General features: G+C 69.4%; 35 protein-coding genes and 2 pseudogenes. 18 read left to right on the plus strand and 19 right to left on the minus strand.

All coding sequences use genetic code 11. The annotated features are described in order from the left end of the window. Positions 1 to 301 precede the first annotated feature (301 nt). Positions 302 to 1,798 (minus strand): FG-GAP repeat domain-containing protein, encoded by a 1,497-nt coding sequence (locus tag G6048_RS22890; RefSeq protein WP_165341465.1) that lies wholly within the window; start codon positions 1,796 to 1,798, stop codon positions 302 to 304. A gap of 134 nt (positions 1,799 to 1,932) precedes the next feature. After that, positions 1,933 to 4,227, minus strand: a complete 2,295-nt coding sequence (locus tag G6048_RS22895; protein WP_165341466.1) for a (Fe-S)-binding protein — start codon at positions 4,225 to 4,227, stop codon at positions 1,933 to 1,935. A gap of 495 nt (positions 4,228 to 4,722) precedes the next feature. On the opposite strand from G6048_RS22895, the gene dnaK reads away from it, so the two are divergent. The 5 genes from dnaK (at position 4,723) to G6048_RS22920 (ending at position 9,668) form a co-directional block, all read left to right on the plus strand. Beyond that, positions 4,723 to 6,594 carry a molecular chaperone DnaK gene (dnaK, locus tag G6048_RS22900; protein ID WP_165341467.1) on the plus strand — a complete coding sequence of 624 codons (1,872 nt, stop codon included), beginning with the start codon at positions 4,723 to 4,725 and terminating at the stop codon, positions 6,592 to 6,594. Further along, a complete protein-coding gene (gene grpE, locus G6048_RS22905; RefSeq protein WP_165341468.1) occupies positions 6,591 to 7,295 on the plus strand; it encodes a nucleotide exchange factor GrpE in 705 nt (234 codons plus the stop codon). The genes dnaK and grpE overlap by 4 nt, the downstream gene beginning before the upstream one ends. Positions 7,296 to 7,370: 75 nt before the next feature. After that, positions 7,371 to 8,567, plus strand: a complete 1,197-nt coding sequence (gene dnaJ / locus G6048_RS22910; protein ID WP_165341469.1) for a molecular chaperone DnaJ — start codon at positions 7,371 to 7,373, stop codon at positions 8,565 to 8,567. Positions 8,568 to 8,574: 7 nt separating this feature from the next. Next, positions 8,575 to 9,024, plus strand: a complete 450-nt coding sequence (locus tag G6048_RS22915) for a heat shock protein transcriptional repressor HspR (RefSeq protein ID WP_165341470.1) — start codon at positions 8,575 to 8,577, stop codon at positions 9,022 to 9,024. A 131-nt stretch (positions 9,025 to 9,155) separates the two neighbouring features. Beyond that, on the plus strand, positions 9,156 to 9,668 hold the full coding sequence (locus G6048_RS22920) for a hypothetical protein (protein WP_165341471.1): 513 nt from the start codon (positions 9,156 to 9,158) through the stop codon (positions 9,666 to 9,668). Positions 9,669 to 9,699: 31 nt separating this feature from the next. Here the strand turns inward: G6048_RS22920 and G6048_RS22925 are convergent, their stop codons facing one another. Then, positions 9,700 to 9,954, minus strand: a complete 255-nt coding sequence (locus G6048_RS22925; protein WP_033322076.1) for a hypothetical protein — start codon at positions 9,952 to 9,954, stop codon at positions 9,700 to 9,702. After that, positions 9,941 to 10,162, minus strand: coding sequence for a hypothetical protein (locus G6048_RS22930; RefSeq protein WP_165341472.1), 222 nt, complete (start codon positions 10,160 to 10,162; stop codon positions 9,941 to 9,943). Before G6048_RS22930 ends, G6048_RS22925 begins: the two co-directional genes overlap by 14 nt. 188 nt (positions 10,163 to 10,350) lie before the next feature. Here G6048_RS22930 and G6048_RS22935 point away from each other — a divergent pair, with 188 nt between their 5' ends. From G6048_RS22935 to G6048_RS22945, 3 genes are all read left to right on the plus strand, one after another. Then, positions 10,351 to 10,803: a helix-turn-helix domain-containing protein gene (locus G6048_RS22935; protein WP_165341473.1), complete on the plus strand. Its 453-nt coding sequence runs from the start codon at positions 10,351 to 10,353 to the stop codon at positions 10,801 to 10,803. Between the two features lie 44 nt (positions 10,804 to 10,847). Continuing rightward, positions 10,848 to 11,237: a hypothetical protein gene (locus G6048_RS22940; protein WP_165341474.1), complete on the plus strand. Its 390-nt coding sequence runs from the start codon at positions 10,848 to 10,850 to the stop codon at positions 11,235 to 11,237. Between the two features lie 342 nt (positions 11,238 to 11,579). Next, a complete protein-coding gene (locus G6048_RS22945) occupies positions 11,580 to 12,695 on the plus strand; it encodes a sugar ABC transporter substrate-binding protein (protein ID WP_165341475.1) in 1,116 nt (371 codons plus the stop codon). 121 nt (positions 12,696 to 12,816) lie between these two features. Here the strand turns inward: G6048_RS22945 and G6048_RS22950 are convergent, their stop codons facing one another. The 4 genes from G6048_RS22950 to G6048_RS22965 are packed head-to-tail and all read right to left on the minus strand — an operon-like array spanning position 12,817 to position 16,530. Further along, a complete protein-coding gene (locus tag G6048_RS22950; protein ID WP_165341476.1) occupies positions 12,817 to 13,092 on the minus strand; it encodes a DUF1876 domain-containing protein in 276 nt (91 codons plus the stop codon). A 54-nt stretch (positions 13,093 to 13,146) separates the two neighbouring features. Then, positions 13,147 to 13,989 (minus strand): transglutaminase family protein, encoded by an 843-nt coding sequence (locus tag G6048_RS22955; RefSeq protein ID WP_165341477.1) that lies wholly within the window; start codon positions 13,987 to 13,989, stop codon positions 13,147 to 13,149. Positions 13,990 to 13,996: 7 nt separating this feature from the next. Further along, positions 13,997 to 14,929 (minus strand): alpha-E domain-containing protein, encoded by a 933-nt coding sequence (locus G6048_RS22960; RefSeq protein WP_165341478.1) that lies wholly within the window; start codon positions 14,927 to 14,929, stop codon positions 13,997 to 13,999. Positions 14,930 to 14,985: 56 nt separating this feature from the next. Continuing rightward, positions 14,986 to 16,530: a circularly permuted type 2 ATP-grasp protein gene (locus G6048_RS22965; protein WP_165341479.1), complete on the minus strand. Its 1,545-nt coding sequence runs from the start codon at positions 16,528 to 16,530 to the stop codon at positions 14,986 to 14,988. 225 nt (positions 16,531 to 16,755) lie between these two features. Here G6048_RS22965 and G6048_RS22970 point away from each other — a divergent pair, with 225 nt between their 5' ends. The 3 genes from G6048_RS22970 to G6048_RS22980 all read left to right on the plus strand — a co-directional run bounded on the left by G6048_RS22970 (position 16,756) and on the right by G6048_RS22980 (position 20,423). Further along, the gene (locus tag G6048_RS22970) at positions 16,756 to 18,213 is read left to right on the plus strand and encodes an AAA family ATPase (protein WP_165341495.1); all 1,458 of its coding nucleotides are present in this window, start codon (positions 16,756 to 16,758) and stop codon (positions 18,211 to 18,213) included. Positions 18,214 to 18,326: 113 nt separating this feature from the next. Continuing rightward, on the plus strand, positions 18,327 to 18,905 hold the full coding sequence (locus G6048_RS22975; RefSeq protein WP_165341480.1) for a DUF3887 domain-containing protein: 579 nt from the start codon (positions 18,327 to 18,329) through the stop codon (positions 18,903 to 18,905). A gap of 474 nt (positions 18,906 to 19,379) precedes the next feature. Beyond that, the gene (locus tag G6048_RS22980; protein ID WP_165341481.1) at positions 19,380 to 20,423 is read left to right on the plus strand and encodes a helix-turn-helix transcriptional regulator; all 1,044 of its coding nucleotides are present in this window, start codon (positions 19,380 to 19,382) and stop codon (positions 20,421 to 20,423) included. On the opposite strand, the pseudogene G6048_RS22985 reads toward G6048_RS22980, so the two are convergent. After that, positions 20,377 to 21,356: pseudogene (locus G6048_RS22985) on the minus strand (helix-turn-helix transcriptional regulator). The gene G6048_RS22980 and the pseudogene G6048_RS22985 sit on opposite strands and share 47 nt — an antisense overlap. 22 nt (positions 21,357 to 21,378) lie before the next feature. Further along, entirely contained in the window at positions 21,379 to 22,362 is a 984-nt protein-coding gene (locus tag G6048_RS22990; protein ID WP_165341482.1) for a helix-turn-helix transcriptional regulator, read from the minus strand. A 342-nt stretch (positions 22,363 to 22,704) separates the two neighbouring features. Between G6048_RS22990 and G6048_RS22995 the strand changes: the two genes are divergently transcribed. From G6048_RS22995 to G6048_RS23010, 4 genes are all read left to right on the plus strand, one after another. Further along, complete coding sequence (locus G6048_RS22995; RefSeq protein WP_033322108.1) at positions 22,705 to 23,040, plus strand: Rieske (2Fe-2S) protein; 336 nt, start codon at positions 22,705 to 22,707, stop codon at positions 23,038 to 23,040. Between the two features lie 312 nt (positions 23,041 to 23,352). Next, complete coding sequence (gene clpB / locus G6048_RS23000) at positions 23,353 to 25,965, plus strand: ATP-dependent chaperone ClpB (RefSeq protein WP_165341483.1); 2,613 nt, start codon at positions 23,353 to 23,355, stop codon at positions 25,963 to 25,965. 141 nt (positions 25,966 to 26,106) lie between these two features. After that, positions 26,107 to 26,643, plus strand: a complete 537-nt coding sequence (locus G6048_RS23005) for a YbjN domain-containing protein (protein ID WP_165341484.1) — start codon at positions 26,107 to 26,109, stop codon at positions 26,641 to 26,643. Positions 26,644 to 26,848: 205 nt separating this feature from the next. Continuing rightward, positions 26,849 to 27,157, plus strand: coding sequence for a hypothetical protein (locus G6048_RS23010; protein WP_206342018.1), 309 nt, complete (start codon positions 26,849 to 26,851; stop codon positions 27,155 to 27,157). Between the two features lie 48 nt (positions 27,158 to 27,205). On the opposite strand, the gene G6048_RS23015 is transcribed toward G6048_RS23010, so the two are convergent. Next, positions 27,206 to 28,396: a pyridoxal phosphate-dependent aminotransferase gene (locus tag G6048_RS23015; protein ID WP_165341485.1), complete on the minus strand. Its 1,191-nt coding sequence runs from the start codon at positions 28,394 to 28,396 to the stop codon at positions 27,206 to 27,208. 828 nt (positions 28,397 to 29,224) lie between these two features. Between G6048_RS23015 and G6048_RS23025 the strand changes: the two genes are divergently transcribed. The 3 genes from G6048_RS23025 (at position 29,225) to G6048_RS23035 (ending at position 32,487) form a co-directional block, all read left to right on the plus strand. Then, positions 29,225 to 29,743: a DUF2617 family protein gene (locus tag G6048_RS23025; RefSeq protein ID WP_165341487.1), complete on the plus strand. Its 519-nt coding sequence runs from the start codon at positions 29,225 to 29,227 to the stop codon at positions 29,741 to 29,743. A gap of 158 nt (positions 29,744 to 29,901) precedes the next feature. Further along, entirely contained in the window at positions 29,902 to 31,506 is a 1,605-nt protein-coding gene (locus tag G6048_RS23030) for a polyamine aminopropyltransferase (protein WP_165341488.1), read from the plus strand. Positions 31,507 to 31,563: 57 nt separating this feature from the next. After that, entirely contained in the window at positions 31,564 to 32,487 is a 924-nt protein-coding gene (locus G6048_RS23035; RefSeq protein WP_165341489.1) for an SRPBCC domain-containing protein, read from the plus strand. A gap of 314 nt (positions 32,488 to 32,801) precedes the next feature. On the opposite strand, the gene G6048_RS23040 is transcribed toward G6048_RS23035, so the two are convergent. From G6048_RS23040 to G6048_RS23070, 8 genes and pseudogenes are all read right to left on the minus strand, one after another. Then, the gene (locus tag G6048_RS23040) at positions 32,802 to 34,298 is read right to left on the minus strand and encodes an MFS transporter (RefSeq protein WP_165341490.1); all 1,497 of its coding nucleotides are present in this window, start codon (positions 34,296 to 34,298) and stop codon (positions 32,802 to 32,804) included. Positions 34,299 to 34,400: 102 nt separating this feature from the next. Then, a complete protein-coding gene (gene fbaA / locus G6048_RS23045) occupies positions 34,401 to 35,423 on the minus strand; it encodes a class II fructose-bisphosphate aldolase (RefSeq protein WP_165341491.1) in 1,023 nt (340 codons plus the stop codon). Between the two features lie 240 nt (positions 35,424 to 35,663). Beyond that, a complete protein-coding gene (gene pyrE, locus G6048_RS23050; RefSeq protein ID WP_165341492.1) occupies positions 35,664 to 36,212 on the minus strand; it encodes an orotate phosphoribosyltransferase in 549 nt (182 codons plus the stop codon). 46 nt (positions 36,213 to 36,258) lie between these two features. After that, on the minus strand, positions 36,259 to 37,047 hold the full coding sequence (locus G6048_RS23055) for an aldose epimerase family protein (protein WP_165341493.1): 789 nt from the start codon (positions 37,045 to 37,047) through the stop codon (positions 36,259 to 36,261). 270 nt (positions 37,048 to 37,317) lie between these two features. Next, positions 37,318 to 37,737 (minus strand): DUF3151 domain-containing protein, encoded by a 420-nt coding sequence (locus G6048_RS23060; protein WP_165341494.1) that lies wholly within the window; start codon positions 37,735 to 37,737, stop codon positions 37,318 to 37,320. Further along, on the minus strand, positions 37,703 to 38,992 hold the full coding sequence (locus G6048_RS49745) for an acyltransferase family protein (protein WP_235990210.1): 1,290 nt from the start codon (positions 38,990 to 38,992) through the stop codon (positions 37,703 to 37,705). Before G6048_RS49745 ends, G6048_RS23060 begins: the two co-directional genes overlap by 35 nt. A gap of 6 nt (positions 38,993 to 38,998) precedes the next feature. Further along, positions 38,999 to 41,017 (minus strand): annotated as a pseudogene (locus G6048_RS49750) (bifunctional polysaccharide deacetylase/glycosyltransferase family 2 protein); the annotation flags it as partial. Between the two features lie 194 nt (positions 41,018 to 41,211). After that, positions 41,212 to 41,395 (minus strand): hypothetical protein (locus G6048_RS23070; protein WP_206342019.1); only part of this gene is annotated, 184 nt, incomplete at its 5' end.

Below are 41,395 nucleotides of genomic sequence, written 5' to 3' on the forward strand. Positions count from 1 at the left end.
ACCTGTACGTCGGCATGCCGTATGGCCCGGGCACCGGCGCCCTTCACGCCCTGCCGATGTCCAACGTGACCGCCGGCGGCGCGGTCGCCGCGGTCACCTCCTACCGGCCCGGCCAGGGCGGCCTCCCGTCGGTCGGCACCCGCTTCGGCTACGCGGCGCGGTAACCCACGTATCCTCCGGGGGCGGCGAGAGCCGGCCCCGGAGGACCGGAATCCGTAGGCGTCCATGAATGGCGCATACAGCCTGAGCGGTTCGTACGAAAGGCGCCTGACGGGGAGAGTTCCCGTCAGGCGCCTTTCGGTCACTCAAGGTCCAGGTCCTCCTCCGTGACGTGCCGTGAGGCATCGGTGTCCAAGCCCTCCGGGGAGCCCGGGAAGACCCAGAAACCCGTCGTACGGCCGGTGGCGGACCCGTCCTCGGAGCGTCGGTTGCCGGAGGCGGCGACCACGTCCAGGCGGCCGTCGCCGTTTACGTCGAGCAAGGGCGGCTCGGAGATCAGGCGGTGGCGGATGTACTGCTTGTCGCCCTCGCCGGGGTCGCGGTTCTCTCCGTCCACACCTGTGGATTCCAGGTCCACTGCCTGGGGCTCCGTGGCCGTCGTGACATGGGCGACGTCGGGGACGAGGAAGACGAGCCCGTGGGCGCCGTTGACCGCCGGCGCGCTCAGTACGAGGTCGGGCCGTCCGTCGCCCGTGACGTCACCGATCGCTCGGCCCTCGGTGCCTCCGCAGCAGCGGGAGTTGAGGCCGGGGAGGTCGGTCAGGGTGACCGGCGGCGCGGAACTCGCCCTCCCCGGTGTTGAGTTCACGCTGATCGTGATCTTCTGGTCGAAGGCGGCGAAGTTCGCCGTATACAGCTCGTCGTCGCCGTCTCCGTCCACATCCCCGGGATGTCCCGCGAACTCCTCGCCGCGCTCGGACTCCTGCGCTTGTACGAGCCCACGTGCCGTACCGCGGAAATGGTGCACCCCTTGCACGGTGAGGTCGCCGTCGCCCTCGCTGTCGGGGTCGGTCCATTCGAACCACACGGTCAGTTCGGCGCGGCCGTCGCCGTCGTAGTCCTCGGAGGTGGACTGGTAGGGCGCGCTGTCGGTGGGGATCGGACCGGTGAGTTCGGTCTGGCGGGACGGTTTACCCGTGCGGCGGTCGAAGGGGCCGTGGAAGACGACCCCCGCGGACCCGGCGGACGAACCGTGGGGGCGGCCGAGGCGGAAGACGTCGCCGCTGCCGTCCCCGTCGAAGTCGGCGACGCTGCCGAAGTCGCCGCCCGCGGGGCCGAGTTCGCGCAACGCCTCGTCGTCGATGGCCAGTTGACGTATCCCCGTGATCCCGCGCGCCCCGCCCCACAGCGCGTACTGCTTGCCGTCGTTCACCGTGACCAGCAGGTCGGTGAAACCGTCGCCGTCCAGGTCGGCGCGGTGCAGCCGGGGCGTGTTGTCGGCGTCGCGGCCCGGGTGGCCGCCGCCCACGGCGAGGGTCGTACGGGTGCGGGGGTCGGGACCGTCCGCCGAGCCGTACACGACGTAGACGGCGCCGGTGCGGGCGAGGGCCACATCGTCGTAGCCGTCGCCGTTGAGGTCGCCCTCGCGGGGGCGGTCCTGGGACTTCCCGGCGGCGGGGCGGTCGGGGCCCTGGGCGAGGGCGCCGAGCGTGAAGCCGGTAGAGGTGGCGGTGGCGTTCGGGGGCGTGGGAGCGGAGGGCGCCCCCGGACCCGTACCCCTGCTTCCGCCGTCCCCGGAGTCCCCGCCCGCCGTGTCGCATCCGGTGGTGGCGGCGCCCAGCAGGACGGCGCAGGTCAACAGAACCGCACCTCTGGTCACTCTCATCTCACGACAACACCCCATGTTCCCGGTTTGAACCAGGGACATGGGGTGCTTCGTTATCCAGCCGTACCCGTTGCCGACGGGCTGCCGTTACCTGCGTACCCGAGCCGCTACTTCACCGGCTGCGGCTCCGGCTCGCTCTCCGCGTCCGTCTCGCCCGCCGGCGGCTCGTCGTCCGTGACCGGTGTCTTGACGGACTCCAGCAGCAGCTGGGCCACGTCCACGACCTGGATGGACTCCTTCGCCTTGCCATCGCTCTTCTTGCCGTTGACCGAGTCGGTCAGCATGACGAGGCAGAACGGGCAGGCCGTCGACACGATGTCGGGGTTCAGCGACAGGGCCTCATCGACACGCTCGTCGTTGATGCGCTTGCCGATCCGCTCCTCCATCCACATCCGCGCACCACCGGCGCCACAGCAGAAGCCGCGCTCCTTGTGGCGGTGCATCTCCTCGTTCCGGAGGCCCGGGACCTTGCCGATGATCTCGCGCGGGGGCGTGTAGATCTTGTTGTGGCGGCCCAGGTAGCAGGGGTCGTGGTACGTGATCAGGCCCTCGACGGGGGTTACGGGGATGAGCTTGCCCTCGTCGATGAGGTGCTGGAGCAGCTGGGTGTGGTGGATGACCTCGTAGTCGCCGCCGAGCTGCGGGTACTCGTTGCCGAGGGTGTTGAGGCAGTGCGGGCAGGTGGCGACGATCTTCTTCGCGGACTTGGGCTTCTTCGACTCCGCGGTGAAGTTGCCCTCGTCGTCCATCTCCTCGCCGTACGCCATGTTCAGGGCCGCGACGTTCTCCATGCCGAGCTCCTGGAACAGCGGCTCGTTGCCGAGCCTCCGTGCCGAGTCACCGGTGCACTTCTCGTCGCCGCCCATGATCGCGAACTTGACGCCCGCGATGTGGAGGAGTTCGGCGAAGGCCTTCGTCGTCTTCTTGGCGCGGTCTTCGAGCGCGCCCGCGCAGCCGACCCAGTACAGGTACTCGACCTCGGACAGGTCCTCGATGTCCTTGCCGACGACCGGGATCTCGAAGTCGACCTCCTTGGTCCACTCCAGGCGCTGCTTCTTGGCGAGCCCCCAGGGGTTGCCCTTCTTCTCCAGGTTCTTGAGCATCGTCCCGGCTTCGCTCGGGAACGCGGACTCGATCATCACCTGGTAGCGGCGCATGTCGACGATGTGGTCGACGTGCTCGATGTCCACGGGGCACTGTTCGACGCAGGCACCGCAGGTGGTGCAGGACCACAGGACGTCCGGGTCGATGACGCCGTTCTCTTCGAGGGTGCCGACGAGCGGCCGCTCGGCCTCGGCGAGTGCCGCGGCGGGGACGTCCTTGAGCTGCTCCTCGGACGCCTTCTCCTCGCCCTCCATGGTCTTGCCGCCGCCGGCCAGCAGGTACGGGGCCTTGGCGTGCGCGTGGTCGCGCAGCGACATGATGAGCAGCTTGGGGGAGAGGGGCTTGCCGGTGTTCCAGGCGGGGCACTGCGACTGGCAGCGGCCGCACTCCGTGCACGTGGAGAAGTCCAGCAGGCCCTTCCAGGAGTACTGCTCGACCTGGGAGACGCCGAAGACGTCGTCGTCGCCGGGGTCGGTGAAGTCGATGGGCTTGCCGCCGGACGTCATCGGCAGCAGGGCGCCCAGCGCGGTCGAGCCGTCGGCGTTGCGCTTGAACCAGATGTTGGGGAAGCCCAGGAAGCGGTGCCAGGCCACACCCATGTCGGTCTTCAGGGAGACCGTGATCATCCAGATGAAGGAGGCCGCGATCTTCACGCCGGCGAAGAGGTAGGTGAGGTTCTGGAGCGTGGAGAGATCCAGCCCTTCCAGCGCCGAGACCACCGGGTACGAGATGAAGAACGAGGCCTCGTAGCTCTCGACGTGGTGCTGGGCGCCCTCCAGTGCGTGCAGCATGAAGATGCAGACGCCGACGATGAGGATGATCGTCTCGACGAAGTACGCCTGGCCGGTGTTCGAGCCCGCGAAGCGGGACTTGCGGCCCGCCCTGCCCGGCCTGGACATCTGCCGGATGGCGATCAGGACCAGGATGCCGAGGACCGTCGTGGTGCCGATGAACTCGACGAAGACGTTGTACGGCGCCCAGTCACCGATGATCGGCAGCACCCAGTCGGCCACGAAGAGCTGGCCGATGGCGTTCACGATCGTCAGGAGCAGCGTGTAGAAGCCGATCGCCACGAACCAGTGCGCGATGCCGACGATGCCCCAGCGGTTCATCCTGGTGTGGCCGAGGAACTCCTTGGCCAGGGTGATGGTGCGCAGGACGGGGTCGTTGGTCCGGGCGCCGGCCGGGAGGGGCTGGCCGAGCATCATGAAGCGGAAGATCTGCAGGATGGCACGGCCGAACAGGGCGACGCCGACTGTCATGAGGACCATCGACACGACGATCGCGGCGAGTTGCATTTCGGGGCTCCTCGGGCCTGCGAGGGGTCTTCGAGCTTGGCTCGAAGGTCATTACTAAGCGGTAACTTATGCGGTCCGTCTGAGACTACCCATATCTTCCGCCGCACTGTAGCCAGGTGCGCGGTGATCTGTGTCGCTGAGGGTTGCCTCAGCGCCGGTGCGCTCCGCTGGGTTGTGCGGGGGGCGCCTGCCGGGAGGGTGGGTTCGGTTCATGGGCGACTGCGGGTCCGTCGGGGCTGTGGGCAAGTGCGGGTACTTGGTGGCTGGCGGCTCCAGTGACGCGCCCTTTAGGGGCGCGGGGAACTGCGCGACCAGCCACCCGCAACCCGCACTCGCCCGCGAACCCCGAACTCCCCGCCCCGTAGGCGAAACAACCGCTCCTGAAGGTAAGGTTCCTATAAAAGTTGAGCCTGGCAGACTCAGCCCTTTTGACCCAGCGTCCAGCGTCGTGCACACTTGAGCCTGTTCCACTCAAGTCAGCTGGAGGAATCAACCATGGCACGTGCGGTCGGCATCGACCTGGGCACGACTAACTCCGTCGTCAGCGTTCTGGAGGGCGGTGAGCCCACCGTCATCACCAACGCCGAGGGCGCCAGGACCACGCCGTCCGTCGTCGCCTTCGCCAAGAACGGCGAGGTGCTCGTCGGCGAGGTCGCCAAGCGCCAGGCGGTCACCAACGTAGACCGGACCATCCGCTCCGTGAAGCGGCACATGGGTACGGACTGGAAGATCGAGCTCGACAACAAGCCCTTCAACCCCCAGCAGATCTCCGCCTTCATCCTGCAGAAGCTGAAGCGGGACGCGGAGTCGTACCTGGGCGAGAAGGTCACGGACGCGGTCATCACCGTCCCGGCGTACTTCAACGACTCGGAGCGCCAGGCCACCAAGGAGGCCGGCGAGATCGCGGGCCTGAACGTCCTGCGGATCGTGAACGAGCCGACGGCCGCCGCCCTGGCGTACGGCCTCGACAAGGACGACCAGACGATCCTCGTCTTCGACCTCGGTGGCGGCACCTTCGACGTCTCGCTGCTCGAGATCGGCGACGGCGTCGTCGAGGTGAAGGCCACGAACGGCGACAACCACCTCGGTGGTGACGACTGGGACCAGCGCGTCGTCGACTACCTGGTGAAGCAGTTCGCCAGCGGCCACGGCGTGGACCTGGGCAAGGACAAGATGGCCCTCCAGCGCCTGCGTGAGGCCGCGGAGAAGGCCAAGATCGAGCTGTCGTCCTCCACGGAGACCTCGATCAACCTGCCCTACATCACCGCGTCCGCCGAAGGCCCGCTGCACCTGGACGAGAAGCTCACGCGCGCCCAGTTCCAGCAGCTGACGGCCGACCTTCTGGAGCGCTGCAAGACGCCGTTCCACAACGTCATCAAGGACGCCGGTATTCAGCTCAGCGAGATCGACCACGTCGTTCTCGTCGGTGGCTCCACCCGTATGCCCGCCGTCGCCGAGCTCGTCAAGGAGCTGACCGCCGGCCAGGACGCCAACAAGGGTGTGAACCCGGACGAGGTCGTCGCCATCGGCGCCGCGCTCCAGGCCGGTGTCCTCAAGGGCGAGGTCAAGGACGTACTGCTCCTCGACGTGACCCCGCTGTCCCTCGGTATCGAGACCAAGGGAGGGATCATGACGAAGCTCATCGAGCGGAACACGACGATCCCGACCAAGCGCTCGGAGATCTTCACCACCGCCGAGGACAACCAGCCGTCCGTCCAGATCCAGGTCTACCAGGGCGAGCGCGAGATCGCGGCGTACAACAAGAAGCTCGGGATGTTCGAGCTGACCGGTCTGCCGCCGGCCCCGCGCGGTGTCCCGCAGATCGAGGTCTCCTTCGACATCGACGCCAACGGCATCATGCACGTGACCGCGAAGGACCTCGGCACGGGCAAGGAGCAGAAGATGACCGTCACCGGCGGCTCCTCGCTGCCGAAGGACGAGGTCGACCGGATGCGCCAGGAGGCCGAGCAGTACGCGGACGAGGACCACAAGCGCCGCGAGGCCGCCGAGTCCCGCAACCAGGGCGAGCAGCTCGTCTACCAGACGGAGAAGTTCCTCAAGGACAACGAGGACAAGGTCCCCGGCGAGGTCAAGACCGAGGTCGAGACCGCCGTCGAGGAGCTGAAGACCGCGCTCAAGGGCGAGGACACCGCCGAGATCCGTACGGCCACCGAGAAGGTCGCCGCGGTCTCGCAGAAGGTGGGCCAGGCCATGTACGCCGACGCTCAGGGCGCGCAGGCCGCGGGCGGTCCGGAGGGTCCGGGCGGTCCTGAGGGTGCCGCCGACGGTGGCGCGCAGGCCAAGGCCGACGACGATGTCGTCGACGCCGAGATCGTCGACGAGGACCGGAAGGATGGTGCCGCGTGACGGAGGAGACCCCGGGCTTCGACGAGCAGCAGCCGCAGCCGGCTCAGCCTCAGCCCGACGTCCCTTCCGGCGCCACCTCTGATGACGCGGAGTCGAAGGCCGCCCCTCAGGAGGGGGCGGCCCCGGCCGGGGACGCGGCAGCAGCCCAGACGGCAGCACAGCAGCAGGTAACGGCTCTGACGGCTCAGCTGGACCAGGTGCGTACGGCGCTCGGTGAGCGCACGGCGGACCTCCAGCGGCTCCAGGCCGAGTACCAGAACTACCGCCGCCGGGTCGAGCGGGACCGGATCCAGGTCAAGGAGGTCGCCATCGCGAACCTCCTGACCGAGCTCCTGCCCGTACTCGACGACATCGGCCGCGCGCGGGATCACGGTGAACTGGTCGGCGGCTTCAAGTCGGTGGCCGAGTCGCTGGAGACCGTGGCGGCGAAGCTGGGCCTCCAGCAGTTCGGCAAGGAGGGCGAGCCCTTCGACCCGACGATCCACGAGGCCCTGATGCACAGTTACGCCCCGGACGTCACGGAGACGACGTGCGTGGCGATTCTGCAGCCGGGGTATCGCTTCGGCGAGCGCACCATCCGCCCCGCGCGGGTGGCGGTTGCCGAGCCGCAGCCGGGCGCGCAGACCGTCAAGGCCGACGAGGCGGATTCGTCGCAGTCGCCGGCCGACGACAAGGAGAACGGTGGCCCGGACGAGGGCTGACTTCGGCGCCGTACGGGGCGTACGAATGAACGTACGGACCGTACGGCGCGTGAGAAGGAAGGAGGGACGTCGAGGATGAGCACCAAGGACTTCATCGAGAAGGACTACTACAAGGTCCTCGGCGTCCCCAAGGACGCCACCGAGGCCGAGATCAAGAAGGCGTACCGGAAGCTCGCCCGCGAGTACCACCCGGACGCCAACAAGGGGAACGCCAAGGCGGAGGAGCGCTTCAAGGAGATCTCCGAGGCGAACGACATCCTCGGGGACCCCAAGAAGCGCAAGGAGTACGACGAGGCGCGCACCCTCTTCGGCAACGGCGGCTTCAGGCCGGGACCCGGCGCGGGCGCCGGCGGCACGTTCAACTTCGACCTGGGCGACCTCTTCGGAGGCGCGCCCGGCCAGGGCGGGGCGGGCGGCGCCGGCGGCGGATTCGGCGGCGGTCTCGGTGACGTCTTCGGGGGTCTGTTCAACCGGGGCGGCGCCACGGGCACCGGCACGCGTACGCAGCCCAGGCGCGGCCAGGACATCGAGTCCGAGGTCACGCTGAGCTTCACGGAGGCGGTGGACGGCGCGACGGTTCCGCTGCGCATGTCCTCGCAGTCGCCCTGCAAGGCCTGTTCGGGCACCGGCGACGCGAACGGCACACCGCGCGTGTGCTCGACATGCGTCGGCACGGGGCAGGTGGCGCGTGGTTCGGGCGGCGGTTTCTCGCTCACCGACCCATGCCCTGACTGCAAGGGCCGCGGTCTGATCGCGGAGACCCCCTGCGAGATCTGCAAGGGCAGCGGCCGGGCCAAGTCGTCGCGCACGATGCAGGTACGGATCCCCGCGGGCGTCAGTGACGGCCAGCGGATCCGGCTGCGCGGCAAGGGAGCTCCGGGCGAACGGGGCGGTCCGGCGGGCGACTTGTACGTCATCGTGCATGTGGGCGCGCACCCGGTCTTCGGCCGCAGGGGCGACAACCTCACGGTGACGGTGCCGGTGACGTTCGCCGAGGCGGCGCTGGGCGGGGAGGTCCGGGTGCCCACTCTGGGCGGTCCGCCGGTCACCCTGAAACTGCCGCCGGGCACGCCCAACGGGCGGACGATGCGCGCCCGCGGCAAGGGCGCGGTCCGCAAGGACGGCACCCGCGGCGACCTGCTGGTCACCGTCGAGGTCGCGGTCCCCAAGGACGTGTCGGGCAAGGCGCGTGACGCGCTCGAGGCGTACCGCGAGGCGACCGCGGGCGAGGATCCGCGGGCCGAGCTGTTCCAGGCGGCGAAGGGAGCATGAGGAGACCATGGATGGCCGTCGACGCAACCCGTACGAGCTGACCGAGGAAACCCCGGTGTACGTCATCTCGGTGGCGGCCCAGCTCTCCGGTCTGCACCCCCAGACCCTGCGCCAGTACGACCGCCTGGGCCTGGTCTCCCCCGACCGCACGGCCGGGCGGGGCCGACGTTACTCGGCCCGCGACATCGAACTGCTGCGCACGGTCCAGCAGTTGTCGCAGGACGAGGGCATCAACCTGGCCGGCATCAAGCGCATCATCGAACTGGAGAACCAGGTCGCCGCCCTCCAGTCCCGCGTAGCGGAACTGCAGGCAGCCCTGGACGGCGCCGCCGCGGCGATGCAGCAGCGCGAGGCCGCGGTCCACGCCTCGTACCGCCGCGACCTGGTCCCGTACCAGGACGTCCAGCAGACGAGCGCGCTGGTGGTCTGGCGCCCGAAGCGCCAGCAGTCGGACTAGGGCACCAGGGACAGCGCAACAGCGTTGACGGGCTCGGAGGTTGAACCTCCGAGCCCGTTCGCGTTTGCGTGCTGCGATGATCTAGATCATCTGTCGGACTACTGGATTCACTGGGGGGATGGAGTTTTCCCATGGCCATGGTGGGGCTGTTCTGGATCGCCGAGGGCGATGTGTATGTGGGGGCGAAGCCGTCCGGGCTCGCCCCGGGGGTGCGGCTGACGCCGGAGGGGGTCGTGGGCCTCGGTGACCGGCAGTCGGGGCTGTGGCTCTGGGACGACGTCCGGGCCCTGACGGTCGTGGACGTACCGGTGAAGTCCCTCAGGCGCCAGGCGGGCGCTCTGCTGGAGATGGCGCTGACGGTGGGTGGCCTGGGCTCGGACGAGGCGCCCACGATGACCGTATCGATCGAAACGGTCGACAAGGACGCCGAGTTGACGGCGTACGCGGCGGCGTCCTGGTACTCCCAGGAGGAGTACGACCTCTCGCTGACGCTCCTGTCCCACCTGACGGCGGGCGAGGCCACCCTGCGGGCGACGTTGGCCGCCATGGCCCAGTGGGGGCGTGCACAGGAGGACGGGTCACCTCGGGCTGCGGAGCGGGAGGGGCTGCTGCGGGAGTGGATCGAAGTGAGCCGGCTTCCGTAAGCGGCCTCGCGTCCACTCCCGCATCGCGGGCCTACCGCCCCGCCGCCTGCCAAAGCGTCACCGCCAGGGCGATGCAGGACGTGAGGGCTGCCAGGGACGGCAGGGGCCAGCGGGCGCGTTCCAGGGCTTCGAGGCGGGTCTCGTGTTCGTCGAGGGTCTTGTCCGTCTGGTCGGCGCGCTGGAGGAGGAGGGCCAGGTCGCCACGGGTGGTGGCGAAGCCGACGTCGACCGAGCGGCGCAGGCGTTCCAGCTCCAGCGCGACCTCGTCGGCCTCAGTCGTCGTCATGGTCGGCCTCCGTCCCGGCGTCCTCGCGCAGCAGCCGGTCCGTACGAAACGCTCTGCGCTTGGCAATGGTCATCGTGGTCGCTCCTCTCTCCTCGTCTCCTCGGCCCTCGCCGTTCTTCTGCGTTCTTCTGCGCTCTTCTCCGGTCTTCGTCGCTCCGAGTGTGGGAACATATGTTCGATGACGGGGAGCGAGCGAATAGACTCGCATGGTGCGAGCGCGTACGCAAGTGACTACCCTCCGTGGAGGTGGGCGCGATGGTGACGCTCCAGTCCGTACGTCAACTGCCGCTGACGTCACGGCGGTTGCCGAATCTCCACAGTTACGCGCGAGCGCGCGCACACCTCGGTGCGAGGGCGATCGGTACGTTGTCCGCGCGACGAGGGGAGAGCGGACATATGCGTTCAAGCTCACGGGTCGATGCCCGTACAGATCGCAGATACCGGGCCGAGGGGCTCGAGGAGTTCGCCGGCTGGATCGAGGATCTGCTGCGCGACCGTGGCTACGACATCGACAGCCCGCGGGGCGGCGGCCGTTCGAAGCTCGCCGACGACGCCGGGGTGCATCGGGCCGCCGTGAGCCGGCTGTTGCAGCGTCAGTCCATGCCGGACCTGGAGACGATGCGGCGTATCGCGGCCGTACTCGGCGTCCCGCTGCGCGAGATGCTCATCCGCTCGGGCCGGCTGTCGGAGGACGACCTGCCGGTCGTCGCGGGCGGCGAGCACCCCGTGCCGGGGGCCAGTCATACGGAGCTGAGTCCCGAGGAGGCGGCTCGCAGGATGGGTGTTCCGCCCGAACTGCGGGAGCTGTTCGCCAAGGTGGCGAGGCAGTTCCTGCCGGAGGGCGCCTGACGCGAGAGCCGAGGGAGTGGCGCGAGGGAGCCGAGGAGTTCGGTATGGGGAATGTGGGCGGCGGCGACCGCGGTGACGAGGCGGAACGCGTCTCCAGGCTGGTGGGCGAACTGCTCATCGGACTCGGCGAGAAGGTCCGGGCGGCCGGCCCGGAGGGCGTCCGCGTACTCACCGATGAGGAACTGCAGCGGCAGCAGCTGAACTGGTTCCGCGCCGGCTGGCACGAACATGCCCGCGCGACCGAACCGCCGGACTCCGAGGCCCACACCGGCGCCGACGCCCGTCCCGAGCCCGGCCCCACCACCCGTACCGACGACGGTGTCCGACGCCAGCACCCTGACAGCGAGCACTTCCCGCCTCCCCCGGCCCGGCTCCTCCACTTCCCGGAACGCCCTCCGGAAGGTCTCCCGGACGACGGTCAGGCCCGCTCGTAGCGCAGCAGCACCACGCCGTTGCCGAAGGTGTGGGGCACGACGGTCGTGTTCCCTTCGGCGGGACCCGGGGGAGGGTGCTCGCAGATGCTGAACGGAACGGCGGCGGGACGGTGGACGGACGGACGGCGGACGGATGGGTGAACTGCCGATAGACAGGCCATCACGCCTGCTTCATTCCTGCACGCCAGTCCTCCAGATCTTCACCTCTGTGTCTTCACAACGACCACGCACCGTGCTGTTGCGATCTCGTTAACCAGAATTCCTTGACGCTTTGGACAAGCCCGCGTTGTCTTTTTGTCACCTGGGTCGCAAATCTGCGCTCTCGTTCGGAAGGCACCGTAAGTGAACAGCCGTATACGTCGTATCGCCATATCCCTGGCCGTGTCCACCATGACCCTGTCGCTCGCCTCGTGTGGCGTGCTCGACAGCGACACGGAGGGCGGGTCGGCCGAGCCGACCAAGGGCGACGACATCACGGTGGGTCTGCTGCTGCCGGAGAAGGCGAACCAGCGCTACGACCAGTTCGACCACCCCATCATCAAGAAGACGGTCAACGAGCTGACCAAGGGCAAGGGCAAGGTCGAGTACGCCAATGCCGACGGGGACGCGGGCGAGCAGAAGCAGCAGCTCCAGCGGATGATCGACGACAAGGTCGACGTGGTGCTCCTGGACGCGGTGGACGCCAAGGACATCGCGGACGGCGTACAGAAGGCGAAGGACGCGGACATCCCCGTCATCGCGTACGACCGGCTGGCCGAGGGCCCCATCGACGCGTACATCTCCTTCGACAACCAGCAGGTCGGGGAGGTGCAGGGCAAGGCCCTCGCCGAGACCCTGGAGGGCGGAAAGTCCGAGAAGATCGTCATGATGAACGGCGCGCTCACCGACCCGAACGCGGCCCAGTTCAAGAAGGCCGCCCTCGCCGAACTCAGCGACAGGGTGACCATCGCGAAGCAGTACGACACCAAGGACTGGAAGCCGTCGAACGCGCGGGCCAACATGATGGCCGCGATCTCCTCCATCGGCGCCGAGAACATCGACGGCGTGTACTCCGCCAACGACGGCATGGCCGGCGGCATCGTCTCCGCCCTGAAGGCGGCCGGCGTGACCGACCTGCCGCCGATCACCGGCCAGGACGCGGAACTCGAGGCGGTGCAGCGCATCGTCTCCGGCGAGCAGTACATGAGCGTCTACAAGCCCTACCCCGAAGAGGCCGAGACCGCCGCGCAGCTGGCCGTGGCCGTGGCTCACGGCTGGGGCATCGAGTTCGACGCCCTCACCCGCGACAAGGTCGACAGCCCGACGAACGAGAACATCCCGGCCCACCTCGTCCTCGTCTCCCCTCTGACGAAGGACAACATCGAGGACACGGTCATCGACGACGGCATCTACAAGGTCTCGGACATCTGCACGGCCAAGTACGAGGCGGCTTGCGAGGAACTCGGCCTGAAGAAGTAGCCGTCCGGCTTTCGAGCAGGAAGACAGGAAGACAGACAGGAAGTGGCGAGGGCGGGCGCCGGATGGTCCCGCCCTCACCGGGACGGCGTCGCGACCGTCCCCAGGTCACGCGGTCAGTAGGTCACGCGGTCAGTGGATGTGACGTTCGGCCCGAGGCCTCGTCGATCTCGTCGTGGGCCTTGGTGAGGAGTTTCATGGCCAGTTCGTTCAGGGCCCTGGCTCCTGCCACCTCTTCGCCCACCCTTGGCTGGTTGGAGTCGGAGGGGTGGCGTTTGGCGTAGCCGTGGGCCCGTACCTCGCTTCCGTCGCGGAGTCGTACGAGGGCGGCGGCGCGGGTGCGCTGGTCGTCCTCGTCGAATTCCAGCTCCACGTGCCATCCGACAGCCGTGTGCGTCATCGCGATCACCTCCGGAGACAGCTACCACCAACAGGATCCGCCCGTCTCCCCCTCTTACGCCACCCGCGTGAACTCCACCGTCACCTCCGGTGGCCCTCCGGCCACGCCCCGGTACACCCCCTTGTGCGGGGTCACGTCGTCATAGTCGCGGCCCCGGCCCACGACCACGTGGGACTCGTCGACGCGGACGCGGTTGGTGGGGTCGTAGCCGGTCCAGTCGCCCGCCCAGTACTCGACCCAGGCGTGGCTCTGGCCTTCGACGGGGCGGTGGAGTTCCGCGTCGCGCTCGGGGTGGAGGTAGCCGGAGACGTAGCGGGTGGGCAGGCCGAGCGCACGCAGCAGGCCCGCCGTCAGGTGCGCTATGTCCTGGCAGACGCCCGCGCCCTGCTCCCAGGCCTCGGCGGCGGCGGTGTTCACGCCGGTGGAGCCGGGGATGTACCTGACGTGGTCGGCGACCATGGACGACACCGCCACCGCCGTCTCGTGCGGGTCCAGGCCGGCCGCGGCGGCGCGGGCCCGCTCGACGAGTGCGTCGGGCATGGTCGTACGGGAGGTCGGCGCCGCGTACTCCAACAGGCGGGAGTTCGCGACCAGTTCGGCCACCTCCGCCCAGGTCGGGGCCGCCCGGAGACCCTCCGGCGGGGCCGTCTCCACCAGGCTCACCGCCGTGATCATCAGGTCCCCGTGCGGTTCCATCAGGTCGAAGCCGGTGACCTGGGTGCCCCAGTAGTCCCAGTACGACCAGGTCGGCGTGGACGGGTTCACCAGGACGCGGGCGTCCAGCGTGGTCTGGCTCGGCAGCGTCAGCGGCGTCATGCGGACCTCGTTGTGGGAGGAGACCGCGGCCTGGGCGTACGACACCTTCGTGGTGTGCCGGATGCGGAGTCTGCGCGTCATGGCGTGCTCACGCTCCTTCCTGGGCCCACTCGACGGGCCCCTGGTACGGGAAGAACTTCTCCGCGACGGCCTCGGCGGAAGCCATGCAGGACGTCTGCAACTCCCCGAGCAGGGACGGGAGTACGTCTTCGAGAGCTGTTGAGTCCTGGTATTCCAGCCGCGTGCGCATCCGGCCTATCGGGCGGCGCGCCGGATCCTGGCGCGGGCGCCCCAGCGCCGCCAGGCACTCCTCCGCCGTAGTCAGCGCGTGCAGCACCGAACGCGGGAACTCCCGGTCCATGATGAGGAATTCGGCCACCCGGGCTGTGTCGCCGAAGCCGCCGTACACCCGCGCGTACGCCTCGTCCGCCCCGCTTGCGCTGAGCAGCGTCGGCCAGTCCGGCGCGTGGGGGGCGTCCAGCACGCGTACCGACAGCAGCCGTACGGTCATGTCCACCCGCTCCAGGCTCCGGCCGAGCACCACGAAACGCCAGCTGTCGTCGCGGCTCATCGTGGAGTCGGCCAGCCCGAAGAAGAGCGCGGCCCGGCGGCGTACGAGTTCGAGATAGGCGTACGGGCCGGTGCGGCGGGCCGCCATGCGCTGGTCGGCGAGGGCGTGCCAGGTGGAGTTGAGGCACTCCCACATCTCGGAGGAGACGGCCTCGCGGGCACTGCGGGCATTTAGGCGGGCGGCCCCCAGCGCACCCTCGATGGAGCAGGTCGAGCGGGCGTCGAAGGCCAGCTGGTCAAGGACCTGCTGCATGTCGACGCGCGTGTCACCCGCGTCGACGCCGAGGATCGCATACAGCGAGCGGCAGGCCACGTCCTCGTCCCGCCAGGGGTCTTCCAGCAGCCGGTGCAGATACGCGTCGAGGATGCGGCCGGTGGCGTCCGCGCGCTCGACGTACCGGCCCGTCCAGGTCAGCGCTTCGGCGATGCGGGAGAGGATCACGTCGTTCAAGGCCGTACCTCCTCGATCAGTGTTCGCTCCGTCCGGGGGTGTCCGGTGCGTGGTCGTCACTGCTGCTGTGCCCCTTCCTGCGGGATGAGGCGTTCCCCGTCGGGGCCGAGCTGGCGCGGGGCGACGTCCGGTACGGCGCCGGGCTCCTCCGGGAGCGGCCCGCCGGCCGGCCCCTCCGCGAGCACCCAGGTGTCCTTGGAGCCGCCGCCCTGGCTGGAGTTGACGATGAGGTTGCCCTCCTGGAGAGCTACCCGGGTGAGACCGCCGGGCAGCACCCACACCTCGCTGCCGTCGTTCACGGCGAACGGCCGCAGATCGATGTGGCGCGGCGCCATCCGCTCGCCCGCGAGGGTGGGGGACGTGGACAGGGCGACGGGACGCTGGGCGATCCAGCCGCGCGGATCGGCGATGACCTCTTTGCGTACGCGATCCAGGGTGGCCTTGTCCGCGTGCGGACCGATGACGATGCCCTGCCCGCCGGCTCCGTCGACGGGCTTCACGACCAGCTGGTGGAGCTGGTCGAGGACGGCCTCCAACTGCCCCGGCTCCTCGGGGCGAAACGATTCGACATTGGGGATGACCGGTTCCTCGGCGAGGTAGTACCGGATGAGGTCGGGGACGTACGTATACAGCAGCTTGTCGTCCGCGATGCCGTTGCCGACGGCGTTCGCGAGTGTGACGTTCCCCGCCTGGGCCGCGCTCATGATGCCCGGGCAGCCGATGACGGAGTCGGGGCGGAAGTGGAGCGGGTCGAGGAAGTCGTCGTCGAGCCGCCGGTATACGACATGGACCGGCATCTCGCCGCGCGTCGTCCGCATCCAGACGCGGTTCCCGCGGCACACGAGGTCATGGCCCTCGACGAGCTGCACGCCCATCAGCCGGGCGAGGAGGGCGTGTTCGAAGTAGGCGGCGTTGCTGGGGCCGGGGGTGAGGACGACGACGCGCGGGTCGCCGACCCCGTCGGGCGCGGCCGCGCGCAGCGCCGCGAACAGGCGCTGCCCGTAGCCGTCGACCGGGCACACCTGCTGTTCGGCGAAGAGGGAGGGGAAGATCCGGGTCATCGCGCGCCGGTTCTCGATGACGTACGAGACCCCGGACGGCACCCGTACGTTGTCCTCGAGGACGCGGAAGTCGCCCGCCTCGTCGCGTACGAGATCGATGCCGGCGACGTGGATGCGTACCCCGCCCGGCGGCTCCACGCCGTGCGCGGCCCGGTGGAAATGCCCGGAGTTGAGGAGCAGCCGCCAGGGCACGACCCCGTCCTCGAAGGCCCGGCACGGCCCGTACGCGTCGGCGAGATAGGCCTCGAGCGCCCTGACCCGCTGGGAGACCCCGCGCTGGATCAGATCCCACTCGAGCGCGTCGAGAACCCGGGGCACGAGGTCCAGCGGCCAGGGTCTCTCCTCGCCCGCGAAGGCGTAGGTCACGCCGCGGTCCGTGAACGCCCGCGCCATCTGATCGGCTTTGAACCGGAGTTCGGCCGATTCCATCGGTTGAAGCGCCGCCAGCACCGGCTCATAGGCGGCCCTGACCTCACCCGGCCGCTCAAACATCTCGTCCCATGCGTCGGCCAACGCGTACGCGTCAAATATGTCCGCCATGGCCTGACGGTAGGCGTGGTAGGTAACGTCCTGATCACTGGGGGATTTCGGGCAGTTCACGGGGGTGATCGGGGGTGGGGCGCCAACTGCGTCGATGTGGTGCCAGGATCAATGATAAGCACGCCTATAATAGATGCCCTGGTCATTGAAGCTGCTTGGATCCTGGCAGCAAGGAAGCGGCACACCGGAGGCCCCGTGATTCCCAAGCCCGAGAAGCCCGAGACCATGTTTGACCGCGACTTCGAGTGGGCCGAGCTCGTGCGTTACGCGGGTTACCAAGGTCCCGAGGCCACATTGGGCGTGGTGTCCGGGCGCCGGCGGCAAGGCAAGACCTTCCTGCTGGACGCGGTGTGCCGGGCGAACGGTGGGTTCTTCTTCGCGGCCAGCGAGGCCACCGAGGCCGAATCGCTACGGCAGTTCGGCGCGGCGATGGCCCGGTTCAAGGGGCGTCGGACGCCGTACCGGTTCGCGCACTGGGACGAGGCCGTCGAGGCGATGATGCGGCTCGCGACTCCGGAGACCGGACCGCTGACGGTCGTACTCGACGAGTTCCCGTTCCTGGTCAAGGCCTCGCCCGAGCTGCCGTCCCTGCTTCAGCGCGCACTCGGGCCGCAGGGGCGCCGGGAGGGCGGGCCCGTCCGGCTGCTGCTGTGCGGATCGGCACTGTCCTTCATGGGCAACCTGCTCTCCGGTACGGCGCCGCTGCGCGGCCGGGCGAGTCTGGGGCTGGTCGTGCCGACGCTCGACTACCGGTCCGCCGCCCGGTTCTGGGGCGTCGAGGACCCCCGCCTGGCTCTCGTACTCAACTCCGTGGTGGGCGGTACTCCCGCCTACGGCCGTGAGTTCGTGCTCGGCGACACCCCTGCCGATCTCGACGACTTCGGCCCCTGGATACTGCGCAACGTCCTCAACCCCGGTCGCCCCCTCTTCCGTGAGGCACGCTTCCTGCTCGCCGAGGAGCCGGACCTCCGCGACACCGCGCTCTACCACGGCGTCCTCGCCGCCATCGCCCAGGGCAACCACACCCGGGGCGGCATCGCGAGCTTCCTGGAACGCAAGTCCACCGACCTCGGCCACGCGCTGACCGTCCTCGAGGACACCGGCATGATCACGCGCGATCCGGACGCCTTCCACGGCAAGCGTTCCGCCTACCGGATCGCCGAGCCCATCCTGACCTTCTACTACGCCGTCATGCGCCCGGAGTGGAGCGATCTGGAGAGGCCGGGACAGGCGCCGGCCGTCTGGAAGCGGTCGCAGTCCACTTTCCGCAGCAAGGTCGTCGGCCCGCACTTCGAGCAGATCTGCCGCACCTGGGCCCGTTGGTACGCCTCCGCCGACGCCCTGGGCGGACAGCGAACCCGCGTCGAGTCCGGCACGGTCGCGGACCCCGCGGCCAAGACCAGCCACGAGGTCGACCTGGCGGTCTTCGGACGTACGGACGACGGCCGTGAGGTCCTGTTGGCCATCGGCGAGGCCAAGTGGAACGAGACCGTGGGCGCAGGCCACCTCGACCGACTCCGGCGCATCCGCGAGCTGTTGGGTAAGCGCTCGGGTGCGGACGTCGCCGGTACGCGGCTGCTGTGCTTCAGCGGGGCGGGGTTCACGGACGGCCTCCGGGCTGCCGCTGCTGCCGATCCGTCCATCCAGTTGATCGACCTTGAGCGGTTGTACCGGGGGGAGTGAGGCGCGACCATCGGCAGATCTTGTAAAGGTTCCCTTGACACGCCATCGGCGTCAAGGGAACCTTTACAAGCGTGAGCAGTCCACCAAGCGAACTCGCGCGACTAGCAGCCAAGTTGGCGGCGCTCGCCCGCCTGCTCGCCGACGTCACCGAGCGCAACGACGCAGTGCCCGCCGAGCTGACCAGCGTGCAGATCGCGCGAGACCTGAATGCCTCGTCCGACACCGCATTGCGCGTCAGTGTCGAGCGAGCCCGCGCCGCCGGTCGCACCTGGCAGGAGATCGGTGACCTGCTCGGTGTCAGTCGGCAGGCCGCGTTCCAGCGCTTTGGGCGCCCCCTCGACCCACGGACAGGAGAACCCATGAGCAACGCCGCACTCCCGGACGCCGCGAACCGTGCGACCGACCTGTTCATCAACTGGATCGAAGGACGACACGACGAGATCGTCGCTCACTTCGACTCCACGATGACCGCGCAGCTTCCGCCGGACCAGATAGCCGCCGCCTGGGCCCAGATCGTCGGCATGGTCGGCGCTTATGAACGAATGGACAAGCCGTTGGTCCGGCAACTGGGCGACCACACAGTCGTGGACATCCCGCTGGAATTCGAAGCCAGCCAGATGAAAGGCCGCGCCACCTTCAACGAAGAAGGCCAGGTCAGCGGGCTGTTCATCCTCACGCCCGAAACCCCCTGACCGATACGGAAACGGTTGGCTTTCGGCAGCGGCTCACACGCGTCGGTCAGGTGAGGGCCGTCGGCCCGCCAGGAGCCGACGGCTCGGTCGTTGGCCAACGCGTATGCGTCAAATGTGTCCGCCGTGACGTGGCGGCGGATGTGGCAGGTGACGCGGCGATCACTCGGGGATTTCGGGCAGTTCACACGGGACTTTCGTGTTCCGTTCGTGCTCGCGCGGTCCGTCCGGTCGAACAGAGGTATTCGGCCAAAGTGTGGCCCGGAGGCTCGGCACCGCTCGTAAGCGTGTCCACCATGCACCGAACGTGGGTGCTGCCGCTGCCGTCATGTTGTTGCAATGAAGCATACGGAGGTGCGGACAATCCATAAGGAACTGGGGCATTGAGGTCCGCGGATGAGGTCGAGTCGTGTTGCGGAGGCGGGGACGGCCGCGCATAGTTGCGCTCCGAAGAGGCTGGAACCGGGGGTTGGGGAGATGGCCGGGCACGGGACGCAGGCGCATCCGCACGGTGCTGACCGTCTGTGCGACGCGGGGGACCGGGTGTACTCGCGAGCGGTGCGGCGCGGCCGGGTGTCCCGTGAGGATGCCGAGACAGTGCCCTGTCTGGTCGAGTTGGCGCTGTTGCATCCCGACCCCGACGACATGCGGTACCTGGTGCCGACCTCGCCGCAGGAAGTCATGACGCGGCTGCTGCGGGAGATGCACGAGGACGTCGTCGCGGCACAGGCGCGCATGGGTGCGACGGTGTCCGCCTTCGAGTGGTACGCGTCCCTGGGCGGCGACGCGCGGTCGCCCGCCGAAGGTGTGGCGATCCGGGTGCTCGACGGACTGCCTCGGATCCGTGCCGCCATGGATGCGGCGACCGAGGCATGCACGTCCGAGGTGCTGGCCGTCCAGCCCGGCGGCATCCGCCGCGAGGACGAACTCTCCGAAGGGCTGCACCGGGCGCTCGCGCTCCGCCGGCGGGGCGTACGGATGCGCGACCTGTACACGCACGTCGCCCGGCATGGGCAAGGCCTGCTCAACTACATGGAGTTGATGGGCGACGCGGCCGAGGCCCGCACCCTCGACGAAGTCCCCGAGCGGCTCATCGTCTTCGACCGGGCGGTCGCTCTGATCCCCGCAAGCCCCGACCGTACGATCGCGCTGGAGCTGCGGCACCCCGCGTTGGTCGACTACCTGGTCACCGTCTTCGAACGGCTCTGGCGCCTCGCGATCCCCCTCACCGCGCCCCTCCCGGACACGGGCATCGAGGGCATCACCCACCGCGAACGGGCCATCGCGGCGCTGCTGGCGGAGGGCCACCAGGACGCGGTGGTCGCGGAGCGACTGGGCATCAGTGTCCGTACGTGCCGGGCCCACATCGCGCGGTTGTCGGAGACGCTGGGGGCCGCCAGCCGTACGCAGTTGGGGGTCCGCATCGCCCAGGCGGGCCTCGACGGTCCGCCGCACTCCCCGGACCTTCAGCCTCTCACCGCTCCCGGTCCGGCTGCTCCAGAATCCCCGACTGGCCGATGAGGTAGCCGAGTTGGGCTCGGCTTTCGCTGCCGAGGGTTTCGGCGAGTTTGGCGATGTGGACGCGGGTGGTGCGGACGTTCATGCCGAGGCGTTCGGCGATCGCTGTGTCGGTGTGGCCTTCGATGAGGAGGCTTGCGATGGCGTGCTGGCGGGAGGTGATGCCGTTCAGGGTGGGCTGTCGGGCGGCCTTGGGGTACATGGGTATGGCCAGGCGCGAAAGGCGTTCGAAGGTCGTGACGAAGAAGGTGATCAGAGCCGGGTTGCGGACTTCCAGTGCGAGCGTGCGGTCCTTGTTCGCCGGGATGAACGCCACGGTGTGGTCGATGATGAGCAGTCGCTGGGTGACTTCGTCGAGTGTGCGCGCTTCGACGTCGCCCTTGATCAGTTCGTAGCGGGCGATCACTGGGGGGAGTGCCGGACGCTGTGCTGATAGATGGTGCGGATTCGGGCACCCCGGTCCAGCAGTGCCTGGTCACGGTCCAGGACTGCCAGCGTGTTGGAGGGCCGGCCGGTGTGGGGCTGGATGGCGAGGACTTCCTCGTGCCCGTCGGCCATGGCCTGCGTGATGGCCTGGTTGATCCGCTCCGTGCCACTGAGGGTGCTGATCGTCGGGGTGTCCGGTGCTGCCGTATCACGGCCGTCGATCCGCATGTGCGGCGCGAATGCCTCGGCTAGGAGTGCCTCGCGCTGTCGCTGCCGTGCGATGTCCTCGGCGGTGGTGTGCAGGAGCCGGGGGAGGGGTATGGCGGGGGCGACGGGACGTAACCAGCGGATGTCTTCGAGGTCCGGCTGAAGCAGGCAGGAATCGGTCAGGCAGGGGAAGGGATCCGCATCCTGATGGGGAACTCCGCCCTCGCGCAATGCTCGGGCGTACAGCTCCAGACCTGCCTCGCATGGCTCGTCCGCTCTGTGCCCGTGCGGCTCGGTGGTCACTTGTGGCTCTCCTCCTCGGCGTTCAGTGATCCTCGTCCAGGATCCCCGACTGCGCGATGAGAAAGCCGAGTTGCGCCCGGCTGCCGCTGCCGAGAGCGGAGGCCAGTTTGGCGATGTGGGCGCGGCAGGTGCGTACGTTCATGCCCAGGCGGCGGGCTATGGCCTCATCGACGTAGCCCTCGATGAGGAGTTTGGCTATGGAGCGCTGGACGCCGGTGATGCCGTTGGGATCGACGTCGTTCGGGACATCGTCGGTCAGCGGGACCGCACGTTGCCATAGCTGCTCGAAGACCTTGCTGAGGTACACCACGAGTCCGGGGTGACGGAGTTCCAGAGCCACTCGCCGGTCGTCGCTGGCAGGGATGAAGGCGACGGTGCGATCGAAGATGATCAGGCGCTCGATGAGTTCTTCCAGCGTGCGAACCTGTATCTTTCCGTCGGATATGCGCTCTATGTAGGCAAGTGTGCTCTGGCTGTGCCGGGCTGTGTGCTGATACAGCGTGCGCATCCGGACCCCGCGGTCGGTAAGTGGCCTGTCGCGCTCCAGGGCCTGCATCAGGGTGTCGGCATGCCGGCCCCCGCCGGGCTGGATGGTCAGCATCTCGGTACGGCACTCGGCGGTGGCGTAGTTGAGCGCCGTGTTGATCCGGTCGAACCCTTCCAGCACAGTGATGGCGTGGATGCTGGCCTGGCTCTGGGTGCTGATCGCGATGAACTGATCGAAGGCGTCGGTCAGTTCGATCGAATGCCGTCTCCGCTCCTGGATCTCGCGCTCCAGTGGATGCAGCCGCTGGGCGAGCGCGATGGCCGGAGACACTGGGCGCAGCCAATTCGCGTCGTCCGGATCAGGATGGAGCAGCGCGAACTCCAGCAGGCACGGAGCGGGTTCCACCTCGCCGCGGGTGATCTTTCCGGAGCGCAGTGCGCTGGCGTAAAGCCGCGTTCCTTCGTCGCACAACTCAGTCACAGCATGGGGATGTGTCGGTTTTGAGTTGTTTGGCGCCATTTCTCCACCCCCCAGGGTCCTGAACGTGCAGGAACATGATGCATCGCTCCTGTGGCATTGACGTGCCTGAATGAGCCATCGTCTTTTGAGACGGGGGAGAGGATTCGATCAAGTGAGGACGAAGCCGACTATGCGCGCGAGATTGCTTGGTTCAGTACTTGCCGCCGTCTTCTCCGTTGCAGTGGCCGTTGGCGCTCTTGGGGGTTCGGGTCTGCCCGCAGGAGAGCAAGGGCCGCCAGTCCCGCCCGACAGTGGTTGGGACTCCGTCCAGGCGGCAGGTCCGGTTGATCCGTCTGTTCCGGTCGATAGCGGCTGGGACTCTACTCCGGTGGGCGCGGACGCATGACCACTCCACCGGACGACCGCTCCTTCCGCCGGGAAATGGCCACGGCCTACCGCTCCGGCTGGCACTTCATCGACCTGGTCACCGCCATCCCCCACAGCGGCGACTCGCTGATGGTGACCGTCTTCGGAGAGCCGGTCGTCGTCACCCGGGACGAGGATGACGACGTGCGGGCGTACCGGTGTCTGCGGCGCCCGCGTGGAGCGCCGCAACCGGTGCGGTGTGCCATTCGGTACGGAATGATCTTTGTGAACCTCGACCAGCGTGACCACGAGCTGGTCGAGCCGGAAGCCCCGGACGTACGAACCATCTCAGCCACCCCCCGCAGCGCCTGACGCGATTCCCCCGTCGTAGTAGATCGCTCAGGTGCTTCCCCCCGCAGCGGCGTCACCGTGACCTGAACACGGTGACGCCGCTGTCGTTTGTGCGGAATCTCCGGGTATGGGGGTGTTCTGGGCGGTGTCAAGTGCGGCTGGATTCCGTCGATTTCCGACTGCATGTGCAGCGGCCTTCTTGACCGGCCTCCCTCGCCTCCTTGAGTGGAATAGACTCAACTTTGTGTACGTTGCTGAAGTCAGCGTTGCAACGATGACCGACGATTGCTGACCACTGCTGACGACGGCTGACGCAAGGAGGAGACAGCGGACGTGGACGCCGAGCTGACCAACAGGAGCCGGGACGCGATCAACGCGGCCAGCAATCGGGCCGTGTCCGAGGGCCACCCGGATCTCACCCCCGCGCACTTGCTGCTGGCGCTGCTCGAGGGGCAGGAGAACGAGAACATCACCGACCTGCTGGCCGCGGTGGAGGCGGACCAGGCGGCCGTACGGAACGGCGCCGAGCGCGTGCTGAGCGCGCTGCCCAGCGTGACCGGCTCGACCGTCGCCCCGCCGCAGCCCAACCGCGAGCTGCTCGCCGTGATCGCCGACGCCACGGAGCGGGCCAAGGAGCTGGGCGACGAGTACCTCTCCACGGAGCACCTGTTGATCGGCATCGCCGCGAAGGGCGGCCAGACCGGGGACGTACTCTCCCAGCAGGGCGCCAGTGCGAAGAAGCTGCTGGAGGCCTTCCAGAAAGCGAGGGGAGGGCGCCGCGTGACCACACCGGATCCCGAGGGCCAGTACAAGGCACTCGAGAAGTTCGGGACCGACTTCACGGCCGCCGCGCGTGAGGGCAAGCTCGACCCCGTCATCGGGCGGGACCAGGAGATCCGGCGCGTCGTGCAGGTGCTGTCGCGGCGTACGAAGAACAACCCCGTTCTCATCGGCGAGCCCGGCGTAGGCAAGACCGCCGTCGTCGAAGGGCTGGCCCAGCGCATCGTCAAGGGCGATGTGCCGGAGTCGCTGCGGGACAAGCGGCTGGTCGCGCTGGACCTGGGCGCGATGGTGGCGGGCGCCAAGTACCGCGGTGAGTTCGAGGAGCGGCTGAAGACCGTGCTCGCGGAGATCAAGGACTCCGACGGGCAGATCATCACGTTCATCGACGAGCTGCACACCGTCGTGGGTGCGGGCGCCGGCGGGGACTCCGCCATGGACGCGGGCAACATGCTCAAGCCCATGCTCGCCCGCGGTGAGCTGCGCATGGTCGGCGCCACGACCCTCGACGAGTACCGCGAGCGCATCGAGAAGGATGCGGCGCTGGAGCGGCGCTTCCAGCAGGTGCTGGTCGCCGAGCCGACCGTCGAGGACTCGATCGCGATTCTGCGTGGGCTCAAGGGGCGGTACGAGGCCCATCACAAGGTGGTGATCGCGGACAGCGCGCTGGTCGCCGCGGCCACGCTCTCCGACCGGTACATCACCTCCCGGTTCCTGCCCGACAAGGCCATCGACCTCGTCGACGAGGCCGCCTCCCGGCTTCGTATGGAGATCGACTCGTCCCCCGTCGAGATCGACGAACTCCAGCGCGCCGTCGACCGGTTGCGGATGGAGGAGCTCGCCCTCAGCAAGGAGACCGACCCCGCCTCCCGCGAACGCCTGGAGAAGCTGCGCCGCGACCTCGCCGACAAGGAGGAGGAACTGCGCGGCCTCACCGCCCGCTGGGAGAAGGAGAAGCAGTCCCTGAACCGGGTCGGTGAGCTGAAGGAGAAGCTCGACGAACTGCGCGGGCAGGCCGAACGCGCCCAGCGCGACGGTGACTTCGACACCGCGTCCAAGCTGCTGTACGGCGAGATCCCCGCCGTGGAACGGGACTTGGAGGCCGCCTCCGAGGAAGAGGAGGAGGCGTCCAAGTCGGGGTCCAAGTCCGACACGATGGTGAAGGAGGAGGTCGGCGCGGACGACATCGCGGACGTCGTCGCCGCCTGGACCGGTATCCCCGCCGGGCGGCTCATGGAGGGCGAGACGCAGAAACTGCTGCGTATGGAGGAGGAGTTGGGGCGCCGGCTGATCGGCCAGACCGAGGCCGTACGGACCGTCTCGGACGCCGTACGCCGCACGCGCGCGGGTATCGCGGACCCCGACCGCCCCACCGGCTCCTTCCTCTTCCTCGGCCCGACGGGTGTCGGCAAGACCGAACTGGCTAAGGCGCTCGCGGACTTCCTCTTCGACGACGAGCGGGCGATGGTCCGGATCGACATGTCGGAGTACAGCGAGAAGCACAGCGTGGCACGGCTGGTCGGCGCCCCGCCCGGCTATGTCGGCTACGAGGAGGGCGGCCAGCTGACGGAGGCGGTGCGCCGTCGCCCGTACAGCGTCGTACTGCTCGACGAGGTCGAGAAGGCGCACGCGGAGGTCTTCGACATCCTGCTCCAGGTGCTGGACGACGGACGCCTCACGGACGGACAGGGCCGCACGGTCGACTTCCGGAACACGATCCTGATCCTCACCTCGAACCTGGGCAGCCAGTTCCTGGTCGACCCGACCATCACCGAGGCGGAGAAGAAGGAGCAGGTCCTCGAGGTGGTCCGCGCCTCCTTCAAGCCGGAGTTCCTGAACCGCCTCGACGACCTCGTCGTCTTCTCGGCCCTGACGAAGCCCGAACTGGAACGCATCGCCAGGCTCCAGATCGACCGCCTCACCAAGCGCCTCGCCGAACGCCGCCTCACCCTCGAGGTCACCGACGCGGCCCTGATCTGGCTCGCGGACGAGGGCATGGACCCGGCTTACGGCGCCCGCCCCCTCCGCCGCCTCGTCCAGACCACCATCGGCGACCGCCTCGCCAAGGAGATCCTCGCGGGCGAGGTCAAGGACGGCGACACGGTACGGGTGGACTCGTTCGGGGAGGGCCTGATCGTGGGGCCGGCCACGGGCAAGACGCTGTAGTACGCAGGGCTCATTCGGCCACATTCGGGGGCCCTTCGGCTGGGCCGGTTGCCGGTCATGGGGCAAGAGAGAGAGGGTGGCTGTGTACGTCTGGTCTCAGCTATGGCCGGACGAGCCAGACGAGCACAGGAGTGTCCAAGTATGTCCATCGACCCGTCCTCGATTCCGAACTTCGGGGGCCAGCCCGAGCCAGAGCCGCAGAGCGGCGGACCAGCGGGCCCCGTCGTCCCGGATCAGGACCTCGTGAAGCAGCTCCTGGACCAGATGGAGCTGAAGTACGTCGTCGACGACGAGGGTGACCTCGCGGCGCCGTGGGAGCAGTTCCGTACGTACTTCATGTTCCGTGGCGAGGGAGACCAGCAGGTCTTCTCGGTGCGGACGTTCTACGACCGCCCGCACAAGATCGACGAGAAGCCCCAGCTCCTCGAGTCGATCGATGACTGGAACCGGCGCACGCTGTGGCCCAAGGTCTACAGCCACACGCACGACGACGGCACCGTCCGCCTCATCGGTGAGGCGCAGATGCTGATCGGTACCGGTGTCAGCCTGGAGCACTTCGTGTCCTCGACGGTCAGCTGGGTGCGGGCCGCCATCGAGTTCGACAAGTGGCTCGTCGAGCAGCTCGGCCTCGAGCAGGAAGTCAACGACGCCGAGAAGCCCGACGACGACGCGGAGTAGCGTCCGCGTTTGTGCAGGGGCCTCGGCCCCGTACGCGTACGAGAGCCCGGTCAGGGGCGCGACCAGCAGGATCGCGCGCCTTGGCCGGGCTCTTCGCTGTTGCCTCGGCCGGCTGACCGGCAGCTACTGCCTGAGTATCCCGGGTGCAGCGACTGAGTATGTTGCCCGGTATCCCCGGATCCCGGGTGGCTGGTGCACTGTCGTCATGACCACGGACAGCACACGCACGCGCCCCCTCCGGAACGTCACCGCCACGGTCACCGCTACTGGTTCGGCCCTCTCGGTGGTGCTGGTCCCGTTGGTGGTCGGGGCCTTGGTGGCGCGGACGGTCGGAGGCGACCCGATGGTGTCGGTCAACGCCCTGATCGCGGGCGGTGGGCAGCGGGCCAGGTTGTCCCGGAGCCAGTTGCGCGGCTACCGCTGCCGGACGCTCGCGGCGGCGCGGGTTGCGCCGGGTCGGTCGGCCCGGTGGTCGAGCAGGAGGACCGGCGGGGAAACCTCCATCGGGTCATGAGCACAGGCCCGTGTGGCCGGCACCCTTTGCGGGTACGCCTGCCGGCTGTTACGCGGTCGGCGTCTTGAGCCGGGAGGCCGCCTCTTCCAGTACCGTCGTCCGCTTGCAGAAGGCGAATCGTACGAAGGGTGCGCCCTGTTCGCGGTGGTCGTAGAAGACGGCGTTGGGGATCGCCACCACCCCGCAGCGCTCCGGCAGCGCGCGGCAGAAGGCGAAGCCGTCGCTCTCGCCGAGGGGCCGGATGTCAGTGGTGATGAAGTACGTTCCGGCCGGGCGGAAGACCTTGAAACCCGCCTGCTCCAGTCCGCCCGCGAGCAGGTCCCGCTTGGCGCGCATGTCCGCACGGAACTCCTCGAAGTACGTTTCGGGCAGGCGCAGGGCCTCGGCCACGGCGTACTGGAAGGGCCCGGAAGCGACGTACGTCAGGAACTGCTTGGCCGAGCGGACGGCCGAGACGAGTTCCCGGGGCGCCGTCACCCAGCCCACCTTCCACCCGGTGAACGAGAAGCTCTTCCCGGCCGACCCGATGGTGACCGTGCGGTCGCGCATGCCCGGCAGGGTCGCGAGCGGGATGTGTTCGGCGTCGTCGAAGACCAGGTGTTCGTAGACCTCGTCGGTGACCACGAGGAGGTCGCGTTCCACGGCGAGTGCCGCGATCGCGGTGAGTTCCTCGCGGGTGAGGACCGTGCCGGTGGGGTTGTGCGGGGTGTTGATCAGCAGGAGGCGGGTGCGGTCGGTGACCGCGTCGCGCAGCTCGTCCAGGTCCAGTCGGAACGAGCTCTCGTGCGGGCGCAGTGTCACAGGGACGCGGGTGCCGCCCGCCATCGCGATGCAGGCCGCGTACGAGTCGTAGTACGGCTCGAGCGCGATCACCTCGTCGCCGGGCTCCAGCAGGGCGAGCAGCGCGGCCGCGATCGCCTCCGTCGCGCCCGCCGTGACGAGGACCTCGGTGTCGGGGTCGTACGTGAGCCCGTACCGGCGCTCCTGATGTGCGGCGATCGCCGTGCGCAGCTCGGGGATGCCGGGGCCCGGCGGGTACTGGTTGCCGCGGCCGTCGCGCAGCGCCCGTACGGCCGCCTCGCGGATCTCCTCGGGGCCGTCGGTGTCGGGAAAGCCCTGGCCGAGGTTGATGGAGCCGGTGCTCAGGGCCAGGGCGGACATCTCGGCGAAGATCGTCGTCCCGAACTCGGCGAGACGGCGGTTCAGGAGCGGGCGCGCGGTGGAGGTCATGGCGGCCATCCTGCGCGCAACCTCTGGAGTTGCTCAACTCCGGCTTGAGCTCTGATGGCCGGGGGCATCCCCCTCTCACGCAAGAAGGAAGCCGGAAAGAAGCAAGCGGGAACAGCAAGGAAGCAGACCGAAACACAAGTGAGAAGCAACGCCCATGGGGGTCGCTTCGGGGGAACGAAAGGAGGGTGACGCCATGAGCTTCGGCATCATCCTGGCGTTGATCGCTGCAGTGGTCGTCATCGCTGTTCTGATCGTCGCGAATAGGGACAGCAGGAGGTCGCGCTCGCGTGCGCACAGCGGTTCCAGGCGCGGCGGCAGCTGGTGGACCTCGGGCGGCGGCGGTTACCACGGGGGTTCGTCGTGCAGCGGCGGCTCGTCCTGCGGAGGCGGGTCGTCCTGCGGGGGCGGCGGGGGAGGATGCGGCGGCGGAGGCAGCTGACACGGGGCAGCTGGTCCGCGGGGGAACCGCATCCGGGCCGTCCGGCACCATGAGGCGTCCGCCGAAGTGTGACATTCAGCGCCAAAGTGTCACACTTTCCGGCGGACGCCTCGCTGTGTGTACATGTCCCGCCGGGCGCTTGGCAGTTGGAGTGCGCGGCGCACTCGGGAGCCGGGGGCGCACTACCCAGTTGAACTGGTGAGCTGTAGAGCCCTCGTATGGATGGAAATCGCACGAAGGTGGGTAAAACTGCTTTGGCAGAAGCGCTTTTCATGATTCCCTGCTAATCCGACGCAGCCCCCGACACATCCTTCTGAGCAGGCAGACCGGGCGATTCCCCGGCGCCGGCCGGGGTGCGACGGACCCACTCACCCTTTGCGTGCCAGCGGAGCCGACCCATGCTCACGAATCTCAACACCGCCTATACCGACACGCGCGCGGCCGACCTCGCCTGGGCCCTGGGACGCGAGCCGCTCCCCGCGCTCGCGACCCTCGACCTCGAACTGTCCGGCGCGAAGCTCCAGTTGAGACTCCTCGGCGCCTCGCACCAGGTCCTCCTGGAAGAGCAGAACGGCGCCTGTTCGGAGACCGTCGCCTGCATCCCCGGCAGCAGCACTCCCCTGCCACTGGGCGTCGCCAAACGCGTAGGCGAGTGGGAGTACGAGTTCGCGGCTCGAGTAGAAACGTTGTCACGCGGCTCCTTCGCGGGCCGCGCCCAGGAACTCCTGGCCCTGGTCTCCGACCACCCCCACGGCCTGGCAGGAGTCTTCCCCGGCAACCCCCACGCCTTCACAGCCCTACTGGCCCAACACCACGAGGGCCAGGTCCACTGGAGGACTTGGCATGCGTATCCCCAGGACGGCCAACTGGTGGCGACAAGGACGAGAGTTGGGGTAAGGGTGGCGGCTCCGGCCTGAAGGCAGGGTCGGGGAGGTGCGCCCGTTCAGGGGCGCGGGGCTGTGTCAATCTGCGGCTCCGCCAGCCCACAACTACCCGCGGCCGCAAACGAAACAGGCGGAAACTCCACACGTGTGAGTGACCCAGCGCGCCGCAGACGTGACGTACCGTGACCGGGGTGATCGACCCGCACCCCCCGGCTCCGCCCGGTGCACCGCCCCTGGACGGCGGCCTGGGCGGCCGACCGCGGCTGCCGGTCAAAGCAGCCACAGGCCGCGCCCTGGTGCTAGCTGGTGTCTTCGTCTGCGCAGCCTGCGGACTCGTCTACGAACTGGAACTCGTAGCCCTCGCCTCCTACTTGATGGGCGACTCCGTCACCCAGGCCTCCGTCGTCCTCTCGGTCATGGTCTTCGCGATGGGCATCGGCTCACTCGTCGCCAAACGCCTGCGCCACCACGCCGCAGCCGGCTTCGGCGCGATCGAGGCGCTGCTCGCGCTGGTCGGCGGCTGCAGCGCGATGGCCCTGTACGCCGCCTTCGCCTGGACCGGCCACTGGGGCGGGGCGTGGGAGGGCGGCTCCCGTCATCTGCTCGTCGTCTTCTCACTGGTGATCGGACTGCTCATCGGCGCCGAAGTGCCCCTGCTGATGGAGCTGATCCAGCGGATCAGACGGCAGGACGCGGGCGGCGCGGTCGCGGACCTGTTCGCCGCGGACTACGTGGGCGCGCTGGTCGGCGGACTCGCCTTCCCCTTCCTGCTCCTGCCCCTGCTCGGCCAGTTGACGGGTGCGCTGATCACCGGAGCCGTCAACGCGATCGCGGGCGGCGCACTCGTACTCGGCCTGTTCCGGCAGGATCTGACCCGCCGCGGACGCCGGCTGCTCGTCGTCGCCAACCTCGTCGTCCTCGGGCTGCTCGGCTCCGCCGCCGTCCACGTCGACGACTTCGAACGGGCCGCGCGGCAGGCGGTGTACGGCCACGACGTCCGGGTGGCGCTGCACACGGACGTACAGGAGATCGTCCTCACGGGCGGCTCCGACGGGCGTTCGCTCAGCCTGTTCCTCGACGGGCGGCTACGGGTCAGCGGGCGCGACGAACGGCGCTATCACGAGGCGTTGGTGCACCCGGCGATGGAAAGCGGCCCGCACGCGCGCGTGCTCGTCCTCGGCGGCGGGGACGGGCTCGCCGTACGCGAAGTGCTGCGGCACACGGGCGTACGGCGGGTCGATGTGGCCGAACTCGACGCGGCCGTCGTGCGGTTGGCACGCACCGACCCGGCGCTGTCCGCGCTGAACGAGGACGCGTTCGGGGATCCGCGGGTGCGTGTCCTGCACGCGGACGCGTTCGTGTGGCTGCGGGAGACCTCGGACACGTACGACGTGGTGATCTCGGATCTGCCGGATCCCGGGATCACGGCCAGTACGAAGCTGTACTCGCAGGAGTTCTACGGGCTCGCGCGGCGGGTCCTCGCGGAGCGCGGGCGGCTCGTCGTGCACGCGGGGCCTGTGGCGTCCCGGCCGCGGGTGTTCTGGACGGTGGACGCGACGCTGCGGGCGGCGGGGCTGCGGACCGTGCCGTACCGGGTGGGCGGCCGGGACTCTGGGTTCGCGGCCGGGCCCGACCGTACGAGCGGACCGGCGGGGGCGCCGCGCGACTGGGGCTTCGTCCTCGCGTCCCGTACGGCACCGGTGCTGTCCCTGCCCGGGGCGGCGCGGGCGGCGGAACGTACCCGGGTGCCGGGCCTGCCCGCGTCGACGCTGGTGCATCCGCGGTACGCGGGCTGAACCGAATGCGCTGATACATGGGTGCGGAACGGGCCATGCTGGGTAGGCTCGGCCGACATGGAGCATGAGGTGTTCGTTCCGGTTCCCGTCGAACGTCTCCGGGAAGCGCTCGCCGATCCCGCGCGGGTGGCCCGGGCGGTGCCCGGGCTTCAGCAGGACGCGGGAACGGAGCCCGTCTCCGGACGCCTGAAGGTACGCGTCGGCAGTCACAGCATCACCTACCGCGGAACGCTCCGGGTCGCCGGACAGGACGACGGTTCGTACGCCGTCGAAGGCGACGCCGCCGAAGCCCGCGGGAGCGGCTCGGTGAAACTCGCCCTCACGTTGTCGCTCCGCTCGGCTGAGGGGGGCTCGGTGCTGGCCTTCGGGGGGACGGCTTCGGGGGACGGGCGGGTTACTGAGCTGGCGTCGGATGCGGTGGCTTCGGCGGGTGCGCGGTTGCTGAGCCGGTTCGCGGAGAACTTGGCGGAGGCCTCTGGCGGTTCGGCGGAGGCTTTTGGTGAGGCTTCTGCTGAGCCGGAGGCAGTTGGTGAGGCCGAGGGTGCTGGTGAGGCGGAGGCGGTGTCCGACTCTGCCGGTCCGGACGCGGCCGCCGAGCCGAGTTCCGGCTCCGACTCGGCGATCGCGCCGCCCGAAGGCGCCCGGGACGGCGAGGCCGTGGCTGCCGAGGAACCCTCCGTCTACGAGACGGAGGTTCCGCCGCCCTCGCTCGCTCCGTTCGCCGAGGACGACTTCGAGGGCGGGTTCGAGGAGGAGGACGAGGACGGGGAGCCTCCGGCCGAGGCCGCGCATGCTCGGCGGACGATGATCGGGCGGAGCGCGGAGGAGGTCGATCACGCGCCGCCGCGTGGGCGGTATGCGCCGGTGCCGGCGCCCGAGGCCGTGTCCGGCAGCGCGGCCTTGCGCTGGGCCGCGCCGGCTGCCGCGATCGTCGTGGCCTCGGCCATCGTGGTGGGGCGCCTGCTTCGCCGGCGACGCTAGCCGCTCCGCGGGGCTCGCTGGGTACTCGGTTCACCCGGGCGTCGGGGTGGGCGTCCCGGCGGCTTCTTTCCCCAGCCCCGCCCCTTCCCGAAACTGGGGGCTGCGCCCCCAGGCCCTCCATAGGGGTGGGATGACCGGTCATGTCTCGGCCGCGGGCCCGTAGTGGCTGGTCGCGCAGTTCCCCGCGCCCGCGCGGCGGAGCCGCAAACCGATGCAGCCCCGCGCGCCTAGAGGGGCGCTGGTTGCGCCCGCGCGGTGGAGCCGCAAACCGATGCAGCCCTGCGGCCCCTTACGGGACGCACCACGCACGCCCCTCACGTGCCGGACTTGCCGGAACCCCTCTCCAGCGGCGGAGCCGTAACGCTCCCGTGGGTCTTGCACTCGGGCCGTCGGCAATCCGGCGCCGGTCGCCGCACCGCCGTGAAGGCGACAATCCCGCCCACCAGCACGACCGCGGCGCACAACGGCATCGCCCGCGTGAACGCATCGTCGAATGCGGCAGGCGAGCGATACGCCTCCGCCCCCATCCCCGCGGCCAGCGGCAACGCCGCGACCGCTATCAGGCCCGCCGCGCGGGCCGCCGCGTTGTTGATGCCGCTGGCCAGGCCCGCGCGGGAGGCGTCAACCGAGGCCAGTACCGTCGCCGTCAGTGGTGCGACCAGGGTGACCATGCCGAGGCCCAGCACCAGCAGCGCGGGCAGGACGTCCATGACGTACGACGCGTCCGTGCCCACCCGCAGCATCAGCAGCATCCCCGCCGCGCACAGCAGCGGGCCCACCGTGAGCGGAATGCGCGGGCCGATGCGACGGCCCAGGTCCCCGGCGCGGGCCGACAGGAGCAGCATCAGGACGGTGATGGGCAGCAGTGCCGTACCGGCGCCGAGCGCCGAGTAGCCGGAGACGACCTGCAACTGGAGCGCTGCGAGGAAGAAGAAACCGCCGAAGGCCGCGTACACACACAGGGTCACCAGATTGACCGCCGTGAACTGGCGGGACGCGAAGATGTCGAGCGGCATCATCGGATCGTCCCGCTTCCGCTCGACGTACACGAAGGCGATGCCCGCCACGACCCCCGCGGCAGCCGTCCCGGTGACGATCAGCGTGCCGCTGGCGGCCTCGATCAGGGCGTACGTCACCAGGGCGAGGGCGAGCGCGCCGAGGGCCGCGCCGAGTACGTCGAATCCGCGCGCGTGCTTCCGCCCGTCCTTCGACTCCGGTACGTGGCGCAGGGCGATCGGCGCACACAGCAGCGCGAGGGGGACGTTGAGCAGGAACACCCAGCGCCAGCCGGGGCCGTCCACCAGCCAGCCGCCGACGAAGGGGCCGACCGCGGCGCCGACGCCGCCGAACCCCGACCACAGCCCCACGGCCTTGCCCCGGTCGTCGGGGTGGAAGGAGGCCTGGATGAGGGAGAGCGAGCCGGGGGTGAGCAGCGCGCCGCCGATGCCCTGAAGGGCGCGGGCCGCGACGAGCGCGGGGGCGTTCGGCGCGATGCCGCACAGCAGCGACGCCACCGCGAACCAGATCACGCCGATGACGAAGATCTTCCGGCGCCCGAAGCGGTCGCCGAGGGCGCCGCCGAGGAGGATCAGGCCCGCGAGGGTGACCGTGTACGCGTTGACGGTCCACTGGAGGGCGGCGAGATCGGCGTCGAGGTCGCGGCCGATGCGCGGCAGCGCGACGTTCACGACCGTCGAGTCCAGCAACGCCATGCTCGAACCGAGCACCGTGGTCAGCAGGATCCATCTCCCCGCGGGGGTGCCGATCCTGACGCCTGTGTCCTGCTGGTTCTCCTCGGGAGGGGCAGCCATAACCGGAGCATACGGAACGGTCCGGCACCCCACAGGGTCCCGGACCGTCCGAAAAGTACGCCCTACTTGATCAACGGGCGCCTTACTTGGTCGACGCGCGCTTTACTTGATCTTCGTGCCGGTCGACCGGAGGTTCTGGCAGGCCTCCAGGACACGCGCGGCCATGGACGCCTCGGCGGCCTTGCCCCACGTCCGCGGGTCGTACAGCTTCTTGGAGCCGACCTCGCCGTCGACCTTCAGGACGCCGTCGTAGTTCTTGAACATGTGGTCGACGACGGGACGCGTGAAGGCGTACTGCGTATCCGTGTCGATGTTCATCTTGACGACGCCGTTCTCCAGCGCGGTCGCGATCTCCTGCGCCGTGGAACCGGAGCCGCCGTGGAAGACGAAGTCGAACGGGGCGGCCTTGCCGTACTTGGCGCCGACGCCCTCGTTCAGCTCCTTGAGCAGCTCGGGGCGGAGCACGACGTTGCCCGGCTTGTACACGCCGTGCACATTGCCGAACGACGCGGCCAGCAAGTAGCGGCCCTTCTCGCCCAGGCCGAGCGCCTCGGCCGTACGGATCGCGTCGTCGACCGTCGTGTACAGCGAGTCGTTGATCTCGTGCGAGACGCCGTCCTCCTCGCCGCCCGTCGGGGTGATCTCCACCTCGAGGATGATCTTCGCGGCGCGGGCGCGCTCCAGGAGCTCCTGGCCGATCGTGAGGTTGTCGGCGAGGGTCTCCGCCGAGCCGTCCCACATGTGGGACTGGAACAGCGGGTTCTCGCCGCGCGCCACGCGCTCCTCGGAGACGGCCAGCAGCGGGCGTACGTACCCGTCGAGCTTGTCCTTCGGGCAGTGGTCCGTGTGCAGGGCGACCGTGATGTCGTACTTCTTGGCGACGATGTGCGCGAACTCGGCCAGCGCGACCGCGCCGGTGACCATGTCCTTGCTGTGCTGGCCGCCCAGGAACTCCGCACCACCGGTGGACATCTGGATGATGCCGTCGCTCTCGGCCTCCGCGAAGCCGCGCAGCGCAGCGTGCAGGGTCTGCGACGAGGTCACGTTGATGGCCGGGTAGGCGAACTTGCCTGCCTTTGCCCGGTCGAGCATCTCGTTGTAGACCTCGGGGGTTGCGATGGCCATTGTCCGCTCCTTGTATGTGCGGGTGGGGTTCTGCTTTACAGCCCTGACCTAGGGGGCGACGTCATCGTCGTCCCCATCTTTCCAGAATTGGCCGGATGATCCAGCCACGCCGCCCGAGCCTGTGGACAACTCCCGTACCGGGCCGCGGGCCCCTGTGGACAACTCCCCGTGAGCGCCTCTCAGTTCAGTCCGGACCCGTCAGTCTGGACCCGTCAGTCCAGGCCCATCAGTCCGGACCCGTCAGTCCAGGCCCAGTTCGTCCTTCGAGTACGCGAAGAGGTAGGGCACCCCGGCGCCGTCCTGGATCTTCTCGGCGGCGCCCGTGGCCCGGTCGACGATCGTCGCTACGGCGACCACCTCGGCCCCGGCCTCCCGTACCGCCTCGACGGCGGTCAGCGGGGAGCCGCCGGTGGTGGAGGTGTCCTCGACGACCAGCACCCGGCGGCCCTTGATGTCCGGTCCCTCGACGCGGCGTTGCAGGCCGTGCGCCTTGGCGGCCTTGCGGACGACGAACGCGTCGAGCCGCCGCCCGCGCGCGGCGGCCGCGTGCAGCATCGACGCGGCCACCGGGTCGGCGCCCATGGTGAGCCCGCCCACGGCGTCGTATTCGAGCCCGTCCGTCAGGTCGAGGAGGACCTGGCCGACGAGCGGGGCGGCCTCGCCGTCGAGGGTGACGCGGCGCAGGTCCACGTAGTAGTCGGCCTCCAGACCCGAGGAGAGGGTCACCTTGCCGTGCACCACGGCCTTGTCCTTGATCTGCTGCAGCAGCGTGCCGCGTACGTCCGTCATGCTCGCCAGCTTAGAGCCGCCCGCCACCAGGTCCAGATGCCCTGGCTCAGAGCCGTCGCCAGGACCACGTGGTCGTGGCTTCCAGGGGCTCGATCGGGGTGACCAGCCGGGGCAGGGTGTTGAGCCCGTTGGGCGGACCGGTCTGCGGCTCCACGCACACGGCCGCCTCCTGCTCGTCGTACACGACGACCCACTCCTCGCGGCTGGCCACCTTGAGCTCCAGCTGTCCCGGCCAGGTCAGGGTCACGTCGACGCCGCCGGGCATCCCGAAGCAGTCGTCCCACGGCCCCGGTTTCGGGTCGAGCCGCCGCCCCGTGGGCAGATGGTCGTCGCCACGCTCCTCCTGCCAGGCGGCCGAGAAGTCGATGCGTACGTCGTCACCGCCGAGGTTCCGGTTGAACCACGGGTGCCAGCCGATCTGCGCCGGAAAGGAGTCGTCGTACGTCTCCACGGACATGGTCAGCGTCAGCGCGTCCTCGGCCAGCGAGAAGACCTGCGTGACGCGGCCCGCGTACGGCCAGGGTTCGACGAGGTCGTACGTGATGACGGCCTCGTTCGCGCTCGTACGCGCCGTCCGCCAGGCTCCGTCGCGGGTGGTGCCGTGGATGGCGTGCGGCGGGGAGTTGAGGGGCAGTTGATGCACGGTGGCCCCGTTGAGGAACCGCCCGTCCCTCAGGCGCCCACACCAGGGCACCATCGGAAAGCTCCCGAACTTCCCACCCTGGCGCAGCAGTTCAAGCCCGCCGACCCGCAGCCCACCGACCCGCCCGCCGTTCCCCGGCCGCACGGTCACCTCCGCGTCGCCCGCGGTCAGCGTGATGTCTTCGTTATGCACGGCATGACCCTACTGGTCGGACGATCTGCGGGCGCGGGCGAGGGGGCGCCCCGTAAGGGGCGCGGGCCTGTGTCACTTTGCGGCTCCGCCGCGTGGGCGCGACCAGCCATTACGGGCCCGCGGCCGAGACGCAACCTGTCCCCCACCCCCTTATGGGGGGCCTGGGGGCGCAGCCCTCCCACGCGGCGGAGCCGCACATTGATACAGCCGGGAAGGGGCGGGGCTGGGGAAAGAAGCCCCCGCGACACCCACCCCGACGCCGGGTAACTGTTACCGCTTGAGCGCCGCGTAGGCCTCGGCGCTGCTGTCCTGCAGAAACTGCCAGCACCGTTCCGCCTCGTCCTTCTCGCCGACCGAGTCGGCCGCGCGAGCGAGCGCAGCAAGGCACCGCAGGAAGCCGCGGTTCGCGCGATGGTCCCAGGGAATGGGCCCATGCCCCTTCCACCCGGACCGGCGCAGCTGGTCGAGCCCGCGGTGGTAACCGGTGCGTGCGTACGCGTACGACTCCACCACGCGCCCCGCCTCAAAGGCGTCGTCGGCGAGCATGGCCCAGGCCAGCGAGAACGTGGGGTGCTTCGCCGCGACCTCGGCCGGTGCGAGGGACTCCTCGCCCAGCATGCGGTACGCGTCTTCGTTCTCCGGCAGGTGCGTGGGGTCAGGGCCGCCGAGCAGGTTCTTGTGAGTCGTCATGCGAGCAGTCTGCCACTTTGCGGTCAGGCGTTCGGGCACTCGACGATCCGCCGGATGACGAGGGCCCGGAGGCGGCGATCGAGGCCTTGTTCGGCGGCTCCGGTGGTTTCGTGGGCCACGGGTGCGGCCGCTTCCGGGAAGCGAGATCCTCGGCCCAGCCGACCGTCAGGATCGCCGCGGCGAGCAGCGGCCAGACCAGGAGGAACAGCAACCAGTCCGAACCCAGCGGCAGATGCTGCTCCAGGAACGGCACCTGCCACATCCGGTCGGTCAGCGCCACGGCGAGGATCAGCGCGACCTCGTGCCACAGGTAGATCGTGACGGCACGGGCGTTGAAGAGCCGGACCAGTTTGTCGAGCCACGGCCATCGGGGCAGGGAGCGTGGCCTGAACCGCATGAGGAGGAGCACGAAGCCCAGCGACCACAGGGCCTGGCCGAGCGGGATCGAGCCCAGGTCGTAGCCCTGGTCCGTGGGGTGCGTGAACGTGAACCAGCCGCCGGCCGCCAGCAGCAGCGCCGAGCCCGCGCAGACGGTACGGGCCCGCAGCGCGTCCAGCGAACCGTTCTGGTGGGCGAAGCCGAGCAGCCAGCAGGCGCCGAAGACACCGAAGTCGGTGAGGGCCGAGCCGACCAGGACCGGCAGCTCCACCAGTTCGTACTGACTGATCGCGGCCAGCGCCAGAAAGCCCCCGAGGAGCGGGAGCGGGGCGCGCCGCCAGGCCCACAGCAGGACGGGGGAGAGGAGCACGAACCAGAGGTAGGCCCGTACGTACCAGAGCGGCCCGGTCAGCTGCTCGCCCCACTCGCTGCCCGGCGGATCGCCCAGCGGTACCACCCACAGCAGCAGCCGCGGCAGCTCTACGGGGCTCCAGCCGCGCGCCAGCATCCAGCAGACCGCGACGGCGGCGAACACCCAGAACGGGATGAGCAGGCGCCGCATCCTGCCGCGGATCACGGACAGCGCGGGCCTGCTGAGTGAGCGCGCCATCAGCGAGCCCGCCAGCGCGAACATCACCCCGAGCGAGGGGAAGACGAGCGTCAGCCAGGCCCAGCCGAAGGTGTGGTAGGTGACGACGCGGATCAGGGCGAAGGAGCGGAGGAGGTCGAGGTAGCGGTCGCGTCCGGCGGGGCGGGCCGGAGGTGTGGACGGTGCCGTGTCCGCGGTCCGCTGGCCCGGGATGCTGCCGAGCGAGGCCGCCGAGCCGAGCGAAGTCGCCGACGCCGACGCCGGCCCGTCGTCGTCGCCCTTCGCCATGACGCGTGCGCCGACCTCCCCCGTCCTGCGCAGCTTCTGCCAGCGCAGCCGGCCGCCGCTGATCGCGGTGAGGCAGGCCTGGATGAGTACGAGGTACATCAACTGCCGGTAGACCAGCTGCTGGAAGGGGAGCGCCCACAGTTCCCGCAGCCGTTCGCCGTCGAGGCGGAAGGCGTACGCGGCGCAGGCGGCCTGGATGCCGAGCACCGTGCACCAGGCCAGGGCCGTACCCGCCGGGTCCATGAAGAAGAAGCCGTAGAGGGCGAAGAGGTCGATGAGCGGGGCGAGCAGTGGGGCCAGCACCATGAAGACGGTGACCAGCGGCAGCCCGACCCGGCCGAAACGCCCGGAGTGCCCGCTGTCGCGCAGTGCGCCGCGGTGCTTCCACATCGCCTGCATGGTGCCGTACGACCACCGGTAGCGCTGGCGCCACAGCTCGCCGAGCGAACCCGGGGCCTCGGTGTGCGCGAGCGCCTTCTCCTCGTACACCACCTGCCAGCCCGCCCGGTGCAGGGCCATGGTGATGTCGGTGTCCTCGGCGAGCGTGTCGTCGCTCATCCGCCCGGCCTCCTCGAGCGCCACGCGGCGGAACCCGCCGATGGCGCCCGGGATGGTGGGCATGCAGCGCAGCAGGTCGTACATGCGGCGGTCGAGGTTGAAGCCCATCACGTACTCGATGTGCTGCCAGCGGCCGATCATGGTGGTGCGGTTGCCGACCTTGGCGTTGCCCGCGACCGCGCCGACGGCCGGATCGGCGAAGGGCTGCACCAGCTGCCGTACGGTGTCCGCTTCGAAGACCGTGTCGCCGTCCATCATCACGATCAGGTCGTGACGGGCGTGCGCGATCCCGGTGTTGAGGGCGGTGGCCTTGCCGCTGTTGAGCTGGGTGAGGACCGTGACGTTCGGCAGGTCGAGGGCGGCGGCGATCTCGGGGGTGCCGTCCGTCGAACCGTCGTCGACCACGATGATCTCGATGGGATGGTCGCTGGCGGCGAGGGAGCGCACGGTGTCGGCGATGCACTCGCTCTCGTTGTACGCGGGGATGATCACGCTCACCGGTTCGGTGACCGCCTTGCCGTCTCCCCAGGTGAAGTCCGCTCTGCGGCGGGCCCGGGCGTGGCGCCGGGCGAGGACGAGCATCGCCAGGAACCGGCCCAGCACCAGGACACCGACGACGGCGAGCAGACCGGCCATCGCGGGCAGCGCCCACTCGGAGAGGACCACCGCGGCCACGAAGGCGCGCCCCTGCCACAGCTCGGTGCCGGACGCGGGCTGGTTCAGCGGGCCGGACCCGGCGGCGTCGGCGACTGTGGTGAACCGGTAGCCGCGCGCCTTGAGTTGAGGGATCAGCCGGTCCAGGGCCTGGACGGTCTGGGAGCGGTCGCCGCCCGAGTCGTGCAGCAGGACGATCGCCCCGTCGTCGCCCTTGGGCACGGCCGCGTCGACGATCTTGTCGGCCCCCGGCCGCTTCCAGTCCTCGGTGTCCCGGTCGATGAATGCGACGAGATAGCCCTGCTCGCCGAGCCGCTCGACCACCGGCCAGGAGGCGTTGTCGAGAGCGTCGTTCTTCGAGGAGTACGGCGGCCGGAACAGCGAACTGTGGATCCCGGCCGCACCCGCCAGCGCGAGCTGCCCCTGGGCCATCTCGCGGTCGATGCCCGCCGCGTCCTTGTACGCGAGGTCGGGGTGCCCGAACGTGTGCAGCCCGATCTCGTGCCCGCCCTCCACCATCTCCTCGACCAGGCCCGGATGCCGCGACGTCTGGGTGCCCGTGACGAAGAACGTGCCCGGCACCCGGTGCTCACGCAGCACGTCGAGGACCTTCGGGGTCCAGGTCGGGTCCGGGCCGTCGTCGAAGGTCAGCACGATGGTGCGGTCGGGTGTGGTGTGGGCGTGGGGCTGTTCGCCGGTGGCGTCGACGATCGGCCCGCCGTTGAGGACGCTCCGCGGTACGTCACCGTCCGCGACCAGCGGGTGGGTGCGGTGGTCGGCGGCGTAGTCCCCTCGTACGTAACCGCCGAGCATGAGGACGCAGGCCAGCGCCAGCAGGACGAGGGACGGGACGACGATGTGCGGTCGTGGCCGCCGCCGGGATGTCGGGGACGTCGGCGAGGTAGGGGATGTCGGGGAGTTCGGCGAGGTCGGGGACGTCCGGGAGATCTCTGGTGGTGTCGAACGCGGTGCTGTCGGCGTCGACCGGCGGCCGGCGAGCGGACGGGTCACCCAAGGACCCCGCCCAGAAGACCCCCCACCGTGTCGGTGACCGGGTCGACGACGTCGTCGACCACGTCGCCGAGGCTGCCTCCGTTGCCGGAGCCGCCTCCGCCGGTGCTGCCTCCACCTCCGCCGCTGCCGCCGGAGTCGGAGGGGGAGGACGGTTCGGTGGTCGGGTCGGTGGGGGCG

This window comes from Streptomyces ureilyticus (genome assembly GCF_011045025.1).
Lineage (GTDB): Bacteria > Actinomycetota > Actinomycetes > Streptomycetales > Streptomycetaceae > Streptomyces > Streptomyces ureilyticus.

What these genes read in the sequence shown, in the direction of transcription:
- G6048_RS22895 (WP_165341466.1), bottom strand. Translation starts at nt 4,227, where the DNA reads ATGCAACTCGCCGCGATCGTCGTGTCGATGGTCCTCATGACAGTCGGC.
- dnaK (WP_165341467.1), top strand. Translation starts at nt 4,723, where the DNA reads ATGGCACGTGCGGTCGGCATCGACCTGGGCACGACTAACTCCGTCGTC.
- dnaJ (WP_165341469.1), top strand. Translation starts at nt 7,371, where the DNA reads ATGAGCACCAAGGACTTCATCGAGAAGGACTACTACAAGGTCCTCGGC.
- G6048_RS22915 (WP_165341470.1), top strand. Translation starts at nt 8,575, where the DNA reads ATGGATGGCCGTCGACGCAACCCGTACGAGCTGACCGAGGAAACCCCG.
- G6048_RS22920 (WP_165341471.1), top strand. Translation starts at nt 9,156, where the DNA reads ATGGCCATGGTGGGGCTGTTCTGGATCGCCGAGGGCGATGTGTATGTG.
- G6048_RS22925 (WP_033322076.1), bottom strand. Translation starts at nt 9,954, where the DNA reads ATGACGACGACTGAGGCCGACGAGGTCGCGCTGGAGCTGGAACGCCTG.
- G6048_RS22930 (WP_165341472.1), bottom strand. Translation starts at nt 10,162, where the DNA reads ATGCGAGTCTATTCGCTCGCTCCCCGTCATCGAACATATGTTCCCACA.
- G6048_RS22935 (WP_165341473.1), top strand. Translation starts at nt 10,351, where the DNA reads ATGCGTTCAAGCTCACGGGTCGATGCCCGTACAGATCGCAGATACCGG.
- G6048_RS22940 (WP_165341474.1), top strand. Translation starts at nt 10,848, where the DNA reads ATGGGGAATGTGGGCGGCGGCGACCGCGGTGACGAGGCGGAACGCGTC.
- G6048_RS22950 (WP_165341476.1), bottom strand. Translation starts at nt 13,092, where the DNA reads ATGACGCACACGGCTGTCGGATGGCACGTGGAGCTGGAATTCGACGAG.
- G6048_RS22955 (WP_165341477.1), bottom strand. Translation starts at nt 13,989, where the DNA reads ATGACGCGCAGACTCCGCATCCGGCACACCACGAAGGTGTCGTACGCC.
- G6048_RS22965 (WP_165341479.1), bottom strand. Translation starts at nt 16,530, where the DNA reads ATGGCGGACATATTTGACGCGTACGCGTTGGCCGACGCATGGGACGAG.
- G6048_RS22970 (WP_165341495.1), top strand. Translation starts at nt 16,756, where the DNA reads ATGTTTGACCGCGACTTCGAGTGGGCCGAGCTCGTGCGTTACGCGGGT.
- G6048_RS22980 (WP_165341481.1), top strand. Translation starts at nt 19,380, where the DNA reads ATGGCCGGGCACGGGACGCAGGCGCATCCGCACGGTGCTGACCGTCTG.
- G6048_RS22990 (WP_165341482.1), bottom strand. Translation starts at nt 22,362, where the DNA reads ATGGCGCCAAACAACTCAAAACCGACACATCCCCATGCTGTGACTGAG.
- G6048_RS22995 (WP_033322108.1), top strand. Translation starts at nt 22,705, where the DNA reads ATGACCACTCCACCGGACGACCGCTCCTTCCGCCGGGAAATGGCCACG.
- G6048_RS23005 (WP_165341484.1), top strand. Translation starts at nt 26,107, where the DNA reads ATGTCCATCGACCCGTCCTCGATTCCGAACTTCGGGGGCCAGCCCGAG.
- G6048_RS23010 (WP_206342018.1), top strand. Translation starts at nt 26,849, where the DNA reads ATGACCACGGACAGCACACGCACGCGCCCCCTCCGGAACGTCACCGCC.
- G6048_RS23015 (WP_165341485.1), bottom strand. Translation starts at nt 28,396, where the DNA reads ATGGCCGCCATGACCTCCACCGCGCGCCCGCTCCTGAACCGCCGTCTC.
- G6048_RS23025 (WP_165341487.1), top strand. Translation starts at nt 29,225, where the DNA reads ATGCTCACGAATCTCAACACCGCCTATACCGACACGCGCGCGGCCGAC.
- G6048_RS23035 (WP_165341489.1), top strand. Translation starts at nt 31,564, where the DNA reads ATGGAGCATGAGGTGTTCGTTCCGGTTCCCGTCGAACGTCTCCGGGAA.
- G6048_RS23040 (WP_165341490.1), bottom strand. Translation starts at nt 34,298, where the DNA reads ATGGCTGCCCCTCCCGAGGAGAACCAGCAGGACACAGGCGTCAGGATC.
- fbaA (WP_165341491.1), bottom strand. Translation starts at nt 35,423, where the DNA reads ATGGCCATCGCAACCCCCGAGGTCTACAACGAGATGCTCGACCGGGCA.
- pyrE (WP_165341492.1), bottom strand. Translation starts at nt 36,212, where the DNA reads ATGACGGACGTACGCGGCACGCTGCTGCAGCAGATCAAGGACAAGGCC.
- G6048_RS23060 (WP_165341494.1), bottom strand. Translation starts at nt 37,737, where the DNA reads ATGACGACTCACAAGAACCTGCTCGGCGGCCCTGACCCCACGCACCTG.
- G6048_RS49745 (WP_235990210.1), bottom strand. Translation starts at nt 38,992, where the DNA reads ATGGCGAAGGGCGACGACGACGGGCCGGCGTCGGCGTCGGCGACTTCG.